Source organism: Micromonospora sp. IBSANI012 (genome assembly GCF_052814045.1).
In genome coordinates, this window is record NZ_CP199933.1 from 6,173,350 (window position 1) to 6,227,799 (window position 54,450).

57 protein-coding genes, 1 tRNA gene and 1 pseudogene (2 of these 59 cut by a window edge) are annotated in these 54,450 nt (G+C 73.0%); 21 read left to right on the forward strand and 38 right to left on the reverse strand.

All coding sequences use genetic code 11. The features are described 5' to 3' along the window. Positions 1 to 625 carry the 5' end (the start) of an NAD-binding protein gene (locus tag ACTWM8_RS28605; RefSeq protein ID WP_446211646.1) on the reverse strand. 1,160 nt of this gene lie to the left of the window's left edge, so 625 of the gene's 1,785 nt are visible here — the first part of the coding sequence; the start codon lies at positions 623 to 625; its stop codon lies beyond the left edge, outside the window. Between the two features lie 87 nt (positions 626 to 712). On the opposite strand from ACTWM8_RS28605, the gene ACTWM8_RS28610 reads away from it, so the two are divergent. The 4 genes from ACTWM8_RS28610 (at position 713) to ACTWM8_RS28625 (ending at position 4,575) form a co-directional block, all read left to right on the forward strand. After that, positions 713 to 1,204 (forward strand): MSMEG_6728 family protein, encoded by a 492-nt coding sequence (locus tag ACTWM8_RS28610; RefSeq protein ID WP_446211647.1) that lies wholly within the window; start codon positions 713 to 715, stop codon positions 1,202 to 1,204. 38 nt (positions 1,205 to 1,242) lie between these two features. Further along, positions 1,243 to 2,769 carry an FAD-dependent oxidoreductase gene (locus tag ACTWM8_RS28615; RefSeq protein WP_446211648.1) on the forward strand — a complete coding sequence of 509 codons (1,527 nt, stop codon included), beginning with the start codon at positions 1,243 to 1,245 and terminating at the stop codon, positions 2,767 to 2,769. A gap of 93 nt (positions 2,770 to 2,862) precedes the next feature. Next, positions 2,863 to 3,705, forward strand: coding sequence for a hypothetical protein (locus tag ACTWM8_RS28620; protein WP_446211649.1), 843 nt, complete (start codon positions 2,863 to 2,865; stop codon positions 3,703 to 3,705). Between the two features lie 426 nt (positions 3,706 to 4,131). Next, positions 4,132 to 4,575 carry an HNH endonuclease gene (locus ACTWM8_RS28625; protein WP_446211650.1) on the forward strand — a complete coding sequence of 148 codons (444 nt, stop codon included), beginning with the start codon at positions 4,132 to 4,134 and terminating at the stop codon, positions 4,573 to 4,575. 170 nt (positions 4,576 to 4,745) lie between these two features. Here the strand turns inward: ACTWM8_RS28625 and ACTWM8_RS28630 are convergent. The 3 genes and pseudogenes from ACTWM8_RS28630 to ACTWM8_RS28640 form a co-directional block, all read right to left on the reverse strand. Continuing rightward, positions 4,746 to 4,967: pseudogene (locus ACTWM8_RS28630) on the reverse strand (DUF6228 family protein); the annotation flags it as partial. A 95-nt stretch (positions 4,968 to 5,062) separates the two neighbouring features. Beyond that, positions 5,063 to 5,830, reverse strand: a complete 768-nt coding sequence (locus ACTWM8_RS28635; protein WP_446211651.1) for an enoyl-CoA hydratase/isomerase family protein — start codon at positions 5,828 to 5,830, stop codon at positions 5,063 to 5,065. 111 nt (positions 5,831 to 5,941) lie between these two features. Further along, positions 5,942 to 8,332, reverse strand: coding sequence for a M4 family metallopeptidase (locus ACTWM8_RS28640; protein WP_446211652.1), 2,391 nt, complete (start codon positions 8,330 to 8,332; stop codon positions 5,942 to 5,944). A gap of 359 nt (positions 8,333 to 8,691) precedes the next feature. Between ACTWM8_RS28640 and ACTWM8_RS28645 the strand changes: the two genes are divergently transcribed. Both ACTWM8_RS28645 and ACTWM8_RS28650 read left to right on the forward strand, forming a co-directional pair. Further along, entirely contained in the window at positions 8,692 to 9,024 is a 333-nt protein-coding gene (locus tag ACTWM8_RS28645; protein ID WP_446211653.1) for a hypothetical protein, read from the forward strand. A 257-nt stretch (positions 9,025 to 9,281) separates the two neighbouring features. Next, the gene (locus ACTWM8_RS28650) at positions 9,282 to 9,944 is read left to right on the forward strand and encodes a type 1 glutamine amidotransferase domain-containing protein (protein WP_446211654.1); all 663 of its coding nucleotides are present in this window, start codon (positions 9,282 to 9,284) and stop codon (positions 9,942 to 9,944) included. A gap of 81 nt (positions 9,945 to 10,025) precedes the next feature. Here ACTWM8_RS28650 and ACTWM8_RS28655 read toward each other — a convergent pair whose 3' ends face one another. The 5 genes from ACTWM8_RS28655 to ACTWM8_RS28675 form a co-directional block, all read right to left on the reverse strand. Next, positions 10,026 to 10,451, reverse strand: coding sequence for an ASCH domain-containing protein (locus ACTWM8_RS28655; RefSeq protein ID WP_446211655.1), 426 nt, complete (start codon positions 10,449 to 10,451; stop codon positions 10,026 to 10,028). 29 nt (positions 10,452 to 10,480) lie between these two features. Continuing rightward, positions 10,481 to 11,095 carry a histidine phosphatase family protein gene (locus ACTWM8_RS28660; protein ID WP_446211656.1) on the reverse strand — a complete coding sequence of 205 codons (615 nt, stop codon included), beginning with the start codon at positions 11,093 to 11,095 and terminating at the stop codon, positions 10,481 to 10,483. Between the two features lie 72 nt (positions 11,096 to 11,167). After that, complete coding sequence (locus ACTWM8_RS28665; RefSeq protein WP_446211657.1) at positions 11,168 to 11,833, reverse strand: DUF998 domain-containing protein; 666 nt, start codon at positions 11,831 to 11,833, stop codon at positions 11,168 to 11,170. A 13-nt stretch (positions 11,834 to 11,846) separates the two neighbouring features. Beyond that, the gene (locus ACTWM8_RS28670; protein WP_088964361.1) at positions 11,847 to 12,266 is read right to left on the reverse strand and encodes a VOC family protein; all 420 of its coding nucleotides are present in this window, start codon (positions 12,264 to 12,266) and stop codon (positions 11,847 to 11,849) included. A 34-nt stretch (positions 12,267 to 12,300) separates the two neighbouring features. Next, positions 12,301 to 12,705 (reverse strand): helix-turn-helix domain-containing protein, encoded by a 405-nt coding sequence (locus tag ACTWM8_RS28675; protein WP_154941457.1) that lies wholly within the window; start codon positions 12,703 to 12,705, stop codon positions 12,301 to 12,303. Between the two features lie 127 nt (positions 12,706 to 12,832). On the opposite strand from ACTWM8_RS28675, the gene ACTWM8_RS28680 reads away from it, so the two are divergent. The 3 genes from ACTWM8_RS28680 (at position 12,833) to ACTWM8_RS28690 (ending at position 14,405) form a co-directional block, all read left to right on the forward strand. Continuing rightward, positions 12,833 to 13,060 (forward strand): hypothetical protein, encoded by a 228-nt coding sequence (locus tag ACTWM8_RS28680; protein ID WP_377605519.1) that lies wholly within the window; start codon positions 12,833 to 12,835, stop codon positions 13,058 to 13,060. A 160-nt stretch (positions 13,061 to 13,220) separates the two neighbouring features. Further along, entirely contained in the window at positions 13,221 to 13,721 is a 501-nt protein-coding gene (locus ACTWM8_RS28685) for a hypothetical protein (RefSeq protein WP_446211658.1), read from the forward strand. A 213-nt stretch (positions 13,722 to 13,934) separates the two neighbouring features. Further along, positions 13,935 to 14,405 carry a hypothetical protein gene (locus ACTWM8_RS28690; protein ID WP_446211659.1) on the forward strand — a complete coding sequence of 157 codons (471 nt, stop codon included), beginning with the start codon at positions 13,935 to 13,937 and terminating at the stop codon, positions 14,403 to 14,405. A gap of 276 nt (positions 14,406 to 14,681) precedes the next feature. Here ACTWM8_RS28690 and ACTWM8_RS28695 read toward each other — a convergent pair. Next, a tRNA-Thr gene (locus ACTWM8_RS28695) sits at positions 14,682 to 14,758 on the reverse strand. A gap of 366 nt (positions 14,759 to 15,124) precedes the next feature. On the opposite strand from ACTWM8_RS28695, the gene ACTWM8_RS28700 reads away from it, so the two are divergent. Next, positions 15,125 to 16,216, forward strand: coding sequence for an ABC transporter ATP-binding protein (locus ACTWM8_RS28700; protein WP_377605509.1), 1,092 nt, complete (start codon positions 15,125 to 15,127; stop codon positions 16,214 to 16,216). Between the two features lie 83 nt (positions 16,217 to 16,299). Here ACTWM8_RS28700 and rlmB read toward each other — a convergent pair whose 3' ends face one another. Both rlmB and cysS read right to left on the reverse strand, forming a co-directional pair. Continuing rightward, positions 16,300 to 17,427: a 23S rRNA (guanosine(2251)-2'-O)-methyltransferase RlmB gene (gene rlmB / locus ACTWM8_RS28705; protein WP_446211660.1), complete on the reverse strand. Its 1,128-nt coding sequence runs from the start codon at positions 17,425 to 17,427 to the stop codon at positions 16,300 to 16,302. After that, complete coding sequence (gene cysS / locus ACTWM8_RS28710) at positions 17,427 to 18,842, reverse strand: cysteine--tRNA ligase (RefSeq protein WP_446211661.1); 1,416 nt, start codon at positions 18,840 to 18,842, stop codon at positions 17,427 to 17,429. Before cysS ends, rlmB begins: the two co-directional genes overlap by 1 nt. A 63-nt stretch (positions 18,843 to 18,905) precedes the next feature. Here cysS and ACTWM8_RS28715 point away from each other — a divergent pair, with 63 nt between their 5' ends. Continuing rightward, positions 18,906 to 19,688, forward strand: a complete 783-nt coding sequence (locus tag ACTWM8_RS28715; RefSeq protein WP_446211662.1) for an IclR family transcriptional regulator — start codon at positions 18,906 to 18,908, stop codon at positions 19,686 to 19,688. 320 nt (positions 19,689 to 20,008) lie between these two features. Then, the gene (locus ACTWM8_RS28720) at positions 20,009 to 20,932 is read left to right on the forward strand and encodes a hypothetical protein (protein WP_446211663.1); all 924 of its coding nucleotides are present in this window, start codon (positions 20,009 to 20,011) and stop codon (positions 20,930 to 20,932) included. A 225-nt stretch (positions 20,933 to 21,157) separates the two neighbouring features. On the opposite strand, the gene ACTWM8_RS28725 is transcribed toward ACTWM8_RS28720, so the two are convergent. From ACTWM8_RS28725 to ACTWM8_RS28735, 3 genes are all read right to left on the reverse strand, one after another. After that, complete coding sequence (locus tag ACTWM8_RS28725) at positions 21,158 to 22,837, reverse strand: S8 family serine peptidase (RefSeq protein WP_446211664.1); 1,680 nt, start codon at positions 22,835 to 22,837, stop codon at positions 21,158 to 21,160. An 86-nt stretch (positions 22,838 to 22,923) separates the two neighbouring features. Beyond that, on the reverse strand, positions 22,924 to 23,616 hold the full coding sequence (locus ACTWM8_RS28730) for an HAD family hydrolase (protein ID WP_446211665.1): 693 nt from the start codon (positions 23,614 to 23,616) through the stop codon (positions 22,924 to 22,926). A gap of 13 nt (positions 23,617 to 23,629) precedes the next feature. Then, a complete protein-coding gene (locus tag ACTWM8_RS28735) occupies positions 23,630 to 24,589 on the reverse strand; it encodes an EamA family transporter (protein ID WP_238447594.1) in 960 nt (319 codons plus the stop codon). An 82-nt stretch (positions 24,590 to 24,671) separates the two neighbouring features. On the opposite strand from ACTWM8_RS28735, the gene ACTWM8_RS28740 reads away from it, so the two are divergent. Further along, the gene (locus tag ACTWM8_RS28740; RefSeq protein WP_446211666.1) at positions 24,672 to 25,217 is read left to right on the forward strand and encodes a CGNR zinc finger domain-containing protein; all 546 of its coding nucleotides are present in this window, start codon (positions 24,672 to 24,674) and stop codon (positions 25,215 to 25,217) included. Here ACTWM8_RS28740 and ACTWM8_RS28745 read toward each other — a convergent pair. From ACTWM8_RS28745 to ACTWM8_RS28760, 4 genes are read right to left on the reverse strand one after another with little or no spacing between them, the layout of a single operon-like run. Further along, a complete protein-coding gene (locus tag ACTWM8_RS28745; protein ID WP_446211667.1) occupies positions 25,177 to 25,749 on the reverse strand; it encodes a GNAT family N-acetyltransferase in 573 nt (190 codons plus the stop codon). The two genes, ACTWM8_RS28740 and ACTWM8_RS28745, sit on opposite strands and share 41 nt — an antisense overlap. Before the next feature lie 39 nt (positions 25,750 to 25,788). Next, positions 25,789 to 26,190 (reverse strand): TIGR03618 family F420-dependent PPOX class oxidoreductase, encoded by a 402-nt coding sequence (locus tag ACTWM8_RS28750; RefSeq protein ID WP_446211668.1) that lies wholly within the window; start codon positions 26,188 to 26,190, stop codon positions 25,789 to 25,791. Position 26,191: 1 nt separating this feature from the next. Then, positions 26,192 to 26,374, reverse strand: a complete 183-nt coding sequence (locus ACTWM8_RS28755; protein WP_446211669.1) for a DUF397 domain-containing protein — start codon at positions 26,372 to 26,374, stop codon at positions 26,192 to 26,194. Continuing rightward, on the reverse strand, positions 26,365 to 27,177 hold the full coding sequence (locus ACTWM8_RS28760; RefSeq protein ID WP_358003594.1) for a helix-turn-helix domain-containing protein: 813 nt from the start codon (positions 27,175 to 27,177) through the stop codon (positions 26,365 to 26,367). Before ACTWM8_RS28760 ends, ACTWM8_RS28755 begins: the two co-directional genes overlap by 10 nt. 615 nt (positions 27,178 to 27,792) lie before the next feature. On the opposite strand from ACTWM8_RS28760, the gene ACTWM8_RS28765 reads away from it, so the two are divergent. Continuing rightward, positions 27,793 to 28,071, forward strand: coding sequence for a hypothetical protein (locus ACTWM8_RS28765; RefSeq protein ID WP_435820593.1), 279 nt, complete (start codon positions 27,793 to 27,795; stop codon positions 28,069 to 28,071). Between the two features lie 75 nt (positions 28,072 to 28,146). Here ACTWM8_RS28765 and ACTWM8_RS28770 read toward each other — a convergent pair whose 3' ends face one another. The 7 genes from ACTWM8_RS28770 to ACTWM8_RS28800 all read right to left on the reverse strand — a co-directional run bounded on the left by ACTWM8_RS28770 (position 28,147) and on the right by ACTWM8_RS28800 (position 37,757). Beyond that, entirely contained in the window at positions 28,147 to 29,556 is a 1,410-nt protein-coding gene (locus tag ACTWM8_RS28770; RefSeq protein ID WP_446211670.1) for a class II fumarate hydratase, read from the reverse strand. Between the two features lie 35 nt (positions 29,557 to 29,591). Then, positions 29,592 to 32,573: a BTAD domain-containing putative transcriptional regulator gene (locus ACTWM8_RS28775; RefSeq protein WP_446211671.1), complete on the reverse strand. Its 2,982-nt coding sequence runs from the start codon at positions 32,571 to 32,573 to the stop codon at positions 29,592 to 29,594. A 328-nt stretch (positions 32,574 to 32,901) separates the two neighbouring features. Then, entirely contained in the window at positions 32,902 to 33,429 is a 528-nt protein-coding gene (locus ACTWM8_RS28780) for a hypothetical protein (protein ID WP_446211672.1), read from the reverse strand. A gap of 10 nt (positions 33,430 to 33,439) precedes the next feature. After that, entirely contained in the window at positions 33,440 to 33,850 is a 411-nt protein-coding gene (locus ACTWM8_RS28785) for a hypothetical protein (RefSeq protein WP_446211673.1), read from the reverse strand. Between the two features lie 93 nt (positions 33,851 to 33,943). Further along, positions 33,944 to 35,611: a fumarate hydratase gene (locus ACTWM8_RS28790; protein ID WP_446211674.1), complete on the reverse strand. Its 1,668-nt coding sequence runs from the start codon at positions 35,609 to 35,611 to the stop codon at positions 33,944 to 33,946. Positions 35,612 to 35,715: 104 nt separating this feature from the next. Next, positions 35,716 to 37,125, reverse strand: coding sequence for a hypothetical protein (locus tag ACTWM8_RS28795; RefSeq protein ID WP_446214708.1), 1,410 nt, complete (start codon positions 37,123 to 37,125; stop codon positions 35,716 to 35,718). 140 nt (positions 37,126 to 37,265) lie between these two features. Beyond that, a complete protein-coding gene (locus tag ACTWM8_RS28800) occupies positions 37,266 to 37,757 on the reverse strand; it encodes an Lrp/AsnC family transcriptional regulator (RefSeq protein WP_357608089.1) in 492 nt (163 codons plus the stop codon). A gap of 146 nt (positions 37,758 to 37,903) precedes the next feature. Here ACTWM8_RS28800 and hppD point away from each other — a divergent pair, with 146 nt between their 5' ends. From hppD to hisC, 4 genes are read left to right on the forward strand one after another with little or no spacing between them, the layout of a single operon-like run. Further along, the gene (gene hppD, locus ACTWM8_RS28805; protein ID WP_346537854.1) at positions 37,904 to 39,109 is read left to right on the forward strand and encodes a 4-hydroxyphenylpyruvate dioxygenase; all 1,206 of its coding nucleotides are present in this window, start codon (positions 37,904 to 37,906) and stop codon (positions 39,107 to 39,109) included. Between the two features lie 11 nt (positions 39,110 to 39,120). Continuing rightward, the gene (locus tag ACTWM8_RS28810; RefSeq protein WP_446211675.1) at positions 39,121 to 39,831 is read left to right on the forward strand and encodes an RDD family protein; all 711 of its coding nucleotides are present in this window, start codon (positions 39,121 to 39,123) and stop codon (positions 39,829 to 39,831) included. Then, entirely contained in the window at positions 39,828 to 40,781 is a 954-nt protein-coding gene (locus tag ACTWM8_RS28815) for an RDD family protein (protein WP_446211676.1), read from the forward strand. The genes ACTWM8_RS28810 and ACTWM8_RS28815 overlap by 4 nt, the downstream gene beginning before the upstream one ends. Continuing rightward, positions 40,778 to 41,881, forward strand: a complete 1,104-nt coding sequence (gene hisC, locus ACTWM8_RS28820; protein WP_446211677.1) for a histidinol-phosphate transaminase — start codon at positions 40,778 to 40,780, stop codon at positions 41,879 to 41,881. The genes ACTWM8_RS28815 and hisC overlap by 4 nt, the downstream gene beginning before the upstream one ends. Before the next feature lie 102 nt (positions 41,882 to 41,983). Here hisC and ACTWM8_RS28825 read toward each other — a convergent pair whose 3' ends face one another. The 5 genes from ACTWM8_RS28825 to ACTWM8_RS28845 all read right to left on the reverse strand — a co-directional run bounded on the left by ACTWM8_RS28825 (position 41,984) and on the right by ACTWM8_RS28845 (position 46,407). Continuing rightward, on the reverse strand, positions 41,984 to 43,222 hold the full coding sequence (locus ACTWM8_RS28825; protein WP_446211678.1) for an outer membrane protein assembly factor BamB family protein: 1,239 nt from the start codon (positions 43,220 to 43,222) through the stop codon (positions 41,984 to 41,986). 76 nt (positions 43,223 to 43,298) lie between these two features. Beyond that, on the reverse strand, positions 43,299 to 43,781 hold the full coding sequence (locus ACTWM8_RS28830) for an SRPBCC family protein (protein WP_446211679.1): 483 nt from the start codon (positions 43,779 to 43,781) through the stop codon (positions 43,299 to 43,301). A gap of 127 nt (positions 43,782 to 43,908) precedes the next feature. Then, positions 43,909 to 44,118, reverse strand: a complete 210-nt coding sequence (locus ACTWM8_RS28835; RefSeq protein WP_446211680.1) for a DUF397 domain-containing protein — start codon at positions 44,116 to 44,118, stop codon at positions 43,909 to 43,911. 155 nt (positions 44,119 to 44,273) lie between these two features. Next, the gene (fahA, locus tag ACTWM8_RS28840; protein WP_446211681.1) at positions 44,274 to 45,473 is read right to left on the reverse strand and encodes a fumarylacetoacetase; all 1,200 of its coding nucleotides are present in this window, start codon (positions 45,471 to 45,473) and stop codon (positions 44,274 to 44,276) included. A 76-nt stretch (positions 45,474 to 45,549) separates the two neighbouring features. After that, the gene (locus ACTWM8_RS28845) at positions 45,550 to 46,407 is read right to left on the reverse strand and encodes a hypothetical protein (RefSeq protein WP_446211682.1); all 858 of its coding nucleotides are present in this window, start codon (positions 46,405 to 46,407) and stop codon (positions 45,550 to 45,552) included. Between the two features lie 94 nt (positions 46,408 to 46,501). Here ACTWM8_RS28845 and ACTWM8_RS28850 point away from each other — a divergent pair, with 94 nt between their 5' ends. Continuing rightward, positions 46,502 to 47,668, forward strand: a complete 1,167-nt coding sequence (locus ACTWM8_RS28850) for a homogentisate 1,2-dioxygenase (protein WP_280837268.1) — start codon at positions 46,502 to 46,504, stop codon at positions 47,666 to 47,668. A gap of 6 nt (positions 47,669 to 47,674) precedes the next feature. Here the strand turns inward: ACTWM8_RS28850 and ispF are convergent, their stop codons facing one another. From ispF to ACTWM8_RS28865, 3 genes are read right to left on the reverse strand one after another with little or no spacing between them, the layout of a single operon-like run. Further along, positions 47,675 to 48,157, reverse strand: a complete 483-nt coding sequence (gene ispF, locus ACTWM8_RS28855; protein ID WP_446211683.1) for a 2-C-methyl-D-erythritol 2,4-cyclodiphosphate synthase — start codon at positions 48,155 to 48,157, stop codon at positions 47,675 to 47,677. A 16-nt stretch (positions 48,158 to 48,173) separates the two neighbouring features. Beyond that, on the reverse strand, positions 48,174 to 48,869 hold the full coding sequence (gene ispD / locus ACTWM8_RS28860; protein ID WP_446211684.1) for a 2-C-methyl-D-erythritol 4-phosphate cytidylyltransferase: 696 nt from the start codon (positions 48,867 to 48,869) through the stop codon (positions 48,174 to 48,176). 54 nt (positions 48,870 to 48,923) lie between these two features. Further along, a complete protein-coding gene (locus ACTWM8_RS28865) occupies positions 48,924 to 49,409 on the reverse strand; it encodes a CarD family transcriptional regulator (protein WP_091626665.1) in 486 nt (161 codons plus the stop codon). A gap of 327 nt (positions 49,410 to 49,736) precedes the next feature. On the opposite strand from ACTWM8_RS28865, the gene ACTWM8_RS28870 reads away from it, so the two are divergent. After that, positions 49,737 to 50,474: a hypothetical protein gene (locus tag ACTWM8_RS28870; protein ID WP_446211685.1), complete on the forward strand. Its 738-nt coding sequence runs from the start codon at positions 49,737 to 49,739 to the stop codon at positions 50,472 to 50,474. A gap of 60 nt (positions 50,475 to 50,534) precedes the next feature. Here ACTWM8_RS28870 and ACTWM8_RS28875 read toward each other — a convergent pair whose 3' ends face one another. The 4 genes from ACTWM8_RS28875 to ACTWM8_RS28890 all read right to left on the reverse strand — a co-directional run bounded on the left by ACTWM8_RS28875 (position 50,535) and on the right by ACTWM8_RS28890 (position 54,337). After that, entirely contained in the window at positions 50,535 to 51,161 is a 627-nt protein-coding gene (locus ACTWM8_RS28875) for a hypothetical protein (RefSeq protein ID WP_446211686.1), read from the reverse strand. Positions 51,162 to 51,170: 9 nt separating this feature from the next. Next, on the reverse strand, positions 51,171 to 52,238 hold the full coding sequence (locus ACTWM8_RS28880) for a type III polyketide synthase (RefSeq protein ID WP_446211687.1): 1,068 nt from the start codon (positions 52,236 to 52,238) through the stop codon (positions 51,171 to 51,173). A gap of 132 nt (positions 52,239 to 52,370) precedes the next feature. Continuing rightward, positions 52,371 to 53,537, reverse strand: a complete 1,167-nt coding sequence (locus ACTWM8_RS28885; protein ID WP_446211688.1) for an acyl-CoA dehydrogenase family protein — start codon at positions 53,535 to 53,537, stop codon at positions 52,371 to 52,373. Positions 53,538 to 53,578: 41 nt separating this feature from the next. Beyond that, the gene (locus ACTWM8_RS28890) at positions 53,579 to 54,337 is read right to left on the reverse strand and encodes a methyltransferase domain-containing protein (RefSeq protein ID WP_446211689.1); all 759 of its coding nucleotides are present in this window, start codon (positions 54,335 to 54,337) and stop codon (positions 53,579 to 53,581) included. A gap of 45 nt (positions 54,338 to 54,382) precedes the next feature. Between ACTWM8_RS28890 and ACTWM8_RS28895 the strand changes: the two genes are divergently transcribed. After that, positions 54,383 to 54,450 carry the 5' end (the start) of a UbiA family prenyltransferase gene (locus ACTWM8_RS28895; protein WP_446211690.1) on the forward strand. The gene runs 772 nt beyond the window's last position, so only the first 68 of its 840 coding nucleotides appear in the window; its start codon is at positions 54,383 to 54,385; its stop codon lies off the right edge, out of view.

The following is a 54,450-nucleotide window of genomic DNA, read 5'->3' on the forward strand; positions in this document are numbered from 1 at the left end:
GCAGCACGCGGACCAGGGTCGGATCCGTGGTGACGGCCAGGCCGCAGACGACGTCGCCGGGGCGTACGTCCTCGCGGCGGGCCACGTAGAGGGTGCGCCCGGCGTGCCGGAAGTGGGTGGGGGCGACCTCGCCGAGGGCGGCGGCCACGAACGCGGGGGCGGCGATCGAGGCGTCGGAGAGCACCGCCGAGTCGGGGAAGAGCTCGCGCAGGCCGTTGGCCAGACTGGTGTTGAACATGCGCACCACCAGGCGCAGCCGGGGCTCGACCTCCTGGGCGCAGAGCGCGGCCTGCATGTTGCCCACGTCGTCCTGGTGCAGCAGGGCCAGCCCGTCGGCCCCGGCCAGGCCGGCCCGGCGGAAGGCGGCCTCGTCGAGCCGGTCGGCGCGGACCACCTGGATGCCGTCGACGTCGCGGCCGTCCGGCCCCTCGGAGCGACGGCGCTCGGGCACGACCAGCGTGATGCGGACCCGGCCCTGCGCCAACTCGGTGGCGAGCAGCGCCTTGACCACCCAGTAGGCGAGCGGGTCGTTGCCGCAGACGACGTAGTGCGGCCGCGTCTCGCCGTTGGCCCGTAACCGCCAGCCGGTCGCGCGGCGCGCGCGGTCGCGCAGGGGTTCCGCCATGACCGGATGGTAGTCAGCCGGTCGCACCGGGCGCAGCCCCGCTGATCATGAGCGCATGTCGGGGCGTACGGCGGGTAGTGCAGCGACATGCAGACGTTCCTCCCGTACCCGGACTTTCTGGCGAGCGCCCGGACGCTGGACCAGAAGCGGCTGGGCAAGCAGCGGGTGGAGACGATCCAGGTGCTGCGCGGGCTGACCCGGCCCACCTACGGCTGGCGCAACCATCCGGCGGTGAAGATGTGGGCCGGCTACGAGGAGGCGCTGACCCGGTACGGGCTGGACATGTGCGCCGTCTGGTGCGAGCCGGGCCGGGCGGACACCTGCGCCGGCACCATGACCACCGACCTGGCCGCCGCCTGCGGGATCGAGCGGGTCCGCACCCAGGCCGAGCTGGCCATGGCCGACGAGCTGCCACCCTGGCTGGGCCGGGAGGACCTGCACCTGAGCCACCGCTCGTCGCTGCTGCGCAAGGACCCGGAGCACTACCGGCCGCAGTTCGGCGACATCCCGCCCGACCTGGAGTACGTCTGGCCCGCCTCGGACCGGGAACGGCGCTGTCTGCTGCCGTCCGAGGGCTGACCGGACACACTGAAATCTCTTCGGCCGGGAAGGTGCACATGGCGCTGTCGCAGATGCTGGGCCGGCTGATCGGCGTACGGCAGCGGATGGTCGACCCCGGCGGCGGTGGCGCCCCCCGCGTGCCGCGCCCGGTCGAGGCCGTGGTGGTCGGCGGTGGGATCGCCGGCATGTCCGCGGCGGTGGTGCTCGCCGAGCGGGGCGTGGCGGTGACCGTGCTGGAGGCCGCGCCGACGCTCGGCGGCCGGCTCGGCGCCTGGCCGGAGACCCTGCCCGACGGCACCCAGCTCGTCGAGCACGGCTTCCACGCGTTCTTCCGGCAGTACTACAACTGGCGGGCGATCCTGCGCCGGGTCGACCCGAATCTGGGCTTCCTCAAGCCGATCCTCGGGTACCCGATCCTAAGCGGGCAGTGGCCGACGGAGGAGTTCGGCAGCCTGCCGCCGGCGCCGCCGCTCAACCTGCTCGCCCTCCTGCTGCGCAGCCCCAGCCTGCGCCTCGCCGACCTGCGCCGGATGGACCGGGACGCCGCGCTGCCGCTGCTCAGCTACCACCCGGAGCGCACCTACGCCGAGTTCGACACCGCCACCGCCGACCAGTTGCTGACCTCGCTGAAGCTGCCGGACCGGGCCCGGGCCATGCTCTTCGAGGTCTTCTCGCACTCGTTCTTCAACCGCGAGGCGGAGATGTCGGCCGCCGAGATGATCGCCCAGTTCCACTTCTACCTGCTTGGCAACCCGGAGGGGCTGGCCTTCGACTGCCCGGAGGAGGACTACGCGACGGCGATCTGGCAGCCGCTGACCCGGCACGTCGAGAAGCACGGCGGCCGGGTGGTCACCGACGCCGCCGCCACCCGACTGGACCGGGAGCCCGGCGGCTGGCGGGTACGGACCGCGGACCGCTCGGCGTACCGCGCCGCGCACGTGGTGCTCGCCGTCGACCCGCCCGCGCTGGCCGCCCTGGTCGCGGCCTCGCCCGGCCTGCCCGGGGCGGCGCCCCGGCTGGTGGCGCGGCTGCCCGCGTTCGGCCGGCCCGGTCCGCCGTACGCGGTGGCGCGGTACTGGATGGACGGGGACGTCCGCGCCGACCGGGCGGTGTTCAGCGGGGTGTCCCGGCAGCCCACCCTGGACTCGGTGACCCTCTACCACCGGCTGGAGAACGCCTCCCGCCGGTGGGCCGAGCGGACCGGCGGCTCGGTGGTGGAGTTGCACGCGTACGCCTGCGACGACGGCGTGCCCGCCGAGGAGCTGGCCGAGCGGATGCGGGTCGAGCTGACCACGCTCTGGCCGGAGGCGGCCGGGCTGCGGGTTCGGGAGCTGCGCGCCCGGGTGGCGGCCCAGGCCCCGGCGTTCACCCCGGGCAGCCACGCCGACCGGCCGGGGGTACGCACCGACGCGAACGCCCTCTACCTGGCCGGCGACGGCATCCGGACGGAGTTCCCGAGCGCGCTGATGGAGCGCGCGGCGGCGACCGGCATCATCGCCGCCAACCACATCCTGCGGGCCGAGGGCGCGGCTGCCGAGCCGGTCCGGTCCGTCCGGCCACGCGGACTGCTGGCCCGACGCTGAACGGCCGGAGCCGCCGGCTCTCCCCGGCCGGGTCCGCCGACGGTCGGGAACCGGACAGCGTTCCCGGTCGCTCCGGCCCGCACCATGATTCCCATGACCGGTCAACGAAGGGTCTTCACGCTTCTCGGCCTGGCCGGCCTCGGGGTCGCGCTGCTGGCCTGGGGAATCGGGGTCAAGAGCACCAACGACCTGGTCGGGCTGGTCGGGGCCTGCATCTCGGCCGCGGTCGGCGTGCTCTCCCTGGTCGAGGCCGCCCGCCGGGGCCCGGGCGCGGATTCCTCCCGCGCGGGCGACGTAGTGGCGGGCGACGCGGCCGGCCGGATCGGCGGGCCGGCGACCGACGGCCGGAGCGCCGGACCGGGGGCCGACGGCGGGCCGGCGACCGGCGGCCCGGTGGACGGCCCGGAGTCCGGAGGCGAAGGGACGGGCCGGACCGGCGGTCCGGGAGCGCCGTCAGGCCCGGCGCGGCGGCGCCCGTCCCGCCGCCTGCTGGCCGCCGGGATCGCCGTGCTGCTGCTGGTGGTGGCCGGGACGACACTGGCGTACGCGATCACCGACCGCCGGTCGGAGGCGGACGCGACCAGTCCCAGCGCCACCACGCCCGCCGCGACCAGTCCCGCCGCCACGACACCCGCGTCGGCCGACCCGTCGACCACCGGAAAGCCTGACCCGCCGACCAGCGCGGCACCGACGCCGGGGCCGACCGGACCGGACTGGGTGCCGCCGCCCGACGCGCCGAGGTGGACGCTGCGCGGAGAGGACGCCGTCTCCTTCGTCCCCGCCCTCCGGCTGGACCGGGGCACCGGCGCGGGGACGCTGATCTTCCAGGCCCGGCTGGAACAGCTCGCCTGGTACCACTGGACCGACGACCCGAAGGACCTCACTACGCCGGCTGCCGCAATCCCCGGGCGTCCCGGCCGGACAGCATCAACCTGAACCTGGTCCGGAAGACGCCGGTCACCTACTGCCAGCCCGACCCGGGCGACCCCACCGTCGTCAACTACCTCCAGATCCTGCACAACCGCTTCCGGGCCACACCGCCCTCGGTGGAGGTGCGGGTCTGGTCGGTCTCCGGCTGAGCCGGCCCGGGCGGGCATCGAAATGCGTTGCCGGCCCGCCCGGGCCCGCCCTACCGTGATCGCGCAAGGTCAACCAGCCCGCCGGGAGTCAGTCATGTCGTTGTCGCACGTCACGTGCGCGTGGTCGACGCTGCCGCTCGATGGTTGCCGAGCTGAAGGTCCCCGGGACGGGTGGCCCGACTGACGCGTGCCCGCACGCGCTCCAGCCGCCCGTCCCCCAGCCGGACCGGGCGGCTTTTCGCTGTCCGGCCCGGTCCGCCGCCGATCGTGAAGGGAGAGCCCGGTGGACGCCGTCCTCGTCATCAACGCCGACCTCGGCCCGCTGCACCGGGTCACCGTCCAGCACGCGATCCGGATGCTGTGCCGCCGGGTCGCCGAGATCCACGAGGCCGAGCCGGACCAGGTGATCGGGGTCTTCCCGGTCCCCCGGGTGGTCCGCCTCGTCCGGTACGTGGTCACCCGCTGGCGGTTCCACGCCGGGCCGGCCTGGTCCCGCGCCGCCGTGCTGCGGCGCGACGACCGGTGCTGCGGGTACTGCGGCGGCCCGGCCAGCACCATCGACCACATCCTGCCCCGCTCGCGCGGTGGCCGGAACACCTGGAAGAACACGACCGCCGCCTGCTACGCCTGCAACCAGCGCAAGGGCGACCGGACGCCGGCCGAGGCGGGCATGCCGCTGCGGCGCGAGCCGGTGACGCCGAGCTGGGCCGCGTTCGCCGGGCGGTGACCCGCCGGCCGGCGGGCACAGGGGGCCGCGTCGGAGGGGTACGCCTCCGGCGCGGCGCCCGCCGGTCCCTCCGCCCCGGTCCCTCCACCCCGGTCAGTCCGCCCCCGGTCAGTCCGCCCCGGTCAGTCCGGAGGGGTTGCCGACGCTACAGACCTGATGTCGTGGACGACTCACGGCTTGGGCAGGAACTCGCGGAGGTCTGCGGCAAGGCGGCTCATCTGCTCGCCGGCTTCGAGCCAGGTGGTGATCGACGCTCGCCACGGGTCCGAATGCGACACCGAGGGTTGAAGGTGCCAGGTCAGTGCGACGTGGCCGCGGGAATGGAAGACGGCATGGACAGCCAGGTGGTTCGTCTGCCAACGACGTTCCTCGGTCCAGCCCTGGTAGTCGGCGATCCGTCTACGTCATCAGGTCCGTAGCGTCCGATCGGTGTCCAACGGTGCCGGGGCCGGCCCCTGGTGTCGTACCGCAGATCAGGACACGGCGGTCAGGGGCGGTCGGACGGTGACCAGGCGAAGTTCGGCGCGCGTCGCTCGCGGTGGGCGGCGACCCCCTCGCGGGCCTCGCCGCTGTCCCGCACCTTCCGGTGCCACCAGGCGATCCGGGCCGGCCCGGCCCGGTCGTCGACGATCTCCTTGGCGGCGGCGACGCTGAGCTGCGAGCGCTGCGCGATGGCGGTGGTGATCGCGGCCACCCGGCCGGCGAGGTCGTCGACCACCTCATCCACCAGGCCGACCCGCAGCGCGCGCTCGGCGTCGATCAGCTCGGCGGTGAAGAGCAGGAACTTCGCCGTCGCCGGGCCGACCAGCCGGGTCAGCCGGCGGGTGGTCGGGGCCGGGTAGACCAGCCCGAGCCGGGCCGGCGGCACGCCGAAGCGGGCGTCCGGGGCGGCGACCCGCAGGTCGCAGGCCACGGCGAGCTGGCAGCCGCCGCCGACGCAGGGCCCCTGCACGGCGGCGACGGTCGGCTTGGCGAAGGCGGCCAGCCGCTCCTCGGCGACGACCGCGATGCTGTGATCGCCGGCGTCCAGCAACTCGTCCAGGTCGCCCAGGTCGGCGCCAGCGCAGAAGGTGCCGCCCCCGCCGGTGAGCACCAGGGCGCGCACCGCGGGGTCGGCCTCCAGGGCGTCGAGCAGCACCGGGAGCCGCCGCCACATGTCCGGGGTCATCGCGTTGCGCCGGGCCGGGTTCCGGATCGTCACCGTCGCCACCGCGCCGCTCACCTCGACGGTCAGTTCCGCGTCCGACACCGACACCACCCCTTCCGCCGGCCGGCACGCGCCGACCCGGTCCGGCGACCATAACGGCGCGGGCCCGACGACCACCCGCGAGGGGTGGCCGCCGGGCCCGCCGACGGCGTGGTCAGGTCAGGAGACGTTGACCGCGGTGTCGTCGACCACGAAGGACGTCTGGAGCGAGGAGTCCTCGGTGCCGGTGAACTTCAGGGTGACGGTCTGACCGGCGTACGCGGCCAGCGAGAACGACTTCTGCGAGTACCCGGCGGCCTTGTTCAGGTTCGAGTAGGTGGCCAGGGTCGCCAGCACCGTCCCGGAGGAGTTGAGCACCTGCACCTTGAACGTGTCGTACGCGATGCCGGTGGTGGTCTCCGCCGAGTCGATGTGCAGCCAGAAGGTGAAGTTGTACGACGTGCACCCGGCCGGCAGGGTCACCGCCTGCGAGAGCGTGTCGGTGTGGGTGCTGCCGTAGCCGTCCAGCCAGGCGTTGCGGGTGCCGGTACGGGCGGGCTGGCCGGTGAACGAGCCGATGACGCCCGAGGTCGACGCCCACGGGGTGGTGCCGGACTCGAAGCCGGGGTTGCCGAGCTTCTGGCCGGCGCCGGTGCAGCCGCCACCGGTGCCGTTGACGGTCAGCGTGTAGGCCGCCGTCCGGTTCACCGAGCCGGCGCCGGTGACGGTCACCGTGTAGGTGCCGGCCGGCGTGCTGGCCGAGGTGGCGATCGTGAGGGTCGACGAGCCGCCGGAGGTGACCGAGGTCGGGTTGAACGTGGCGGTGGCGCCGGTCGGCAGGCCGGACGCGGAGAACGTCACGGTCTGCGGGTTGCCGCTGGTGGTGGCGGTGGCGACGGTGGTCGAGACCGAGCCGCCCGCGGTCACCGAGCCGGAGGTCGGGGAGAGCGAGACGGAGAAGTCATTACCGGTCGAGCAGGGCGCGTCGTTGCCGGAGACGGCCACGGCGGTCCACGCCGCCTGGACGGTCCTGTACTCGGTGGAGCAGGTGCCGTACAGGTCGGTCGCCGCGCGGAGGCTGTAGGCCCGGGCGGTGTTCGACGGCGTGGTGGTGTTGACGTACGAGGTGTTGGAGGTGAAGTACACGTCCAGGGCGCGGAACCAGATCTTCTCCGCCTTGGCGCGACCGATGCCGGTCACGGCGGGGGCGGAGCCGCAGACCGGCGAGGTGCCGTACGGGGTGGCGCCGGTGCCCTCGGCCAGGTTGAAGAAGAAGTGGTTGGCCGGGCCGGACGAGTAGTGCACGTCCTTGTTCTTGGTGCTGGTGGTCCAGCAACGATCGGACGAGCCGTCCAGCGCCGGGTCGTACATGTAGCGCAGCGGCGTGCCGTTGCCGTTGATGTTGATCTTCTCACCGATCTGGTAGTCACCCGGGTCGGCGGTGGTGTTGGCGTAGAACTCGACCATGGTGCCGAAGATGTCGCTGGTGGCCTCGTTCAGGCCGCCGGACTCGCCGGAGTAGGTCAGGCCGCCCGGCACCACGTTCTCGGTGACGCCGTGGCTCATCTCGTGGCCGGCCACGTCGAGGGCGACCAGCGGCCGGGCGTTGCCGGAGCCGTCGCCGTACGTCATCCGGGAGCCGTCCCAGAAGGCGTTGACGTAGTTGCTGCCGTAGTGCACCCGGCTCGGCACGCCGCGGCCGTCGCCGAAGATGCCGTTGCGGGCGTGCACGTTCTTGAAGTAGTCGAACGTCTTGGCCGCGCCGAAGTGCGCGTCGACGGCGGCGGACTGCCGGTTGGAGTTGGTGCCGTTGCCCCAGGTGTTGTCCGCGTCGGTGAACGTCGTGCAGGTCGACGTGCCCTGGTTCATGTCGCAGGTGGAGCCGTTGCCGTGCGACGGGTCGATCATCTGGTACGTGCTGCCGGAGAGCGTCGTGTCGATGCTGACCGTGCCCGAGTAGATGCTGTTGCCGGTGCCGGCGACCATCTCGATCTCGTCGTACGAGCCGATCACCTTGCCGTTGACGGCGTCGCTGATGACGTGCAGCCGGGACGGGGTCTGGCCGTCGGTGTGCCAGCCGGAGAGCACCGTCTCGTAGGCGAGGCGGCCCGTGCCGGAGCTGGCGTCGACGAAGAGCTCGGACGCGCCGACGCTCTCCAGCTTGCCGGAGAACGCCTTCCTGGCCGTCGCCTTGGCTCTGGCTGGCGTGACCTTCGCGGCGGTGGCGAGGGTGAGCGGCGCGGCGAGGCCGACCGAGGAGCCGGCGTAGCCGCCGGTGGGCGTCGTGTGGATGACGAAGTCGCCACCGTAGACGCGGAGGCCCTGGTAGGTGCGGGTGTAGCGGGTGTGCGACGCCCCGCTGGCGTCCACCTTCGTGCGGACGGCCTGGTACGACTCTCCGCTGGCGCCCTGGACGGCGCCGGGGTTGTTGCGGAGCAGGCTCTCAGCACGAGCTGCGGGTGAGGTGTCCGGGGCGGGGGCGGTGGGGGCCGCCTGCGCTGCGGTGGCGACGCAGGTCAGCATGCCGCTGGTAAGCAGCGCTGCGCTGACGGCGGCGAGGGTTCTTTTCACGTGCCCTCCTGACAAGGAAAGGTGTGACGGGGGTAGTCACGCATGTAAATATGGCGATACATAGAAGAAAAGAGAAGAGGGGAAGCGCTTCCATCCCGCGACACTGGCCGAACGGAGGATGAGCCCTGGTGAGGGAACCCGGCGGCGTCGATGCACGTCCGAACGGCATGAGATCATCCGTCCTGGCCATTGTCAAGATCGTAACTGTGGCCGGCCTCCTGACCGGCTGCTCAGCAACCGGTTCCGGTTCACCTGCGCCGACGTCGGACACCCCCACCGGTGGGACCGCCACAGCCACGCCGGGCACCGCCACGCCGGGCGGCACCGCCACCGGCGCCCCCGCCGCGACCGCCTCCAGGGTGACGCTGACCCGTAGCGGCGGGTTCGCGGGCGGCGCGGAGACGGTGACCGTGGAACCGGACGGCCGATGGACGGCGACCGGTCGCACCGGCGCGACCCGGACCGGTCAGCTCTCCCCCGCCGACCTCGACCGGCTGCGCGCCCTGGCTGCCAGCGCCCCCAGCAGCGGCGGCCCCGCCCGCCCCGACGTGCGCTGCGCGGACACCTACACCTACCGGCTGACCATCGGCGCGAACACCGTCGAGTGGACCGACTGCCCGAGCGGCCCCCAGCCGCCGGCCGCCGCGTCCGCCCTGGCCGACCTCCTGCTCCGGGCCGGCGCCCTGCGCTGACCCCGGGTTACCAGCCGGCCGCCGCCGTCAGCAGCGCCCGCCGCACCGCCTGCACCTCGCGCCGCCCCGCCACCGCGGGCCGGGCGGCCAGGAAGAGCGTGTTGAGCGGCGGCACCGCCGGGCTCGACAGCGGACGACCGGTGCACGGCCAGGAAGCTGTGGAGCAGGTCGAGCGACACCTTCACATCAGCAAACCTATCGCCGCTGTGTCGTTCGCCTATTGGTCGGCTATGGATTCGCGCGCCAGCATGGTCGACATGACACGTGCACTCATCGCTCTGACCAGTCACCGCCAGCTCGGCACCACCGGCCGCGAGACCGGCTTCTACGTCGGTGAGGCCGCGGAGCCGTGGGAGGTGTTCCGGGCCGCCGGCTGGGACGTCGACCTGGTTTCGGTGGCCGGCGGCCAGCCGCCGCTGGACGGCCGGGACGAGAACGACCGGACGCAGAACGACTTCCTGGCCACCGCCGGCGTGGAGCACACCCCGAAGGCCGCCGAGGTCGACCCGACCGGGTACGACGTGATCGTCTTCGCCGGCGGTCACGGCACGATGTGGGACTTCCCGAACGACCCGGACCTGGCGCGCATCGCCGCGACCGTCTACGAGCGGGGCGGGGTCGTCTCGGCGGTCTGCCACGGCCCGTCCGCGCTGGTGAACCTGAAGCTCTCCGACGGCTCCCACCTGGTGGCGGGCAAGCGGGTGGCCGGCTTCACCAACGACGAGGAGAACGCCGTCGGCCTCAGCGACGAGGTTCCCTTCCTGCTGGCCGACAAGCTCACCGAGGCCGGCGCCGTGCACGTGCCGGCGCCGAACTTCACCGAGCACGTCGTCGTCGACGGCCGCCTGGTCACCGGCCAGAACCCGCAGTCCGCCCGGGCCATGGCCGAGGCCGTCGTCAGGACCGTCGCCGCCCGCTGACCGCCCTCGGGGCGGTGCGGATGCCCGGAAGGAGTGGCTGTTCCCGGTGGAACGGCCACTCCTTCCGCGACGGTGCGGTCGTCAGAGGCGCTGGAGGAGGCGGAAGCGTACGGCGACCGCGAGGGTGTCGTCGGTCACGGTGAAGTCGGGGTCGCCGAGCCAATCCCGGTAGTCGGGGCCGTGCCAGTACGCCTCGTGCCCGGCGCGCCAGGCGGCGACGGAGTCGTACCCCTCGCCCTCGTCCCGGGCGTGGTCCAGGTCGACGTCGCCGAGCCGGACGAGGCGTACCTCGGTCAGCTCGATGACCGCGACCGGGCGGTCGGCGGAGTCGACCACCACCAAGCGGTCGCCGACCACCGGCAGCGGCTCTTCGTCACGCTCGTGGTCCTGGAACAGACCGGTGGTGGAGGTCTTCGCGCCGGAGAGGACGGCCGCGACGAGCTGGTCCCGCAGCGGCCCCGGAAAGGCGAACTCGGTCTTCGGCAGGTCGGGCGGCGGCGTCGTCATCCGGCGACCGTAGCCGCCACCGCGTCCGGTCACACCCGATAATCGCTGGGCAGTCCGGTGCCGCGCAGCTCGGGCGGCAGGTGGGCCACGTCGTTGAAGGCGATCAGGCTGGGCGGCCCGGTCGAGCTGTAGCGGATCACGGTCAGCCCGGCGTTGTGGTGGTTGATGCCCAGCCAGCGCCGCTCCGGGGCGTCCAGGGCGTGCCGGACCAGCCAGGCGATCAGGAAGTTGTGCGTGATCACCAGCTCGCGGACGTCACCGTCGATCGGGGCCGTGGCGAACCGGGCGACGGCCTCCGCCGCCAGTCGCGGCCCGTCGGCCCGCTCGCGCGCCGAGAAGCCGGCCAGGAAACTCGCGTACGCCACCGGCAGCCCGGCCGGGTCGGTGTCGTGCGGCAGGTGATCGCCGGCCAGCTCGGTCGCGTACACCGGGACCGTCGGCAGTGACCCGGCGACCAGCTCGGCGGTCTCGACGGCCCGGCGCAGCGGGCCGTGGTGGACGGCGCGCAACGGTACGGCCCGCAGCCGCTGACCGAGCAGCGCGGCCTGCCGGCGGCCCCGCTCGGAGAGCCCCACCTCCGGCGACTCGACGTCCGGGCGGTCCTGCTCGCCGTGCCGGGCCAGGTAGAGCAGCCGGGTGGCCATCGTCGTCTCCTCGTGCGGTCGGGAGGCGCGATGCTAACCCGCGCCTCCCGACCGTCGCCGCCCCGATCACGGTCAGCGAGGCGACCGTCGCAGCGCCGCCGCGAACGTCGCGGTCACCCAGGCCCAGCCGACGGTCACCGCCAGACCGAAGGCGACCATGGCCACCGGGCCGGGCCGGACCATCAGCGCGCCCCAGGCGAGCGCGAAGAACACCCCGGTCGCGATGCTGATGACGGCCCACACCCGGTCGCCGTCGCGGGCGGCCCGGCGGCCGACGACGACGGTCGCCACGATCAGCGACCCGAAGGCGACCGCCGCCGCGAGGAAGTGCAGCCCGCCGTGCCAGCTGATCTGCCCGGGCCCGCGCGGCGTGCCGGCCGGGAAGCCGTCGGCCGGGTCGGCGCTGAAGACCCCGGCCGCCATCAGGCCGAACCCCCAGAGGGCGAGCAGCCGGGGCAGCCAGGCCGAGCCGGTCACCGGCCGGCGGCGCATCGCGGCGGCGGCGCCGACGCAGAGCGCCCCAGTGGCCAGGAAGGTGGCGATCTGGAGCCAACCCAGGTCGCCCGTGCTCAACATGCTGACCGGGTGCCGCCGGAAGTCGAAGCCGTCCCGGGTGACGCCCTGGGCCAGCGCGGACACGGCGAAGACCGGGCCGGCGAGGACGCCGCCGGCCAGCAGGGCCCGGTCCCGGCCGAGGGCGGCCGGTCCGGCGGCGGGCAGGGTGATCGCGTCGGTCACGGCCCCGCTCCCCTCAGGCCCGGGGGAACATCTGGCCGATACGGATCTTGTTGCCGAACGGGTCCCGGATGCCGAAGTCGATCCCGTACGGGCGCTCCTCCGGCTCGTCGGTGATCTCGACGCCCTTGGCGACCAGGTCCTCGTGCGTCTTGCGGGCGTCGTCGGTGGTCATGAAGAGGTAGCCACCCAGCGCCCCCTTGGTGAGCAGCTCCCGGACCTGCTCGGCAGTGGCCGGGTCGAGGGCGGGCGGCCCCGGCTTCTCCAGCAGGATCTCGCGCTCCGGGTCGCCAGGCAGGTTGACCGTGAGCCAGCGCATGAAGCCGAGGTCCTGGTCGGTGTTGACCTCCATGCCGAGCTTGCCGACGTAGAAGTCGAGGGCCTCGTCCTGGTCGAGGACGTAGATCTGGGAGCGGCTGATCGCGTTCATCGTCATGCCCACCACGCTAGAGCGTGGCCTGACCTGCTGCTTATCCAAAACTGCTGGGTCTGGTCCAAGCCTTGGTGAAGCAGCTCGGCACGCGCGCGGCGGCGGCCGAGCGGCGCCTGCGGAAGTCGCTAGGCGACTCGCCGACGATCTGCCGGAACGTCCGACTGAACGTCCCGAGGCTGCTGAAGCCGACCGCGAAGCAGATGTCGGTGACGTCCCGCTCGCTCTCGATCAGCAGCGACATCGCGCGTTCCACCCGCCGCCGTTGCAGGTAGCGGTGCGGGGTCTCGCCGAAGGTGGCGCGGAAGGTCCGGATGAAGTGCGCCTCGGAGACGAGCGCTATCCGGGCCAGCGCCGGGATGTCCAGCGGCTCGGCGTACGCCCGGTCCATGGCGTCCCGGGCGCGCAGCATGGCCCGGTTCGACTCCTCCACCGCACGACTCATCGGCCCCCACCCGTCGTCCCCGCCGTCGACGCCAGGCTATCGCCGTCGCCCAGGGCCGGGAGCGACCCGGCCCACGGCCGGCACCGCGGGGTAACGCAACGGTACACATCGATGCAACAATCTTATTGTGAAAGAAGGTTCCGAATTCCCCACCGTCCGGTACTTCGCCCAGGCGAACCCCGTCGGACCCGGCCAGGACGACGTACCGGCGCTGCTCCGGCGGGTCGCGGACACCATCGAGGAGCTCGGGCCGGTGTGGATCCAGGACGTGACCTTCGAGAACGAGATCAACGAACACGGTGACTGGTACTCGCTCACCGTCTACTTCCACGAGGAGTCGAACGGCGGCGAGTGAGGCTGCCGGACCCCCGACGGTCGGCCGGCGTGCCGTGGACGCAGGACGGGCGGTGGCCGCCGCCGGCCACCGCCCCGCCGCACACAGTGATCGGCGCTGAGGGCGGGATGTAACAAGGACCTGATCAGCTGCGCCTGTAGCGAGGTGAAGTCACGCCTGGGTGAAGGGCACGACTGTGTCTGATGTTTCCGCGATCGCGCGCGAACGGGCAGCGCTGACGACCATTGCCGACGCGATCGTGGCGGCGTCCGTCGGTCGCGGCCTGCGGGTGGTCTTGGACTGCCCGAATACGCACCTTGCCCTTGTCGACTACCTGGCGCAGGCGTTACACGCTCGCGGCCGGGCCTGCCGCTGTCTACCCAACAAGCCGAATCCCGACGACGCAGGCGGTCTGCCGCGGGATCGGCATGAGCCCGGTTCGACCATCGTCGTGATCACGAGCGGGTTGGCCACCGAGACCGACCGCTTCGCACAGCACGTCAACATCAGCGTGACTGCCCCTACCACCAGGGCACCCGGCGGGAACGCCGGCTACCGGGAGACTGGCGGCGCCCCTTCGGGGGAGAGCGGTGAACCGCACATCATCCTCGACTACGGCGATCCCGACGGGCCCGTCATCCGCTACATGGCGTCCCACCTGACGACAGGCGACGGGCAGTAACGCGTCGGCGACGCCGACCACGGTCGCGTCCAGTCCAATGTGAAGTTTCCTCCAGAGGTTTGCCCTGCTAGCTGCGGGTAGGAACTAGGCGCAAGGCAACCGACAGGAAGGAAACAGCTCATGCGCTTAGCACGCCTCGGCACCACTGTCGCTGCGCTCGCGGCGGGAGCGGGTCTCGTCCTCGGCGGGGCCGGAGTGGCTCAGGCCGCCCCGGTGACGCAGCAAGCTCCGGCCGTCGCACCCGCCGCGTCCGCGTTGGCCACCCCGGTCACGGGTAGCTTCACTGACGCCCTCGGCGGTACCGGCACCTTCGCCGGTACGTTCACGCCCACTCGTTTCGTCAACCAGAACGGCCAGCTCGCCGCCGTCGGCACGCTCACCGGCACCCTGACCAACTCGGTGGGGACCACGCTCGGCACCGTGACGCAGCAGGTCACCACGCCCCTGCAAGCCATCGGTACCTGCGACATCCTGCACCTGAACCTCGGGCCGCTGGATCTTGATCTGCTCGGCCTTCAGGTCCACCTGGACGAGGTCGTGCTGGACATCACCGCCCAGCAGGGTCCGGGCAACCTTCTCGGCAACCTGCTCTGCGCGGTCGCCGGCCTGCTCGACAACACTGGCGGTGGCGCGCTGAACGGCGTCGTCGCCCTGCTCAACCGGATCCTGTCCCTGCTCGGCTAAGCATCAACACAGCACAACACCACTCGGGGAGCTGAGGGTAAAGGCCGCCGGCGAGAGCCGGCGGCCTTTACCGCGTCCGCGGCGAGTTGGTCGGCCTTCGCTGGTCGGATGTCGACCTGGACGAGGGCGCACTGCGGATTCAGCAGAGCGTGCAGCGGGTTGCCCGTCAGGCGCTCGGCAAGCTCCACGGGCGGCTGTCATGCCCCCGGTCGCTGTCAGCGTTGCTGTCAACCGGTCGACACGCGGCAGCGCCCGGTGGGAACTGCCTGGTGGAATTGGAGCCCCCGGCCGGGATCGAACCGGCGACATCTCGCTTACAAGGCGAGTGCTCTGGCCAGCTGAGCTACAGGGGCGCGTGTGTCGACGTCAGCATAGCGACTGGTGTCCGAAAATCCCGCTCGGCAGGTGTCCCGAGCACGGAAAACGTCAATTTCCCGACCCCTGGGCCCGACGCATCGCCGTGGCCCGCGCGGCCGTCCGTGCCGATTGATACCCGGGCGTGCCCGACTGACCGGAATGCGTATGCGGTCCGTCCCACCCGCTGTCCCCCTGTCTTGGCAGGGTGGGGAAAGCCGTTTACCGTGCAGTGACACGGACGACACCCCTGATCGGCTCCGGCCGCCCCGGGACGTCGGCCGAGGACCGGCACCGAGGGTGCCGGTGGCTCCTTCACTCGGATCGTCCGGCACGTTCCTGCCGGTGAAAGGAAGCGCTCCACCATGGCTACGGTCACCTACGCGAAGGCGTCCCGGATCTACCCGGGCACCGAACGCCCCGCGGTCAACCAGCTCGACCTCCAGATCGGCGACGGGGAGTTCCTCGTCCTGGTCGGCCCGTCGGGTTGCGGTAAGTCCACCAGCCTGCGGATGCTCGCCGGCCTCGAGGACGTCGACGACGGCGCGATCTACATCGACGACCGGGACGTCACCCACCTGCCGCCGAAGGCCCGCGACATCGCGATGGTCTTCCAGAACTACGCCCTCTACCCGCACATGTCGGTGTACGAGAACATGGCGTTCGCGCTGAAGCTGCGCAAGACCTCCAAGGACGAGATCGACCGGCGGGTCAAGGAGGCGGCGGGGCTGCTCCAGCTGGAGGAGTTCCTCAACCGCAAGCCGAAGGCGCTCTCCGGTGGCCAGCGCCAGCGGGTGGCCATGGGCCGCGCGATCGTCCGCGAGCCGCAGGTCTTCCTCATGGACGAGCCGCTGTCGAACCTCGACGCCAAGCTCCGCGTGCAGACCCGTACCCAGATCGCGTCGCTGCAGGCCAAGCTCGGCATCACCACGGTCTACGTCACGCACGACCAGGTCGAGGCGATGACGATGGGCCACCGGGTGGCGGTCATGCTCGACGGCGTGCTCCAGCAGGTGGACACCCCCCGCACGCTCTACGACACCCCGGCCAACGTCTTCGTCGCCGGCTTCATGGGCTCCCCCGCCATGAACATCAAGACCGTGCCGCTGAACGAGCAGGGCGCCGCCTTCGCCGACCTGCACATCCCGCTCACCCGGGAGCAGGTCGCGGCGGCCAAGGAGGAGGGTGGCGACGGCAAGGTGACCGTCGGCTTCCGCCCGGAGGACTGCGACCTGGTCAGCCCGACCGAGGGCGGCATGCCGGTCGTGGTCGAGTTGGTCGAGGACCTCGGCTCGGACGCCAACGTCTACGGGCACGCCGCGCTCGAGGGCGCGAACGAGCGGTTCGTCGTCCGCACCGACCGGCGCACCATGCCGAACATGGGCGACACCGTGTTCGTCAAGCCGCGCGCCGGCCGCAGCCACGTCTTCCACGCCGTCACCGGCAAGCGGATCTGACGTACCGGCTGCACTGACGTACGCGAAAGGGGCGGTCCGCTGTCGGCGGGCCGCCCCTTCTCGTCTGCGCGTGCGCGGGTCGGTCAGACCTCGGCGGCGCGGCGGCGGGCCACCTCGGCGAGGGTGACCGCGGCGGCGACGCTGGCGTTGAGCGACTCCACGTCGGAGATCATCGGGATGCTGACGGTCAGGTCGCAGGTTTCCCCGACCAGCCGGGACAGCCCGCGCCCCTCCGAGCCGACCACCACGACCAGCGGGCCGACGGCGGCTTCCAGGTCGTACAGGTCGGTTTCGCCGTCGGCGTCCAGGCCGACCACCATGAAGCCGGCGTCCTGGCAGGCCTTGAGCGACCGGGTCAGGTTGGTGACCTGGGCGACCGGCACCCGCGCGGCCGCGCCGGCGCTGGTCCGCCAGGCGGTCGCGGTGATCCCGGCGGCCCGCCGCTCGGGTACGAAGACACCCTGCGCGCCGAACGCGGCAGCGGACCGGATCACCGCGCCCAGGTTGCGCGGGTCGGTGACCCCGTCCAGCGCCACCAGCAGCGGGGCGGTGTGCTCCACCGACGCGGCGATCATGTCCTCGAACGGCTCGTAGGCGAACGGCGGCACCTGGAGGCCGACGCCCTGGTGCAGCACCCCGCCGGTCATCCGGTCCAGCTCGGCGCGGCTGATCTCCAGGATGGCGATGCCCCGGTCGGCCGCGGTGCGGACGATCTCGTTGACCCGGTCGTCGACGTCGATGCCCTGCGCGGTGTAGAGCGCGGTCGCTGGCACCTGCGCGCGCAGCGACTCCAGCACCGGGTTGCGGCCGACCAGCAGCTCCGGGGTGTCCTTCGACGGGTTGGACTTGCGGCCCGGGGCGACCCGGGGGCCGGAGCGACCGGTGGGCTTACCGCCCCGGCCGCCCGTGCCACGGGCCGCCGGAGCACCCCGGCCACCGCCGCGACCCCAGGTGGTGTCCTTGCTGCCCGGCTGACCGATCTTGGGGGCGCGCCCCTCCTCGGCCGCCGCCCGGCGCTCCTTGTCCTGCTTCCAGGCGGTGCGCTGCGGCAGCTTCTCGGTGCCCGAGTACGCCTTGTGCCAGGGCCGCTCGTCGGCGGGCAGGGTCTTGCCCCGGCCCGCGAGGGAGTCCTTGTTCTTGCCACCGGAGCCCTTGGGGGCGCCTGCCTTCGGCGTCAGTCGCCGGCCACGGCGCTGCGAGTTGCCGGCCATCAGTCCTGCTCTCCAATAGTCCAACGGGGGCCCTGGGGGGTGTCCTCGACCACCACGCCGGCCTGCTTGAGCTGGTCGCGTACGGCGTCAGCGGCGGCCCAGTCCTTGCGGCCGCGGGCCTGGGCACGCTGCTCCAGGGCCAGCGCGACCAGGGAGTCGACCACGCCGCGCAGGTCGTCGGCGCGGTCGCCGCCGGCCCAGGCCGGGTCCAGAGGGTCAACCCCCAGGATATCCAGCATGGCGCGCGCGGCGGCCAGGGTCGTGCGGACGGTCACATCGTCGCCGGCGGTCAGCGCGGTGTTGCCGTCCCGGACCACCTCGTGCAGCACCGCGAGGGCGGCGGAGGTGTTCAGGTCGTCGTCCATCGCCGCCACGAAGCCGGTCGGCAGCTCACCGAGCTGCCCGCCGCCGACTCGCTCGGCGGCCCGCTGGACGAAGCCCTCGATCCGCCGGTACGCCACCGCGGCCTCACGGAGCGCGTCCTCCGAGTAGTCGATCCGGGAGCGGTAGTGCGCGGCGGCGTAGTAGTAGCGCAGCTCCACCGGGCGCACCCCGAGCGAGTCGACGTACGTCAGGTCGAGGGCGTTGCCGAGCGACTTGCCCATCTTGGCGCCGCCGATGCTGAGCAGGCCGTGGTGCACCCAGTACCGGGCGAAGGGCAGCCCGGCGGCCTGGGACTGGGCGATCTCGTTCTCGTGGTGCGGGAACGTCAGGTCCAGCCCGCCGCCGTGGATGTCGAACTCGGCACCCAGGTAGCGCCAGCACATCGCCGAGCACTCGATGTGCCAGCCGGGGCGGCCCCGGCCCCACGGCGACGGCCAGTAGGCGTCGGCCGGCTCGTCCGGCTTGGCACCCTTCCAGAGCGCGAAGTCGCGCGGGTCGCGCTTGCCGCGCTCGGGGGCGTCCCCGGCGGACTGCATGTCGTCGGGCGACTGCCCGGACAGCGACCCGTACGCCGGCCAGGAGGCCACGTCGAAGTAGACGTCGCCGGAGCCGTCGGTCGCCGGGTAGGCGTGCCCGGTCTCGATCAGCTCGGCGATCAACTGGTGCATCTCCGGGATGTGCCCGGTGGCGCGCGGCTCGTACGTCGGCGGCAGCACGTTCAACGCCCGGTACGACTCGGCCAGGATCAGCTCGTTGGCGTACGCGATGGACCAGAACGGGCGGCCCCGCTCCATCGCCTTGACCAGGATCTTGTCGTCGATGTCGGTCAGGTTGCGGATGAAGTTGACCTCGTAGCCGGCGGTGAGCAGCCAACGGCGCAGCACGTCGTAGTTGACGCCGGAGCGAAGGTGGCCGATGTGCGGCGGGGCCTGAAGGGTGAGACCACACAGGTAGACCCCCACCTTGCCGGCTTCCCGCGGGACGAAGTCCCGCACCGATCGGGTGGCGGTGTCATACAGGCGTAGCGTCACCGTACAAGGGTAGCCGTCCACGCATTCCGGGGTCGCCCGGAGCCGGGTCGTACGCTGCGTGCTGTGGAGACGACGGCGAGGTCCGGCGAGCCCGGGGACGCGGCGGTCCGGCCCGGAGCCGGTACGCCGGAACGGGTCGGCGCCGGGGCGACGGAACGGGTCGGCGTCGGGGCGACGGAACGGGACCGGGTGGCGGGCGGCGAGGCGGCGGGCCGGCCCGGGGAGACGGCGCAGACCCTGGACCGGGGCCTGCGGCTGCTGCACCTGGTGGCCGACGCTCCCGCCGGGCTGACCGTGACCGAGGCGGCGAACCGGTTGGGCATCGGCCGGGCGGCCGTCTACCGGCTGGTCGGGGCGCTGACCGGGCACGGGATGCTGCGCCGGGACGGCGACGGCCGGCTGCGCCTCGGCGCCGGCGTGCTGCACCTGGCCCGTCGGGCCCAGCCCCTGCTCGCCGAGGGGGCGCTGCCGGCGCTGCGCCGGTTGGCCGAGCAGGCCGGCGCGACCGCACACCTCACCGTGGTCGAAGGCGGCGAGGGGGTGGCGCTGGCGGTGGTCGAGCCGAGCTGGACGTCGTTCCACGTGGCGTACCGGACCGGTGCCCGGCACCCGCTGGAGCGCGGGGCGGCCGGCCTGGCCATCCTCGCCGGCCGGTCGGGAGTGGCCGACCCGGTGAGCACCGTCGGGGAACTCCAACCCGGGGCGTACGGGGTGGCGGCGCCGGTGCTGGGGGTGCCGGGTCTGGAAGCGAGCGTCGGGGTGGTGGCGCTGGCCCCGCTGGACGCCGACACCGTCGGCGCGCAGGTGCTCGCCGCCGCCCGGTCGATCGCCGCCGCCCTCTCCTGACCCCCCGACGCCCGACCCGCGGCCCCTGACCCTCGACCCTCAGCCCCCGGCCCCGGCCCCGGCTCCGGCCCCGGCAAGATCGACTCCATTCCGCCGAGATCGTGGTGTCGAACGTGACGCATCCCCGCCATGCCGGCGAAACGGAGTCGATCTCGGCCGCAGCGGCGGAACGGCCGGCAACCGGACGGCCGGTGACCAGGGGGACGTCTACCACAGGATGCGGCGCTGGCGGGCGTCGTCCACAGGGCGGGCGTACCCGGCCGACCCTGGTTGTCCACAGGGGTGTCGCAGTAGGAGCGGGGACGGCGACGCTCCTTGTCATGCCCCCACCACCTCATCGCCCGTCCGCGCTCGCCTGGCGGGTCTTCCGCGGCTCGGAAGCGGTACGGCGTGGCCTGCCGACCCGGCACCAGCTCCGCGGCGCCTCCTGGATCCGGCTCCGCCAGAACGTCTACGCCGACGCCCGGCTCGACCGGGACCACGCGTTGGCCTGCCAGGCCACCGTGCTCCGCCTGCCACCCGAGGCGGTGATCGCCGGACCGTCCGCGGCCTACCTGCACGGCGTCACCCATGCCGCCGGATTCGGCGACGTCGTGCACGTTCGGGTGCCCCGAACCGTCCGCCTCGACTCCGTCGGCGGCATCCGGGTGCACACCAGCGACGCGGTGATCCCGTCCGGGCAGTTCGGCGTGGACGGCGCGGCACGGATCGCTGCGGCCCTCCCCCGGTCGGACCCGGCGCAGGCCGCCTGGGAGACGGCCGCCTGGCTGGAGCCCGTCCGGGCGGTCGGCATCGTCGACGCTCTGCTCGGTATGGGCCTGACCTCCCGGGACGCCCTCGCCGAGACTGCCAGCCGGCAGGCCCACCGCCCGGGCGGTCGACGCGCCGCCCGAGTCTTCGAGCTGGCCGACCCGGGAGCGCAGTCACCACCGGGGTCCCACCTGCGGGTCCGCCTGGTCCTCGGCGGCCTGCCCCGGCCGGTCACCCAGCATCCGGTCCGGTTGCCGTGCGGCCTGGTCCTGCATCCCGACCTGGCCTGGCCGGAGTTCCGGGTGGCGGTGGAGTACGACGGCCAGTGGCACGCCGACTCCGACCAACTGCACCGCGATCGACGACGACTCAACCAGTTGGTGGCCGCTGGCTGGATCGTGCTGCACGTGACAAGCCGCCGCCTCCGCGGCGACTTCCCGGCGCTCCTCCGCGAGACCCGCACCGCCCTCGCCGCTCTGGACTGGCGGCGGTGACGGCGCCACCGCTTGCGGCGTATCGCGCCTCCACTCACCCACACACCGCGACACGCCGCAACCGGCGCCCGGACGGCCACCTCCCGGACGGCGGCGGCCCGGACAGCGGCGGGGACGGACGGCGGAAGGTTCGGACAGCAGAGGGCCGGACGGCGGCGCGGACGACGGCGCGGACGACGGAGGGCCCGGGCGACGACCGTCGCCCGGGCCCTCGCTGGAAATGCGTTACGGCTGGACGTGCGGCTTGAGCGGGCTCTTCACCGCGGCGTACGCGTCGACGACGCCGTACCCGTAGAAGCCGTTGAAGTTCAGCGAGCCGGCGCAGTACGCGTCGAACTCGGCCGAACGGCCCTCGTTGGTGTAGGTCTGCAGGCGCGGGTCGGGGCAGGCGTGCTCGGCGGCGGTCCGGTAGAGGTGCTGCTCCACCAGATCCGGCGCCAGGCCGAAGCCGTTGCGGCCCTGCTTCTTGCCGAACTTGCTGACGATCAGGCCGGCGACGCCGCTGACGTGCGGCGACGCCATCGAGGTGCCCTGCAGGTAGGTGTAGTACCCGCACTCACCGGCGGTCGTGCACTGCTTGAAGACCGAGTTCTCGAAGCCGGCGACGATGTTGCCGTCCTCGTCGACCGACCCCTCCTCCTGGAGCACCTTCTTCGGGTACGTGGAGAGGATCATGTTGGCGTCGGCGCGGTAGGTGTCGGTGCCGAAGCCGTCCCGGAACCAGCCACCCGGTGCGGAGACGGAGATCTGCTCGGTGCCGTAGTTGGAGTAGTCGGCCTTCTTGCCGGACGGGCCGAGGGCGGACACGCCGATCACGTGCGGCCCCTCGACCGGGAGGTCCCAGCAGCTGTTGTTGTCGATCGGCCGCGGGTACGGGGTGGAGCCGTAGTCCGGGCTGGATACGTCGGTCCGGGGCGCACCGAGGTCCTCGTGGTTGTTGCCGAGCGAGCCGACCAGGGTCACGCCCTTGCGGTGGGCGTAGTCCAGGGCCCGGGTCATGGCCTTGATGATCGCCCGCTGCTCGGCCTGCGCCTCCGGCGAGTCGGCCGGGTTGGCGGTGCAGTTGTAGAGCCACGGGTCGACGTAGAAGGACATGTTCACCACGTCGATGCCGGCCTGGCCGGCGTACACCAGGGCGTTGACCACCGGGTCGAGGAAGAAGTAGCCGGAGTCCTGGCCACCCTTGAGTTCGACCAGCGAGACCTTCGGGGCGACACCGGAGAGGCCGAAGCCGTTCGCGGCGGCGCCGATCGTCCCGGCGACGTGGGTGCCGTGCCCGCCGTCGTCGGTGCCGACCGGGTCGAGGCAGCTCGCCACCTCGCAGGCACCGTCGACGTCCGTCTTGTCCGGCGCGAAGTTGCGCGACAGCGACCAGTTGAAGTTCGGCGCGAGGTCCGGCTGGCTGGCGTCGACGCCCGTGTCCAGGATGCCGACGGTCACCCGCCGGTCACCCGGCTCGATCTTCCGGGCCTGGTCGGCCCGGATCATGTCGAGACCCCAGAGCTTGTCGTCCAGCGGGTCGAGCTTCTTGCCGTGCCCCTTGGCGACGCCCTTGGCCTGGGTGAGCAGGTGTTCCTGCTCGACCCGGTCCAGCTTGGGCTTGCGGCCGATGGCCTTCTGCTCGGCGGCGCCGATCAGTTCGCCGGTGGCGGTCGCCCGGCTGGCGAAGTCGGCCCGGTCGCTGGTCACCTGGAACAGGCCGACATCGTCGGTGCGGGACACCACGGTCCCACCCGCCGACCGGATGGCGGCGATGGCCGCGTCCGCCGAGACGCCGTCCTCGGCGACCACGGTGAAGGTCCGGGTGTTGGTCGGCTCGGCGTTGGCCGGGGCCACCAGTCCGGTCACCGTGAGTGCCAGGGTCGCCGCGGTCGCGACGGCCCCGGCGGTGAAGCGTTTGCTCACCACATCAGATCCTCTCGTTGAGGGACGTGGCAGCCATCACACAACACCGATGCGGGTTGCGCCAGGCGGGCGTCCGGATTGGACGCTTATCCGGCTTTGACCGGCTGGAGGGCGGCCAGCGCGGCGGGGAGCGCGGCCAGGCCGGCGATCTCGGCGTCGGGTCGTACCCCCGGCGGGCAGGGCAGACCGAGCCGGTTGAGCCAGATCCCGCGCAGGCCGGCGCGCTGCGGGCCGACCACGTCGTGGGCGGGCGAGTCCCCGACGTACGCGATCTGCTCCGCCGGCACGCCCGCGGCCTCGATGACCGCCGCGTAGAACCCGGGGTCGGGCTTCTTCGGCAGGCCGTCGTCGTGCGCGTACCGCTCGAAGGCGAACTCGCCGGCGAGCCCGCAGCGTTCGGCGCGGCTGTTGCCGTTGGTGGCGTAGCCCAGCCGGAACCGGCGGCGCAGCGTGGCCAGCGCGGGGAGCACGTCGGCGTAGGGCCGGGTCAGCGCGAACCGCCGGGCGAAGAAGAGCGCCGCCAGCTCGTCGAGACGCTCCGCCAGGCCGGCCCGCGCCAGCGAGCGGGCCAGCGCGGCCCGCCGGATCTCCTGCACCGGGGCCGCGCTCATCGCACCGAAGACCGCACCCCAGTCCGACTCCAGGTCCGCGAGCGACACCTCGGCCGCCGCCGGGGTCAGCCGCCGCATTTCTTCGAGTACGGCCACCAGGCCACCGGTGACCGCCGGGCGCAGGTCGAGCAGGGTCTCGTCGGCGTCGAACACCAGGACGGTCAGCACGGCACCGACCATCTCACGTCAGGGCGGGTTCCTCGGCCGGGGTGTCCGACCGTTCCACGCGGTCGCCGCGCAGCTCGTCGAGGCGGACCAGCGCCACCCCGGCGACGATCAGGGCACCGCCGAGCAGTTGCACCACGGTGGGCAGTTCGCCCAGCACCAGCCAGGCGATGAGCACCGCGAACATCACCTCGGTCAGCCCGACGAAGGACGAGAGCCGGGCGCCGAGGATCCGCGTCGCCGCGATACCGGCCTGGTACGCGATCACCGCGGCGACCAGCGACAGCCCGACGATCGGGACCAGCCAGCTGGTGCGCTGTCCGGCGAACTCTACGTCGCCGAAGGTGGCCCGCAGCGGCAGCACCCCGACCAGCCCGAGCAGGGCGAGGATGGCGGCGCCGATCGCCATGCCGCCGCTGGCCATGGCGACCGACGGCAGCGCGGGGTCGACCCGGGCGGCGAGCACGAAGTAGCCGGCCAACCCCACCCCGGCCCCGAGCCCCCAGAGCACACCCACCGGGTCGAGACGACCAGTGCCGGTCAGGTCGAGCACGAAGGCGAGGCCGGCCAGCGCGGCGACCGAGCCGACCACGGTGAGTCGTCGGGGGCGCTGCCCGTGCACCAGCCACATCCAGGCCACCACCAGGATGATGCCGAGGTACTCCAGCAGCAGGGCCACGCCGACCGGCAGGTAGCGGACGGCGTTGAAGAAGCACGCCTGGGCGGTGGCGACGCCGAGCAGGCCGAAGACGCTCACCGGGCCGAGGGTGCGACGCAGCACGGCGCCCTTGCCGCGCAGCGAGAGCACCGCCGGCACCGCCAGCACCAGGGCGGCGATCCCGACCCGGGCGACGACGACCGCCTCGGCCGACCAGCCGGCCTCGATCAGGGAGCGGGCGAAGGTGCCCGAGGTGGCGAAGGTGACGGCCGACAACAGGGCCAGCCCCAGGCCCGCGCCGGCGGATCGTTCGTGCATCGGGCTCTCCTCGCCGGTAGTTGTCATGACCGAACAACGCCTATGCTGGTGACGCTAACGGCCGACTCTGACAGGAGTCAAGTTGCTCTTTGCCCATGACACCGAATGTGGGTTGATCGCCGCGACCGCCCTGGTGAACACCGACGACGCGGAGGACGAAGGGCTGCCCGACGTCGCGGCGCTGGACCGGTTCGTCGTCACCTACGGCTGGACCGGCCGGCACGAACACACCGAGGCCGAGCTGCGGGCGGTACGCGAGCTGCGCCCCCGGCTGCGCCGGATCTGGCACGCCGACGTCGACGAAATCGTCGCCGTCGTCAACGAGCTGCTCCGCGAGTCCCACGCGCTGCCCCAGCTGATCCGGCACGACGACGAGCCGTACCACCTGCACGCGGTGCCCCGGGACGCGCCACTGGCCACCCGGATGGCGGTCGAGGCGGCGATGGCCCTGGCCGACCTGGTCCGCGCCGGCGAGCTGGGTCGGCTGCGGATCTGCGCCCACCCGGACTGCGAAAACGTGCTGGTCGATCTCTCGAAGAACCGGTCCCGCCGGTTCTGCGAGGCGGGCTGCGGCAACCGGGCCGCGGTCAGCGCGTACCGGGCGCGGAAGGCGGCCACTCGCTCCTGAGCAGTTCGTACTCCACCTCGCCGTGCTCGGTCCCCGGGGCCGGGTCGTCGAAGTGCAGGTGGAAGGTGCGCACGTACCGCAGGCCGGACTTCGCCATCACCTGCCGGGAGCGGGTGTTCACCGCCATCGTCTCGGCCCAGACACGCCGGACGTCCAGCTCCGTGAAGACGTACCGGACCAGCGCCCGGGAGCCCTCGGTGGCCAGGCCGCGCCCCCAGGCGCCACGGCGCAGCCGGTAGCCCAGCTCCGCCTCCTTGCCATCGTCGGACGGGTCGAGCGCGAACCAGCCCAGGAAGTCATGGCTCGCGCGGTCCTCCGCCGCCCAACGCCCCAGCCCGGGGTGCGCGTCGTACTGGCGCAGCAGCCGGGGCAACTGCTCGTCGCGCACAGTGGCGCGCGGGGTCGGCCGGCCGCCGGTCAGGAAGCGCATGACCTCCGGGTCGCTGTCCAGCTCGACGAGGTGGTCCACGTCGTCCAAGGTGAACCGGCGCAGCCGCAGCCGCTCGGTCTCCAGCAGCACGTGTTCGGTCATGCCGGGATCATGCCGCCGGCCCGCGCACCGGTCGACGGGTTATCCCGTCAGCGTCCGTCCGACCATCAGCCACCGGGTCACGTCGACCCGGAACAGGACGTACTGGCCGTCCGGCCCGGCGGTCGCGATGTCCCAGCCGTCGTACCGTTCCGCGAGTGCCGCCACGACGTCCGGCGGGAACGGCGGACGCACGACGGTCACGACACCCTCCGCGACGACCGGCGCGTCGGTGTCGGGCAACGCCAGCGAGACGCGCGGATCGGCCTGCACATTACGGGTCTTGACGGTCCAGTCCGCCGTACCGATCCAGAACCGGCCCTCGGCGTAGCGGAACCAGACTGGGGTCAGGTGCGGCGACCCGTCCGGCCGCAGGGTGCAGAGCCAGACGGTCCGCTCCCGGTCCAGCCGGTCGAGCAGGTCCGCGCCGGGCGCGGCGAGCACGTCAGCGCGGCGGCGCGGCCACAAAGGCGCGCCAGGCGTACGGACCGAAGGTCAGCACCGGCCCGGCCGGGTCCTTGCTGTCCCGCACCCCGACCACCCCCGCCAGATTCGTCGCCACCTCGACGCACTGGTCGTTCGAACCACTCCGGCGACTCTTACGCCATTGGGCGCCGGTCAGCTCCATGATTCCGCCAATTCCCTCAACCGCTCGATCGACTCCTGCGGTGGCAACGCAACGCCGAGCGTAGCCTCCCAGGTTCGCTGGAGGCGCACGAGATCAGCTCGGCGGTCCAGCTCCTGCCCACCGATCTGACCACCGAGGAAGGCAAGCTCGACTTCGCCCGCCAGGCTGGCGAGGATGAACGGGCCGTTCAGGCCCGGGTACTCCTCCGCTGAGCACGGCACTACATGGAGCCGGACCTGTGGGTGCTCGGTGGCGAGACGGGCGAGGTGCAGAGCCTGATCGCACATCACCTTCCGACCACCGACCCTCCGGCGCAGGACCGCCTCGTCCAGCACCGCGACGACGCGTGGGGGACGCTCGGCGTAGAGCACTCCCTGACTGTCCATCCGGTCGGCCAAGCGCCGCGCCACCTCGTCCGGATCGAGCAACGGGTCGGACTCGAAGACCGCCCTCGCATACGCCTCGGTCTGCAACAGGCCCGGGACGTGCAACGGGTCGAACCAGCGCAGCGCCCATGCTTCAGCGAGGATCGCGCGCCACCCTCGTAGCCAGACCTGTGCCTTGTCGAGCGCTACCAGCTCGGTGAGCATGCGGCCGAAGACGCCGCCGGTGTCCAGGACCTTGTCGACCAGCTCCAGGTACTTCGCCGTGGGCTGCTGCTGGCCCAGCTCGACGGCACTGACCATCGAGGCCGAATAGTTGACGGCCTTGGCCAGGTCGTCCTGGCTCCAACCCCGACGCATCCGCGCCCGGCGCAGCTCGGCGACCAGGAAGGCTGCCGCCGTCATCCGCCCGTCCGCCATCTCCAGCCGCCCTCCAGCGCCTCGATGATCGACTCCAGCCCTGCGCCAGCCCGGGGACCCGCGAACGCAGGGCGCCTCCCGAGGCGGGGCGCAAACCCTTCACACCGTAGTGGCGCTATCAGCAGACTGTGAAGCGCGACATCGGCCGCCTCACCCTCCTGGCGCGGCGGTGTCGCGGTGGGACCGCCCGCTCCCCCGGCCGGCGGTCCCACCCGCCGGGGGAGACGACGCAGCCGACCACCTTGGAGACGACGAGATGCCCCGGCCCACCTGGAGAAACTGGCCTGCCCTGATGTCCCGACCCACCGGACGGCCGGTGTCGATTCCGGTCACCCACGCCGGCCCACCCGGGTGGGCCCGCCCGGCCCGCAACCAGCGGCCCGTACCCCTCGCACCCCGCCACCGCCGGATCTGGCGCAACCTGGGCCGCTGGTGCTCGTGCGGGCTGCGCTGGCGCGGCTGCCCGGACCGGCATGCGTCTGTGCCCACCGAGCCCGTCGCGCCGCCACCGACTCCGAAGCGTCCGCCCTGGGCGGACGTGACCGTGGCGTGCCCCCGGGTCGGCCGTGCCGGCTGGCTGACCCTTGCCCAGAGTTGGCGGGCCAACGGCGGCCAGTGGTGAGCGGCGCGGGCCGCCCGCACCTGCCGCTGCGCCCGCTCTGGCTCTGCCGGACCTGCGCCGCGCCGTGGCCTTGCGCGACCGCCCGCCTCGCCCTGGTCGCCGAATACGCCCACGACCGGGTCGCGCTCAGCGTCTACCTCTGCGCGGTGCTGCACGACGCAGCCGCCGACCTGTACCGGCTCAATCCAGAGGACGGGCCCGACCCGGCGACGCTCTTCCGACGTTTCCTCGCCTGGGTCCCGCGTGGCCACGCAACGCCCGAGGACCGGTGATCCACATTCGGTTGCGGCATGTGGCGGTGCCCGTCACCGCGACATGCCGTATCCGGGGTCGATCAGGTACGGGGCTCAGGGGTGGGTCATGCGGAGCAGGTCGAGGGCCTCGTCGAGCTGGGTCTCGCTGAGCTTGCCGGAGTCCACGTGGCCCCGCGCGATGACCACCTCGCGGATCGAAATCTGCTTCGCCAGCGCCTCCTTGGCGATCGAGGCGGCCTCGTCGTACCCGAGGTGGCGATTGAGCGGGGTGACGATCGACGGCGACCCCTCCGCGTACGCCAGGCAGACCTCGGCGTCCGCGACCAGGCCGACCACCAGCCGGTCGGCGAAGAGCCGGCTCGACGCGGCCAGCAGCCGGATCGACTCCAGCAGGTTGCGGCCCATCACCGGGAGCATCACGTTCAGCTCGAAGTCGCCCTGGGAGCCGGCGAAGGCGACCGTCGCGTCGTTGCCAATCACCTGCGCGCAGACCTGCCGCATCGCCTCGGCGACCACCGGGTTCACCTTGCCGGGCATGATCGACGAGCCGGGCTGGAGGTCGGGAATCCGCAGCTCGCGCAGGCCGGCGCGGGGGCCGGAGCCCATCCAGCGGATGTCGTTGGCCATCTTGTACAGCCCGACGGCGACGGTACGCAGTTGCCCGGAGGTCTCCACCAGCGCGTCCCGCGCGCCCTGCGCCTCGAAGTGGTTGCGCGCCTCGGTCAGCGGCAGGCCGGTCGAGGCGCGCAGCTTCTCGATCACCTTCGCGGCGAAGCCGAGCGGGGTGTTGATGCCGGTGCCGACGGCGGTGCCGCCCAGCGGCAGCTCGGCCAGCCGGGGCAGCGCCCCCTCCAGCCGTTCCACGCCGTAGCGGACCTGCGCGGCGTACCCGCCGAACTCCTGCCCGAGGGTGACCGGCGTGGCGTCCATCAGGTGGGTACGGCCGGCCTTGACCACCGTCTCGAACTCCGCCGCCTTCTCCTCCAGCGCGCCGGCCAGGTGCTTCAACGCGGGCAGCAGGTCCTCGACCACGGCCTGGGTGGCGGCCAGGTGGATGGAGGACGGGAAGACGTCGTTGCTGGACTGCGAGGCGTTGACGTCGTCGTTCGGGTGCACGTCCCGGCCCAGCTCGCGGCCGGCCAGGGTGGCGATCACCTCGTTGGTGTTCATGTTGGACGACGTGCCCGAGCCGGTCTGGAACACGTCGATCGGGAACTGGTCGTCGTACCCGCCGTCGGCCACGTGTGCGGCGGCGGCGGCGATCGCGGCGGCCACTTCCGCGCCGATCACGCCCAGCTCCCCGTTGACCTGCGCGGCGGCGCCCTTGATCTGGGCCAGGGCCTTGATCTGGGCCGGCTCGATGCCGCGCCCCGAGATCGGGAAGTTCTGCACCGCGCGCTGGGTCTGCGCCCGCCACAGCGCCTCGGTGGGCACCTCCACCTCGCCCATCGAGTCGCGTTCGATCCGGTAACCCGCTGCCTCTGGAGTCGTCACGCGTACCATCCTGCCGCGCCCACCGCCGACTCGCAGATGATCGCTCAGTCCAGCTCCGCCAGCAGCCGGACGACCTCGTGCTGGTCCGGCGACTCGACCTGGCGGAACAGCGCCAGCGCCCGCATCCAGTGCGAGCGGGCGGCGGCCGGGTCGCTGGCTCGCAGGCAGCGGGCGATGCCGTCGAGCGCCCGCGCCTGCTCGTAGCGGGCGCCCAGCCGGGTGGCGTCGGTGAGCACCCGGCGGTGCAGGTCCAGCGCGCTGGAGACGTCGCCCTGGTCGAGGATCGCCCGGGCCAGCAGGTTGCGCGACGCGCACTGGCCGATCCGGTCGCCCACCTCCATCATCGCCACCAGCGCCTCCCGGTGCATCGCGGCGGCGACCTCGGGGCGACCCGCAGCGCGCTCCATCACGGCGAGCTCGTTGAGAACCTCGCCCTCCCCGAACCGGTTGCCGGCGTTCCGCTTCAGTTGCAGCGCGGCCCGCAACAGCCGGCGGGCCGGCGCGACGTCGCCCATCCGGTGCCGGATCATCCCGACGTGCCCGACCGCGTGCGCCAACTGGATGCGGTCGTCCACCTGCCGGGCCAGCAGGAGATGCTGGCGGCCGATCCGGAGTGCCTCCTCCTGACGTCCCCAGCAGAGCAGGGCGAAGGACAGGTTGTTCAGCAGGTTCGCCAACTCCGCCGTCTCGGCCGCAATTCGGATCAATGTCGACGATTCGTCGAAGCACTCCTTGCTGCGCTGGAAGTCGCCATTGGCGGCGTAGGACGCGCCAAGGTTGCCCAGGGTGTTGCGCATCTCGTCGCGCAACCCGCGCCGACGGACCAGATCGAGGCCCAGCTCCATCAACCGGATCGCCTCACCGAACCGGGCCAGCCGGTAGTACGCCGAGGAGAGGTAGTTCAGCATCACCGCGACGGCCTCGTCGTCGCCCAGCCGCTCGGCGGCGCGCAGGCCGACGGTGTGCGTCTCGATCAGCTCGTCCAGGTGACCGCCATTGAAATGGGAGCGCCAGCAGGCGCGGGTCAGCTGCCAGCAGTGCCGCAGGAAGCCCTCGGCCTCGGCCAGCCGGATCAGGAGGGTCAACGCCGCCCGGTTCTCGTCGAACCAGCCACGGCCCTGGGCCGCCGACGCGGCGACCAGCTCGGGACGGGGTGGATCGGGAAGTCGGAACCTGCTCCGGCTGCCCGCCGACTCGATCGTCCGTGAGATCGTCGCGGCCACGTGCAGGTGGTAGTCGAGCAGGCGTTCGATGGCGGGGGCGCGCTCAGCCGCGTGCTCCGGCTCGGCGAGCAGCCGCCGGGCGTACTCGCGGATCAGGTCGTGCAGCCGGTACCGGCCCGGCTCGACCTCCTCGGCCAGGTGCGAGTCGACCAGCTCGTCGAGCAGGTCCTGCGTCTCGGGCAGCGGCAGCTCGGCGAGGGCGGCGGCGACCCGGTTGTCGAACCGTACGCCGGGGTGCAGGCCGAGCAGCCGGAACATCCGCTGGGCCGCCGGCGACACCTGGGCGTACGACAGGGCGAACGCCTGCCCCACCGAGCGCTGCCCGGCGGCCAGCTCGGCCAGCGGGCCGCCCCCGGTGACCAGCCGCTCGGCCAGGTCGGCGACCCGCCAGCTGGGCCGGTGCGCCAACCGCGCGCCGGCCAGCCGGATCGCGAGCGGCAGGTACCCGCAGCGGCGCACCACCTCGGCCGCCGCCTGCGGTTCGGCCGCCACCCGCTCCTGGCCGGCCACCCGGCCGAGCAGTTCGATCCCCTCGTCCGGGTCGAGGACCGGCAGGGACGAGGGCCGCCCCTCGTCCAGGCCGACCAGCCGGCGGCGGCTGGTGATCAGCACGAGGCAGTCCGGGCCGGTGGGCAGCAGCGGCGCCACCTGGTCGGCGCCGGCGGCGTTGTCCAGCACCACCAGGGCCCGCCGACCGGACAGCTCGCTGCGCCACACCGCGAGCCGGTCGTCCAGGTCCAGCGGGACCCGCTCCGCCGGCACCCCGAGCTGGCGCAGCAGCGTGGCCACCGCCGCGGCGGGCGTCAGCGGGGTCCGTTCGCTGTGCCCGTGCAGGTCCACGAAGAGGTGCGCGTCCGGGTAGCGGTCCGCCAGGGCGGCCGCGACGTGCACCGCCAGGGCGGTCTTGCCGCTGCCGGCCATCCCGTCGATCAGCTGGATCCGGGCGCCCTCCTCCTCGATCTCCTTCACCAGGCGGGCCACCGTCTGCTGCCGGCCGGTGAAGTCGCTGATCGCCCGAGGCAACGACCGGACGGGCGCAACCGCCCGGTTCTCCGGCCCGCCCAGCGCCAGGTCGCCGGCGAGCACCCGCTGGTGCAGCTCCTGCAACGCCGCGCCGGGCTCGATGCCCAGTTCCTCGGCGTAGATCCGCCGGCCCTCCCGGTAGACGGCGAGGGCGTCGGCCTGCCGTCCCATCGCGGAGAGAGCGAGCATGAGCTGGCCACGCAGCCGTTCCCGCAGCGGGTGCCGGTCGACGCTCTCGGCCAGCTCGTCGACCAGGTCGGCGGCCTGCCGCAGCCGCAGCTCGACGTCGACGCACTCCTCCAGGGCGGCGAGCCGCTGCTCGTCGAGGGTCTGCGCCCGCCGGCGCACGGCCCGGCTCCGGATGCCGCTCAACGCCGGCCCGCGCCACAACCCGAGCGCCTGCCGGTAGTGCCGGCGCGCCTCGGCCGGCTGCCCGGCCGCGACGGCGGCGCGGGCTGCCTCGACCGTACGGGCGAAGACCTCGAAGTCCAGGTCGGCCGGTTCGACGCGGATGCCGTAGCCGACCGGGTCGGTGACGATCACGTCGGCCGGCAGGCCGAGCGCGGCGAGCCGCTGGCGCAGCCGCGAGACGCAACTGTGCAGCTGGGCCTTGGCGGTGGCCGGCGGGCGTTCCTCCCAGACCGCGTCGACCAGGTCCTCCACCGGTACGACCCGACCGGCACGCAGCAGCAGCATGGCGAGCACGACCCGGTCCCGACCCGCGGTGACGGTGGCCTCGCCGCCGCCGACCCGCAAGGGTCCCAGGATCCCGAACCGCATCCGCTCCCCCCGCGCGCCGTGGTGCAACTTCCAGCAGCGTAGCCCGCGGGTGCCGGCTCGCCCCGTCGAGGCGATAGCGATCCGATAGCGGAACGACAGCCGCGGGGCCGACACTCGTCTGGGTTGTCGGTGACGGCATCCGACGGGGGCGGTGCGCCCGTCCGGTGGGATTTCCGGGCGGGCGCACCGATGTCGTTCAGGGCTTCAGTTGTTCAGGACGACGAGGAGCGGTATCGTCGAAGACGCCAGGAGCATTAGCTCTGTGGAAGTGGACCCGGCAGCCTTCCGGACGGTGGGTGAGCCGGGTTTCGCGTTTCCTCAGCCGCTGTCAAACCTCTTGGATCTGGCTGATCATCGGTCGCACCATGGCCCGCCACTCGCCACCCTTCGCCCAGGACCACGCGACGGCGTCCGGGATCGCCAACAGGCACTCCTCATGCGCACGGAGATGGTCGTAGCGGAGCTGCCCCGGCATACCGGCCAGACGTATCTCTTGGGTGAGCACACGTGCGTCGGCGGCACGGCGGGAATCGTCCAGTTCCAACACCAGCCGCTCGGCAGCCGCCTTGGCGGAGTCTGTGACGAGGGCTCGCAGGCAGGCCTCGCGAGCCGCCTTCTGGTCCCGATGCGCCGTGGCGTCGTAAATGACCACACTGGTGTTCACCCGTCGCATGGCTGCGATGATCTGACGCCGCCGCTCGTTCCGCTCCTTGCAGAAGTGGATACTCCGCTGCCCTCGCATGGTCAAACGGTTGACGGCCTGCCGCGCTGCGACGAGCTCACCCTGGTCGACGGACGCGGCGGCGAGCAGGAGCCCACGTTCTTTCGTCTCGTCCGCGAAGACATGCAGCACCATCCTTGCTTCCTCAGACCGTCCTGTGCCGCAGCGTCTGCAGCGGGGCCCCCGTGGCTGCCACAAGGAAGAAGTTCCAACCATTGCGGTGCGGACTGACCTCAGGGTTGTAGTGCTTGACGATCTCGCGCGCCGCCTGGCTGGGCGTCCGGTAGGACTGGCCGGCAAGGGGCCCCGAAGTGATCTCGACGCGGCCTGGCCCCGGAACGAAGGAAGCATAGGTGCGATGGCCGGCGTAGTCGGCGTACACCTTTACCCCAGCTGGCTCCTCCTCACCAGCGTCAGCCGGTTTCGGCGCGGCAGCCGCCTGCGCCTGCGCCTGCGCCACAAGGCGAGCCACCACTTCGCCCTTCGTCAAGCCGGCAATGCCCGCAGCAAAGGACAGGTACCTGTCCGTGGCATCGTCCACGTCGACCTGGGGCATGCTCCACCTCCTCCGTCGTCACAGTAGACTTTAGAGGATCAGGAACATTTGTCAATTCTCAAGTTATGAAATTCTCTAGAGAACTCAGTTTGCTCAACGGCGACCGACGGTCAGCACCGGCTTGGTGACCTCGGCGAAGAAGTCGTTGCCCTTGTCGTCGACCACGATGAACGCCGGGAAGTCCTCGACCTGGATCTTCCAGACCGCCTCCATGCCCAGCTCCGGGTATTCGAGCACCTCGACGTGCTTGATGCAGTCCTGGGCGAGCCGGGCCGCCGGGCCGCCGATCGAGCCGAGGTAGAAGCCGCCGTGCTGCTGGCAGGAGCGGGTGACCTGGGCGGAACGGTTGCCCTTGGCGAGCATCACCTGGGAGCCGCCGGCGGCCTGGAACTTCTCCACGTAGGCGTCCATCCGGCCGGCGGTGGTCGGGCCGAACGAGCCGGAGGCGTAGCCCTCCGGGGTCTTGGCCGGGCCGGCGTAGTAGACGGCGTGGTCGCGCAGGTACTGCGGCATCGGCTCGCCCGCGTCCAGCCGCTCGGCGATCTTCGCGTGGGCGATGTCCCGGGCGACGACCAGCGGACCGGTCAGCGACAGCCGGGTCTTCACCGGGTACTTCGACAGCTCGGCGCGGATCTCGTCCATCGGCCGGTTGAGGTCGACCTTGACGACCATCTCGGCGTCCAGCGTCTCGTCGGTGACGTCGGGCAGGAACCGGGCCGGGTCGGTCTCCAGCCGCTCCAGCCAGACGCCCGACGGGGTGATCTTGGCGACCGCCTGCCGGTCGGCGGAGCAGGAGACGGCGATCGCCACCGGGCAGGAGGCGCCGTGCCGGGGCAGCCGGACGACCCGCACGTCGTGGCAGAAGTACCGGCCGCCGAACTGCGCGCCGATGCCGAAGTTGCGGGTCAGCTCCAGCACCTGCGCCTCCAGCTCCAGGTCCCGGAAGCCGTGCGCGGTCATCGAGCCGGCGGTGGGCAGCGCGTCGAGGTACTTGGCAGAGGCGTACTTGGCGGTCTTCAGGGCGTACTCGGCGGAGGTGCCGCCGATGACGATGGCCAGGTGGTACGGGGGGCAGGCCGAGGTGCCGATGAGCCGCAGCTTCTCCTCCAGGAACTGCATCATCCGCGTCGGATTCAACAGCGCCTTGGTCTCCTGGTAGAGGTACGACTTGTTGGCCGAGCCGCCGCCCTTGGCCATGAAGAGGAACTTGTACGCGTCCGGGTGCCCGTCCGGGTCCTCGGCGTAGAGCTCCACCTGGGCCGGCAGGTTGCTGCCGGTGTTCCGCTCGTCCCACATGGTCAGCGGGGCGAGCTGCGAGTAGCGCAGGTTGAGCCGGGTGTACGCCTGGTAGACACCGCGCGAGATCGCCTCGGCGTCGGCGCCGTCGGTGAGCACGTGCCGGCCGCGCTTGCCCATCACGATCGCGGTGCCGGTGTCCTGGCACATCGGCAGCACGCCGCCGGCGGCGATGTTGGCGTTGCGCAGTAGGTCGAGCGCGACGAACCGGTCGTTCGGCGAGGCGGCCGGGTCGTCGATGATCGACCGGAGCTGGGCCAGGTGGGCGGGGCGCAGGAAGTGGGCGATGTCGTGCATCGCCTCGGCGGTCAGCGCGGTCAGCGCGGCGGGCTCCACGGTGAGGAACCGACGGCCACCCGGGCCGTTGACGACATCGACGCCCTCGTCGGTGACCAGGCGATACTCCGTCTGGTCCGGACCGGTCGGCAGCAAGGGGGCGTACGAGAACGCGGCGGCACTGCTCATGACGGGAAAGCCTAGGGCAGACCCGTCGATCGGTGGCACCCGCCGGGTGCGTCGTGGGATGCCGCTCTCACTCGGGGCAGGCCCGCCGCGCTCAGCCGTCGTTGTCACCCCGGGTCGGGGCAGAGTTCCCGCTTCGGCCCGCAGTCCGGCTGGTCCCCGGGGCCGCCCCCGGTGGCCGGGCCGGGGGAGCCCCCGGTGTCGGGGTCGGGCACACCGCCATCGTCCGGCAGCGGCTCGGCGCCACCACCGCCGAACCGGACGTACCCGATCTCCCGCCCCTCCCCGATGATCATGCCGTTCGGCCCGACCGCCAGGGCGTTCGCGCTGGTCCGCAGCACCACCAGTTCCCGACCGGTCCGCGGGTCGAGCGCGACCAGCCGGTTCGGCTTGTCCTGCGTGACGATGGCCGCGTACGGGGTGAGCGCCGCGCCCGGCCGGTCGCCGGCGGGACGGTTCCAGCGGACCCGGTCGACGCCCAGCTCCCGGCCGACGACGGTGTTCTTGTCGGCGGTGCGCACCAGCGCGTACCGGTCGTCGACGGCGAGCAGCTTCTCGCCCTCCGCGTCGACGAGCAGCAGCCGCCCGTCGTACCCGTCAATGACCGCCTCCCGGCCGTCCGGCGCCACGCCGATCAGCACGTTCCGCGCCCCCTGCGGGTCCTCCCGCTGCGCGCAGCCGGCGCTGTCGGCGGTCCGCAGGTTGACCCCGGCCTTGCGCCACGCCTCCTGGCCGGTGGCCGGATCGCGGGCGGAGATGACGTACTGGCAGGTGCCGTCCCGGGAGACGGCGTGGATCCGGAGCATCCGGCCGCCGATCACGGCGAGCCGCTCGTCCCGCCCGGGCTCGACGTTCTGCACCACCCGCCCGGTGGCGGTGTCCACCACGTGCACCCGGCCGTCGACCGGAAAGCCGAGCAGCGGCGGCACCGACTCGGGGCCGGCCACCCCGCCGTCGATCCGGGGCGCGGTGAGCCGGCGGGTGCCGAGCAGGTTGGGGTTGTCGGCGAACAATCCGGTGCTGACCCCGGGCAGGAACGCCGTCCAGAGTGGCCGGGTGCCGCGCGGGTCCCAGGCGGTCAGGGTGCAGTCGGTCGGCTCGACGCAGTGCGCGTCGAGCAGCATGTTCCGGTACGTCCAGACGGCCACCGCGTCGTCGTCGCGCCGGCGCACCACCCCGGTCGTCGGGTCGAGCAGTTCGTACCCCTTGACCAGCAGCTTGCCCACCGCGACCACCGGGTCCCTGGTCCCGCCGGCCACCGCCGCCCAGTCCGCCTTGTGCTCCCAGAGCTGCGTGCCGGTGGCCAGGCTGCGCGCCTCGACCCGGGTCCGCTGCTCGATCACGACGGTGTCCCCGGCGATGGTCACGCTCTTCGGGGTGCCGCCGATGCGCTGCTGCCAGACCACGTCCGGGTCGGAGATCGGTTGCCGCCGGTCGACCCAGTCCCAGATCGCGGGGAACGGGTTCCAGACCCCGGTGGCGGCGAGCACGACCACGGTGACGAGCCCCAGCAGCAACCAGCCGCGTACGCCAAGGCCCTTCACACCGCACACGGTAGCGACGATCACCGAACTCCCCCGGCCCCGCGCCGGAGTGTCGCCGCCCTTTCTGCGCGCCGGCCCGGGCGCCGAGGCTGCCCGCGCGGGAGCGCGGGGCGTCAGCGGGGCGCGGCGGCGGAACGGACCAGGGGCAGGACGCGGTACGGGATCTGCTCGGCCAGCGCGATGATCGTGGAGGCGCGGCGGATGCCCTCGTACGAGACGATCTGGTCGATCACCCGCTGGAGGTCGGTGTTGGACCTGGCGACGATCCGGCAGAGCAGGTCGCTGGAGCCGGTGATGGTGTGCGCCTCCAGCACCTCAGGAATGGCCGCCAGGTGGGCGGTGACCGCGTCGTGGCCGTGCCGCTGGCTGATCTCCAGGGTGACGAAGCTGGTCACCCCGAAGCCGATCGCGGCCGGCGAGACCTCCGGCCCGAAGCCGCCGATCACCCGCCGCTCGACCAGCTTGTCCAGCCGGGCCTGGACGGTGCCCCGGGCCACCCCGAGTCGGCGGGAACACTCCAGCACCCCGATCCGCGGCTCGTCGGCGAGCAACTGGATCAACCTGGCGTCCAGCTCGTCGAGCTGTACATCCTGTCCAGCGTTCATGTTTCAACACTCTACCGAATGTGCAGGATGACCAGCGGAAACGGCGACGGTTGCCCAGTGAGCCGGGTCACCGCGATCCTCCTGGCAAGAGCATCGGAAACACCGCGGCGGCCCACGAGGCCGGCCGGTACGCAAGGGAGGACACCATGACCCAGGCGATCGACCGACCCCAGTCGACCGAGGAGGTCGACGTCGACGCCCTCGTCGGCGCCGTCGACCACGACATCACCCGGGACCCGTTCCCGGTCAAGGGCCTCGACCACGTGCACTTCCTGGTCGGCAACGCCAAGCAGGCCGCGCACTACTACTCCACCGCCTTCGGCATGACCTGCGTGGCGTACCGGGGGCCGGAGCAGGGCTACCGGGACCACGCCCAGTACGTGCTGACCAGCGGCTCGGCCCGGTTCGTGCTGACCGGCGCGGTCCGCCCGGACGCTGCCGGCGCCGACCACGTCGCCAAGCACAGCGACGGCGTCTCCGACATCGCGCTGGAGGTGCCGGACGTCGACGCCGCGTATGCGCACGCCACCGCCCAGGGCGCGACCGGCCTGGTCGAGCCGCACGACGTCACCGACGAGCACGGCACCGTGCGGATGGCCGCCATCGCCGCCTACGGCGACACCCGGCACACCCTGGTCGACCGGTCCCGCTACACCGGCCCGTTCCTGCCCGGCTTCGTCGCCCGCGGCCCGATCGTGGACCGCCAGCCGATGATCGACGCCGGCGTCCAGCCGAAGCGCTTCTTCCAGGCGGTCGACCACGTGGTCGGCAACGTCGAGCTCGGCCGGATGGACGAGTGGGTCGAGTTCTACAAGCGGGTCATGGGCTTCTCGAACATGGCCGAGTTCATCGGCGACGACATCGCCACCGACTACTCGGCGCTGATGAGCAAGGTCGTCGCCAACGGCACCCGCAAGGTGAAGTTCCCGCTCAACGAGCCGGCGATCGCCCGCAAGAAGTCGCAGATCGACGAGTACCTGGAGTTCTACCAGGGCCCGGGCGCCCAGCACATCGCCGTGGCCACCAACGACATCCTGGCCAGCGTCGACGCGATGCGGGCCGCCGGCGTCGAGTTCCTGGACACCCCGGACTCGTACTACGACGACCCGGAGCTGCGCGCCCGGATCGGCGAGGTCCGGGTGCCGATCGAGGAGCTGAAGTCCCGCAAGATCCTGGTCGACCGGGACGAGGACGGCTACCTGCTCCAGATCTTCACCAAGCCGGTGCAGGACCGCCCGACCGTCTTCTTCGAGCTGATCGAGCGGCACGGCTCGCTCGGCTTCGGCAAGGGCAACTTCAAGGCGCTCTTCGAGGCGATCGAGCGGGAGCAGGAAGCGCGCGGCAACCTGTAACACTGTCGAGCGTGACGCAGCCTCCGACCTACCCGACGCCGCCGGCCGGTGGGCCCTCGCCCGCCGCCGGCGGCTTCGCGCCGCCCTCCGCTCCCACCCCCCAGGGGTACGCCGTGCCGCCGCAGCCCGGCCCGTACTCCGGCCTGCCGAGCTATCCGGTGGGGCCGCCCGGCGCTTCGTTCCGGCCCGGCCTGCCCGGGGTGCCGCTCGCTCCGAGCGGCCAGCCGCTGGCCAGCTTCGGCGATCGGCTGCTGGCGGTGCTGATCGACGGGCTGGTGCTCATGGCGGCCTGCATGGTCGTCATCCTGCCCGCGGTGATCGCCTTCTTCGTCTGGGTGACGCCGGACCTGACCGCCACCGCACCCGACGGCACCCTGCAGTCGGACCCGTTCACGGACTTCCTGCTGCCCTTCCTGGCCCTGGAAGCCGCGATCTTCCTGTTCGCCCTCGGTGTCACCTACCTGTTCCACGTGGAGATGATGTTCAAGACCGGGCAGACGGTGGGCAAGCGCGTGATGAAGCTGCGCGTGGTGCCGATCGACCCGACCCAGACGCTCGACCGCAAGGCCGCGGCGAAGCGGTGGCTCGCGCACCAGGTCGGCGGATCGTTCATCCCGGGCTTCAGCTACGTCGACGGGCTCTGGCAGCTCTGGGACAAGCCCTGGCAGCAGTGCCTCCACGACAAGTTCGCCCGCACCGTCGTCGTTAAGGTGTCCGGGTGAGCGTTGAACCAGGCTGGTACGTCGACCCCGCCGAGCCCACCACCAGGCGTTGGTGGGACGGCGAGGGTTGGGTCGGCGCGCCCGTCCCGGTCGACGTCACCCCGCCCGAGGGCCCACCGCCGCCGGAGCCGCCGCCCGCCCCGGAGCCACCGGCCTCCCCGGCCGCGCCGGCCACCGGGTTCCCGGCGCCGCCCGGCCCCGGCGCGGGCCCGCAGGCGGTCGGCGCACCGCACGGCCAGGGCGTCCCGCCCGGCGTCGGGCTGCCGCCCGGCCCGGGCGCCGGCCATCCCCAGGGACCGCCGCCGGGCTGGCCGTACCCGACCTGGCCGGGGCGCCCGCCGGAGCCGCGCCCGCACGGGCTGCCGCTGGCCGGTTACGGCTCCCGACTGGCCGCCCGACTGATCGACCTCGGTCTGGTCTTCCTGCTCAACGTGCTGGTCAACGGCTGGTTCGTCTACCGGTACGTCCGCGAGCTCTCGCCCGCCCTCGACGAGGCGTGGCGCCGGGCCACCACGGGCGACACCACCAACGCGCCGCTGCCGGCCCCCGGCGAGCAGGCCGCCGGCCTCCTGATCGCCATCCTGGTGATCGCCACCGCGCTCTGGTTCGCGTACGAGGTGCCGGCGATGGCCGCCAGCGGGCAGACCTTCGGCAAGCGGGTGATGCGGATCCGGGCGGTGCCCGTCGAGGCGGACCAGCCGCTCGGCTTCGGCCGGGCGACCCGCCGGTGGAGCACGCTGGGCATGCCCACCCTGCTCTGGTACTGCTGCGGTTTCGGCCTGCTCCTCCAGCTCGTCGACGCGGTCTCGGTCCTCTTCGACCACCCGCTGCGCCAGGCGCTGCACGACAAGCGCGCCCAGACCGTCGTGGTGCGGCTGCCGCAACCCGGCGGCCCCGCCACCCCCGCCACCCCGCACGACCGTGCCGACTCCCCGGGAGACACCCCATGACCGACACCGGACGTCACCAGCCCGCGCTGCGCCTGACCCGCGCCGACCTGGACGCGCTGCCGAACTACGTGCCGGGTCGCAGCCCCGCCGACCTGGCCCGCGAGCTGGGCCTGCCGGAGGCGATCAAGCTGGCCAGCAACGAGGTGCCGTACGGGCCGCTGCCCGGCGTGGTCGAGGCGGTCACCGAGGCGGTCACCGGCTCGCACCGCTACCCGGACATGGGCGTGGTGGCGCTGCGCCAGGCGCTGGCCGAGCGGTACGGCGTGGACGCCGACCGGATCGCCACCGGCTGCGGGTCGGTGGCGCTGGCCGAGCACCTGGTCCGGGCCACCTGCCTGCCCGGCGACGAGCTGCTCTACTCGTGGCGGTCGTTCGAGGCGTACCCGATCATCGCGGCGACCAGCGGCGCGACCAGCGTGCGGGTGCCCAACGACGCCGGCCACGGTCACGACCTGGCGGCGATGGCCGCGGCGGTGACCGACCGGACCCGGATGGTGCTGGTCTGCAACCCGAACAACCCCACCGGTACGGCCGTGCGCAAGGCGGAGCTGGACCGGTTCCTCGACTCCGTCGGCGAGGACGTGCTGGTCGTCATCGACGAGGCGTACCGCGAGTTCGTCACCGACCCGGAGGTGCCGGACGGCCTGACCTACCTCGACCGGCCGAACGTGGTGGTGCTGCGCACGCTCTCCAAGGCCTGGGGGCTGGCCGGGCTGCGGATCGGCTTCCTGGTCGCCGCCCCGGAGGTGGCCGCAGCCGTGCGCAAGGTGGTCACCCCCTTCTCCACCAGCATGGCCGCCCAGGCCGGCGCGCTGGCCGCGCTGGCGCAGGCGGATGAGGTGGAGCGGCGCTGCGCGCTGGTCGTCGCCGAGCGGGACCGGGTCACCGAGGCGCTGCGCAAGCTGGTCCCGGACGTGCCGTCCAGCCAGGCCAACTTCGTCTGGCTGCCGCTGGGCGAGCGGGCGGTGGACTTCGGCAAGGCGTGCGAGGCGCGCGGTGTGATCGTCCGGCCGTTCGCGGGCGACGGGGTGCGGGTCACCATCGGCACCCCGGCCGAGAACGACGCCTTCCTGGTCGCGGCGGAATCCGCGCTGGCCTGAGGCCGGGACCGGTCCGCCTCCGCCAACCCCGATCGGAGGCGGACCGACACCGGCATGCTACGCAACTTTTGCCAGCTTTTGTCCTATTTGTCAGTCATTCGCTCAGGTCACCGCGAGCACGACCGGCTCGGCCATCAGGAAGTACCCCTGGTCGTCGTCGTCCGGGCGGGCCCGCTCCCGCAACCGTTCCACGGCCACGTAGCCGTCGGCCGCGTACGCCAGCCCCGGCACCCAGCCGATCCCGTCCTGCCCGAGGGTGAGCGGGAAGCGGGACCGCTGCGCCCCGGTCCTCGGGTCCAGGGTGATCAGGTCCCGCTGCCGGCTCAGCACGTGCACCCGACCGGGCTCGACCGCGATGACCCGCACCTCGCCCAGGTCGCCACGCCGCCACCGCTTCTCTCCGGTGCGCGCGTCCCAGCCGGTCAGCACGCCCCCGGTGACCGCGATGGCGAACTCGCCGGAGAGGGTGACGTCGTCGGCGCCCAGGGCCGGCGCGGGACGCGGCTCACCCGGGCCGGCCAGCCAGCCCTGGCCGCCCGAGGTGCGCAGCCCCCGGCACTGCGAGCGCGGGGTCAGGCACCCCAGCGCCGTGACGGCCAGGTCCGGGCCGGCACCGGGAGGACGCCAGCGGGTGCCCACGACGCCGGTCGTCGCGTCGCGGAACTCCACGATCGCCGGCCCGGCACAGGCGTCCACCGACAGGACCTGGCCGGCGGCCGTGGTCCCGAGATCGGTCCGGCAGTCGGCGTCACCGGTCGCCCGCCACAGCTCCCGCCCGTCGGACAGCGCGTACCCGCGCAGGTCGCCCGCGCCGGACGCCACCAGGGTCGTCCGGTCGCCGGGACCGGACGCGAGGAAGATCCCCCGCGGGTCCCAGACGATGGCCGCACCGGTGCGCCGGGACGGGAAGCCCTTCCCCGGCGCCGGTCCGTCGGCCCGCCAGGCCACCTTTCCGGTACGGCCGTCCAGCGCGACGATCTTCCCGTCGGACCAGCGGCTCACCACCGTGGTACCCGCCACCAGCACCCCGTTGAGCTGGGCCGGCCACCGCCGGTACGACCAGAACGGGGTGACCCGGTGCTTGCTGTCGGCCGGCCGGTCGGCGTAGACCTGGCGCTGCGCCGCGTACACCCGGAGCCGACCGTCGACGATCAGCGGTGCGGCGGGCAGTCGACCCACCACCCCGGTCGCCGGGGTGTCCAGGGGCGGCAGGTCGTCCTGGGCGGGCGTGACGACCTCGGCGGGAGCCAGCACCCGGTAGCCGATGGCGCCGACGACCCCGAGGGCGAGCAGCGCCGCGACCGCGACGGTGATCCGTCGCCGGCCCTTCGGGACACCCATGCACACCTCCGCCCGGCACCCTACCGAGGCAGCCCGCCGGCGCCCCGCGCAGGTCGCGACGGCGGGGTGCGGCGGTTCAGGCGGCCTCGGCGCCGCTGGCGCGCCGGGCGGCGGCGGCGAGGTCGGCGAGATCGCGCCGGATGGCTCCCTCCACCGCCCGCGCGGCCAGCCCGCCGAAGAGCAGCGCGACCACCCGCCCGTACGGGGCGATCGGCACCGCCTGGTGCTCCACGGTCACCGCGGTGCAGCCACGGCCCCGACGCCGCACGGTGCGCAGGGTCCAGGTGATCCGGTAGTCCACCCCGATGCCGGGGGAGCTGAGCACGAGTCGGTGCGGCGGCTGGGCCTCCAGCACCACGAACTCCTCCGCCTGGTCACCGCCGTCCGGCCTGGTGCGGGTCTCCCGCCAGGCGGTGCCCGGCCCCAACCGGCCGTGGGTCAGCAGCTCCACGCCGCCGACGGTGCAGAGCCAGTCGGCCCGGACCGGCAGGTCGACCAGGAGCGCCCACACGTCGTCGGCCCGCGCCTCGATGAACTCGGTGACCGTGACCGTCGACATGACACCTCCCGTGGCGTCCACGGTACGGCGGGTGAGCGCGCCACGGGGGGTCCTGCGGTGGAATTTCCGTCACCGGTGCCCCGGATCGGGGCACCGGTGCGGTCCCGCGGCGCGGATCAGGCGCGGGTCAGGGGCGGAAACCGCCGTGGCGGATCGCCCCGACGAACGCCGTCCAGCCCGGCGGGCCGACGACGAGCACCGGCCCGTCCGGGTCCTTGGAATCACGTATCCCGACCACACCCCGGTTGCGTGCGAGGTTGTCCGCCACCTCTACGCAGAGCCCCTGATCGTTCGACCGACTACTGGTGCGCCAGACCGCGCCCACGAGATCGTCCATGCTCGTACCTCCTGTCCGCTGGGATGTGCCGTGCCGGTCACGACCCACGCCGCCCCGGGACGGGACGGCGTGGGGTGGTGACCGAATCCGGTCGATCAAACGCGGCAGGAGGGCCGGCCGGTCGCACAGCGGGTGCGACCGGCGGATACGCGACTTCAGCGGGCCGGCAGGATCCGCCCGGTGACCTCGCCCAGGGCGACGGTGGTGCCGTCCGGGCCGGGGGCGGTGGCCCGGATGGTGACGGTGTCGCCGTCCTCCAGGAAGGTGCGGGTCTCGCCGCCGCCGACCTTGACCGGCTCGGCGCCGCCCCAGGTCAACTCGAGGAACGAGCCGACCTGATTGCGGTCCGGGCCGGACACCGTGCCGGAGGCGTAGAGGTCGCCGGTGCGCAGCGAGGCCCCGTTGACGGTGAGGTGGGCCAGCTGCTGGGCGGGCGTCCAGTACATGGTCGCGAACGGCGGCTCGGCCACCCGCTCGCCGTTCCACTCCACCGCCAGGCGCAGGTCCAACCCCAGGTGCGGGGTGTCGCGCAGGTAGTCCTGCACCGGCGGGTCCTGCTCCGGCGCCGGCACGAACGCGTCGGCGAGCGCGTCCAGCGGGGTCACCCAGGCGGAGATCGAGGTGGCGAAGGACTTACCCAGGAACGGGCCGAGCGGCTGGTACTCCCAGGCCTGGATGTCCCGGGCCGACCAGTCGTTGACCAGCACCACACCGAAGACGTGGTCGGTGAAGTCGGCGGCGGCGACCCGGTCGCCGAGGGCGCTCGGCACGCCGACCACGAAGCCCACCTCGGCCTCGATGTCGAGGCGTACGGAGGGGCCGGCGGTCGGGCCCTGCGCGGTGGCGCGCTGCCCGGTGGGGCGGACCACCGGGGTGCCGGAGACGACCACCGTGCCGGCCCGGCCGTGGTAGCCGATCGGCAGGTGCTTCCAGTTGGGCAGCAGCGGCGGCTGGCCGGGGCGGAAGATCTGGCCGACGTTCGAGGCGTGGTGCTCGGAGGAGTAGAAGTCGACGTAGTCCGCCACCTCGAACGGCAGCAGCAGCTCCGCCTCGTCGAGCGGGACCAGCAGCGGCTCCACCGCCGCCCGGTGCGCGGTGTCGGTGAGCAGCTCGACGATGCGCTGCCGCACCGCCGTCCACTGCGGGCGGCCGAGCGCCATGAAGTCGTTGAGGGTGGGGCGGCCCAGCGCCCCGGCGGCGAGCACCAGGCCGGCCGCCTCGGCGCCGGCCAGGTCGAGCACGACATCGGCGACGCGTACGCCGATCCGCGGCCCGCGCCCGCCGGCCCGGAACACCCCGTACGGCAGGTTGGTCACCCCGTACGGCGAACCGTCGACGCCCGTCACCCAGCTCATGCCGCCACTCCGCTCCGCTCCGTGCCGCCATGAGGCACCATCGCACTGCGCCTGCTGATTCGCTCGCTGCGCTCGCTCATCGGTCGTCTCCCCCGTTCACCAGCCCCAGCCGGATCAGATCGGTCAGTGGTTCCAGGATGCTGCACGAGCCGAAGCCGACCCAGAGCGGGCGCTCCTCGTCGCGCCGCGCCCGCGCCTGCTCGACCAGGGGCAGCGGGTCGGTCGCGGCGAGCAGGGCGGCGACGGCGTCCACCTCGGCGCCCTGGGCGGCGGCGAGCGTCGCGGCCAGTACGTTGACGAAACCGTGGTGGGTGAAGCCGGTCTCCGGGTCGAGGTGGCGCAGCCCGTTGTGCAGCCCGGCGGTCAGTTTGAACGGCAGGCCCCGGTCGCGGCAGGCGCAGATCACCGCGGCCAGCTCGACCGGGGTGGGGAAGAGTTCGGCGGCCAGCCCGCCGGTGCGGAACTTCGCCGCGACCGGCAGCCCGTCGGCCCGCGCCGCGACCAGGGTGTCCAGCGCGCCGGTGAGCCCGAAGGTCAGCGGGACCTCGGCGTAGACGTCGACGCCGGTCAGCCGCTCGGCGAGCTTCAGCAGCTCGGCCAGGCCGGGCTGCGGGTCCTCGCCGCGCTTGGCGACCGCCGCCTCGACCTGGCTGACGGTGATCCGGGGATCGGTCCCGGCCAGCGCCGCGTCGAGCTGGCCGGTCGGCAGGTCACCGATGACGCCGACGGCGATCCGCTCGCCGGGGCCGAGCAGGTCGGCCAGGGCGGGCAGCGTCGAGGCGGGCAGCAGCAGCGGGCCGACCAGGTCGGCGTACCAGGCGTCGCGGTGCTCGCGATGCGCGGCGACGGCGTCCGGCAGGGACGCGCTGCCGGGCGGGAAGACGGCGGCGTCGTCGACGAGGCCGGCGAAGAGGCGGGGCACCTGCGTTGACACGAGACAAGAATCTACGGGACGCTACAAGGAACGGACAACAGCGTCCGATTATCGGACGTCATCGGCCGGAGAACGGGACATAACGGGAGGCGACATGCCGTACTACCGCAGCGTCGGTGAGGTGCCCCGCAAGCGGCACACCCAGTTCCGCCAGCCCGACGGCAGCCTCTACGCCGAGGAGCTGATGGGCCAGGAGGGTTTCTCCTCCGACTCCTCCCTGCTCTACCACCGGTACGCGCCCACCGCGATCGTCGCCGCCGAGGAGTTCACCCCGCCGGCGTACACCCGGGTGCCGAACCTCCCGCTCAAGCCGCGCCACCTGCGTACCCACAAGCTCGACGGCACCGGTGCCGACCCGGTCCTCGGCCGGCGCTACCTGCTGGCCAACGACGACGTGCGAATCGCGTACGTGCTGGCCGACCGGCCGTCCCCGCTCTACCGCAACGCCACCGGCGACGAGTGCCTCTACGTGGAGGCCGGCACGCTGCGGGTGGAGTCGACCTTCGGCGTGCTCGACGCGGTCGCCGGCGACTACGTGATCATCCCCACCTCCACCGTGCACCGGCTGGTGCCGACCGGCGACGCCCCCACCCGGCTGCTCGCCGTCGAGGCCAGCGGCCACATCGGCCCGCCCAAGCGCTACCTGTCGGTGCGCGGGCAGTTCCTGGAGCACTCGCCGTACTGCGAGCGGGACGTCCGGGGACCGGACGCGCCGCTGCTGGTCGACGGCACCGACGTCGAGGTGCTGGTACGCCACCGGCGCGGGTGGACGAAGCACGTCTACGCCAACCACCCGTTCGACGTGGTGGGCTGGGACGGGCACATGTACCCGTGGGCCTTCTCCATCCACGACTTCGAGCCGATCACCGGCCGGATCCACCAGCCGCCGCCCGTGCACCAGACCTTCCAGGGCCCGAACTTCGTGATCTGCTCGTTCGTCCCGCGCAAGGTGGACTACCACCCGGACGCCATCCCGGTGCCGTACAACCACCACAACGTCGACTCCGACGAGATGCTCTTCTACACGGGCGGCAACTACGAGGCCCGGCGCGGTTCCGGCATCGAGCAGGGCTCCATCTCGCTGCACCCGTCGGGCTTCACCCACGGGCCGCAGCCGGGTGCGGCGGAGCGCTCCATCGGGGTCGACTTCTTCGACGAGCTGGCCGTCATGGTGGACACCTTCCGCCCGCTCGACCTCTGCGACGCGGCCGGCGAGTGCGAGGATGAGGGGTACGCCTGGACCTGGTCCCGCCGCCCCTGACGGCCCTCAGGCGGTCGGCGCCTCGTACACCAGGGCCACCGCGACGCCGGCGAGCCCCTCGCCGCGTCCGGTGAAGCCGAGCCCGTCGCTGGTGGCGGCGGAGACGCTGACCGGCGCGCCGACCGCCGCGGAGAGCACCCGCTGCGCCTCCTCGCGGCGCGGCCCGATCTTCGGACGGTTGCCGACCACCTGGACCGAGACGTTGCCGATCTCGAAGCCGGCCGCGCGGACCCGCCGGGCCGACTCGGTCAGCAGCGCCACCCCGGAGGCACCGGCCCACTCGGGCTGGTCGACGCCGAAGTTCGCGCCGAGGTCGCCGAGCCCGGCGGCGGAGAGCAGCGCGTTGCAGGCGGCGTGCGCGACCACGTCGGCGTCGGAGTGACCGGCCAGGCCGTCCTGCCCCGGCCAGTGCAGTCCGGCCAGCCAGCAGGGCCGGCCGGGCGCGAAGGCGTGGATGTCGGTGCCGACGGCCACCCGAGGAACGATCATGAGCCGAGGGTACGCGTCAGTGGCCGGCGGCCAGCAGGTGCTCGGCGAGCGCGAGGTCGAACGGGCGGGTGACCTTCAGCGCGTACTCCGAGCCGGGCACGCAGAACACCGGTACGCCCTGCTTCTCGACCAGCCCGGCGTCGTCGGTGAGCGGATCACCTGCCGCGGCGTGCGCGGCGGTCAGCACGCTCCGGCGGAAGCCCTGCGGGGTCTGCACCGCGCGCAGCGCGGAGCGATCGACGGTGCCGAGGACCACCTCGCCCGCGCCGACCTCCTTGATCGTGTCGACCACCGGGAGCACCGGGATCACCGCGTGGTGCCCGGCGCGGACCGCCCCGGCCACCGACTCGACCAGCTCCGGTGGGGTGAGCGCGCGGGCGGCGTCGTGCACGAGCACGATGTCGGGCCCCGGTGGCACGGCGGCCAGGGCGGCCGCCACGGACGCCTGCCGCTCCGCGCCGCCGGGTACGACCAGCACCGGCGCCACGGGTGCCAGCAGCCGCCGGACCGAGTCCACCTCGGCCGCCGGGGCGGCCACCACGATGGTGTGCACCGACGGCGCGGCCGCGATCCGGCGTACGGCGTGCACCAGGAGCGGCTCGCCGCCGAGCAGGCGCAGCGCCTTCGGGGCGCCCGGGCCGAGGCGTACCCCGGCACCGGCCGCAGGCACGAGGACCGCGACGTCACCGCGCGGATTCAGCTGCGCGGTCACGTCGCGGTCCTGGTGGTTTCTTTGCTGCGGGACGGGTACGACGATCCGGTGGGATCAGGCCTCGGTCAGGACCTTGTCGAGCAGCGTCTCCGCCTCATCCTTGGTGCTCTTCTCGGCCAGCGCGACCTCGCCGACGAGAATGTCGCGGGCCTTGGCGAGCATGCGCTTCTCGCCCGCGGACAGGCCCCGCTCCCGCTCCCGACGCCACAGGTCGCGGACGACCTCGGCGACCTTCAGCGGGTTGCCGGAGGCCAACTTCTCCAGATTCGCCTTGTAACGCCGCGACCAGTTGGTCGGCTCCTCGGTGTGCGGTGCACGGAGCACGTCGAAGACCTTGCCGAGGCCCTCTTCGCCGACCACCTCGCGCACGCCCACGATCTCGGCGTTCTCAGCGGGCACCCGGACCGTCAGGTCACCCTGCGCGACCTTCAGGACGAGGTACTGCTTGGGTTCGCCCTTGATGACCCGAGTCTCGATTGCCTCGATGAGTGCGGCCCCGTGGTGGGGGTAAACAACGGTCTCGCCGACACTGAAAACCATAGGTTCGAAACCCCTTTCGCTGTGTCTAGAGTAACACGCTCAGGCACCGATGTCTCACCGCTGTCCTGACCGTTGGCGCAGCTCAGGGGCCCTGTGAGAGGTATTTCTTCAGCTTGACAGCCAGTCAAACTGATGGTTTGAGCACGCTCCGTGACGAACGGATGACAACCCGGTACGGGTGATCGGAGCGTGGATTTCTCGGGCTACGCGCTTTTCCCATGGTAGCCCGGTAGCGCCCGGCCCGCCCAGGTCTGGCGGCAGGAGGGGCGGTGCGGGACGCTGGAGGGGTACCGCCGTCCGCTCACGAGCCACTTCCCCGGGGGTCCGATGGGCATGCCTGACGCAGAGGGCCACGGCCCGTCCGACGGGCTGCCCGACCTGCCACCGGAGTGGGGTCGGGTGGTCGTACCGGACGACGCCTCGGCGCTGGCCGAGGAGGCCGAGCAGCTCCGTCGCGAGCTGCGGCGCCGGGCCTCCGGCGCGCGCTGGCGCCAGCGGTGGGGCCTGACCCCGCGCGCCGACGGCCGGCCATCCCTCGCCCTGCCCGTGCTGATCCTGGTGGTGGCCCTGCTCACCACCATCGGCGGCCTGCTCGCCGTCACCTGGCCCCGCTCGCCCCGGGGCACCGAGCGGCCGACCGTCCTGCCGTACCCCTCATCCGCCTCGCCGGGCAGCCTGACCGGCCGGCCGCTGCCGGCGCTGGACCTGGTCGACGCCGGCCAGTCGCCGGTACCGCTGCGGCGGCTGCTGCCCGCGATGATCATCCTGGTGGATGCCTGCGCCTGCGCCGAACAGGTCGCCGCGGCGGAGGCCGCCGCACCCGCCGGCGTCTCGGTGGTCACCGTCACCGGCGGCCGTACGGTCGGCCCCGACCCCGTTCCCGGCGGCCCGGTACGCGCCCTCGCCGACCCCGCCGGCGGCGTACGGGCGGCGCTGCACCTCGACCCCCGCCCCGGCATCGCCACCGCGCTGCTGGTCGACCGCTCCGGCACGGTCCAGCGGGTGATCCCCGACCTGGCCATCGCCGGCGACTACCGCGCCGACCTCGCCCGACTGGTCCGCTGACCCCTGCGTCGCGGTCCTCCGCGGCACGGCCGATCACCCGACGCGACCGCGAAGCTCTGCTCAGGGGACGGCGACGAGCTGCGCCTCCACCCGCACCGGCTGCGGACCGGCGGCGGAGAACTCGACCCGGTTGAGCAGCGGCTGCTCGGGCGGGGCGTCCCCCGGCTCCATCGGTTCGGGCAGCTCGAGCTCACCCAGCTCACCGTCGCAGGTGGTCTGGGACGTGACCATGTTCGGGCCCCGGATGATCGAGATCAGCAGGTCGCCCGGGCCGGTACAGCGGTACTGCAACAGCTGCCGCGCCCCGTCGACCAGCGACTCCCGGCGTACCGGTTCCCCGCCCGGGGTCAGCGTCATGTGCTCCCGCCACAGGGTGTCGGTGAACCCGGGCAGCGCCAGGTCACCGGCCTCGCCCGGCAGCTCCGTCGCCTCGATCACGCGACCGGTCTCGGCGTCGATGTGGACCCGGACGGCCGTGCCGGGGTTCGCGGCCAGCACCTCGTCGAGGGTCTCCGGGGATCGGGACGGGACGACACCACGCGGTGCCGCGCCCACGCCGACCGGCACCCCGGCCGGGCCGGTGGCCGGCGAGTTGGCCCACCACCACCCGCCACCCACCGCCACGGCGAGCAGGGTGGCCGCCGCCAGCAGTCCGCCGCGCAGCCGGTCGTCGGCCCCCTCGTCCATCCGGCGAGCCTAGCCGCGGCGGTCCAGCAGGGCGGCGTAGAGGGTGAGGCCCGGCCCGAAGGCCAGCATCACGATCCGCCGCGGCGGCACCGGAGCCCGCACCAGCCGGTCCAGGATCAGCAGCACCGTCGGGGACGAACAATTGCCGTGCTCGTCCAGCGTCGCCCGGGAGGCGGCGAGGGCCTCCGGCGGCAGGGCAAGCTCGCGCTCCACCACGTTCAGGATGCGCGGACCGCCCGGGTGCACCGCCCAGCCGTCCACCTCGGCGATGCCCGTGCCGTGCCGGGCCAGCAGGTCGTCCACCAGCCCCCGCACGTGCGTCGAGAGCACCTGCGGCACCTTCGGCGACAGGCCCATCCGGAAACCGGTGTCGGTGACGTCCCAGGTCATGTGGTCCGCGGTCGAGGTGTCGGTGACCGAGGTGACCTCGCGCACCGCGTACCCGCCGGGCGATCCGGGGCCGGCCGCGCCGGGGAGCACCACCGCGGCGACCGCGGCGTCGGAGAAGAGCGCGTGCGAGACGATCTGCTGGGTGTCCATCCGCGCGCTGGCCGGCTGGATGTGCAGGCTGGTCAACTCGGCACAGAGCAGCAGCGCCGGGCGCCCCCGCGCGGTGACGAAGTCGGCCGCCGCGCCGAGCCCGGGCAGCGCGGCGTAGCAGCCCATGTGCCCGACGAACATCCGTTGCGTGTCGGGGGCCATGCCCAGGTCCCGGGCGAGCAGGATGTCCAGCCCGGGTGTGGCGTAGCCGGTGCAGGAGCAGACAACGAAGAGCCCGACGTCGCCGGCGGCGAGACCGGCTGAGGTCAACGCCCGGCCCACCGCCTCCTTGCCCAGCGGCAGCGCCTCCACCTGGTAGCGCCGCATCCGGCGCTCGGTCGGCCACTCGGAGACGTCCTCCAGCAGCGGGTTCACCGCCGCCTGCCGGCGGGTCACCCCGGAGTTGGCGAAGATCCGCTCGGCCAGCGCCCGGGTCGTGCCGGAGAAGTGCCGGGAGAAGAAGCCCTCCCAGAGCTCGTTCTGCGCGGCGCCCGGCGGCTGCGCCGTACCGAGTCCGGCGATCACTGGTACGGCCATGTCCCCCACCTCTCGTCCACGACTGCACGCCCGGCGACCGCCCCCGCCCCCGGGACGACCACCCCCACCGCCTTCACCGTGCCGCTCTCCGCTCGGGCTGCGGGGCTCGCAAACCCGGCGAACTCCTCGCCCTCACCAACGAGGGGTCGATCCGTCGCGATCCGGGTCCCCGCCCAACGCCGCGATGCCGAGCCAGTCCGCGCAGACGTCCGAGGTCGCGGGGTGCAGCGACCCGCAGCGGGCGTCCCGGTAGAGCCGCTCCAGCGGGTGGCCCCGTCGGGTCGCCGACGTGCCGGCCGCCTCCAGCACGGACGCCGCCACGTCGGCCGCGGTCGTGCCGGCGAGCAGTTTGGCCCGCCAGACCCATCGGTTGGTCTCGGCGTCACCGGGGGCCTCGTCGACCCGACGGGCCGCCTCCGCCACCACCAGCTGCGCCGCCGCCACCGCCGCGTCGGCCCGGCCCAACCTGGCCCGTACCGCCGGCAGGCCGGCCAGGTCGCGGGCGTTCAGGTGCTCGGCCGCCGCGTCCACCGCCGCTCGGGCCACCCCGACGTGGACGGCGGCGTAGCTGGCAACCAGCCAGTGCGGCATCAGCTGGGCCACCACCAGCGCCAGCCCCTCGACCCCGCCGAGCAGCCGGTCCGCCGGGACGGTCACGTCCAGGTGCAGGTCGTGCGAGGAGGTGGCCCGCATGCCGAGCGAGTCCCAGGTCGGCTCCACGGTCAGCCCCTCGCCGGCCGGCACCAGGAACTGGGAGACCACCGACTGGTCGGCGGCGCTGCGGGCGGCCACCAGATAGCCGTCCGGATGCCCGGCGCCGGAGCAGAAGGTCTTGCTGCCCTTGAGGTGCCAGCCGCCGTCGACCGGCTCGTAGACCGTGCTGAGCTGGGACAGCCGGGCGCCCGCGCCGCGTTCGCTCATCGCGACCGCGTACCAGGAGCCCTCGGCCGCCGCGCGGAGCAGGCGGTCCCGGGCGGCCAGCGCCTCGTCGGGTACGCCCAGCGCCTCGGCCAGTTCCTCGGTGACCGCGCCCAGCGCGCCGGTGACCGAGGCGTGCATGTTGAACACCAGCGCCGTTGCGCCGTTGCCCCGGGCCAGCTCGGTGGCGACGGCCGCGTACTCGGCGAAGCTGGCGCCCGCGCCCCCCAGCTCGCGCGGCACCATCAGCCCGAAGAGCCCGGCCTCGCGCAGGTCGGCGAAGTCGTCCACGGGGAACGAGCCGTCCCGGTCGTGCCGTGCCGCCCGGGCGGCGAACCGCGGCGCCAACCGGCGGGCCGCCGCCAGCGTGTTCACCGTCATGTCGCCCCCTCCTGCGTCCCTGTACCCCCGGCCCGGTCCGGTTACCCGTGCCGCACCCCGTGTCCCTGGTAGAGCACGGCGACCGACCGGGTCGGCTTCATCCGGGGCTGCCGCCCGTCGACCGTCCCGGAAGGACGGCTGCGGGCCCGCCGGACGAGCCAGGCCAGCGTCCCGGGCAGGCTCGGCCGGATGCCCCGGATCCGCAGGTGGACGCCGTGCCGCGCGCACTCGGCCACCAGCTCCCGAGCGTCCACGAACAACCGTGGATCGTGGATGCCCCGGGGCACCGTCGGCAGGCGCTCCCCGATGCGTACCGCCACCAGCCGGGCCAGCGCGGTGTCGTTGAGGGTGTCCAGCACCAGCAGGCCGCCGGGGCGCAGCAGGCGGCACGCCTCGGCCACCACGCGCCGCCAGTCGGGTACGTGCTCCAGCAGCTCGCCGGCGGCCACCACGTCGGCACAGCCGTCGACCAGCGGCACCGCCGTGGCGTCGCCGTTGACCACCGTCACCCCGTGCGCGGCGGCCTGCGCCAGCGCGGACCGGGTCAGGTCGACCCCGACGTGCCGGTAGCCCTTGCCGGCCAGGTGCGGGGCGAGCAGCCCGGCGCCGCAGCCCAGGTCGACCAGCAGGGCGTCGGGCCGGGTGGCGGGCGGCACCAGGGCGGCGCGGGACCGCGCCAGCCAGTGCAGCATGGCGAACGCGCCGTCCGGTCGCCACCACTCGCCGGCCAGGTCGTCGTACTGGCGGGGGTCGTTGGGAGGCAGGACGCGGGGCGGAGTGGACACGGGACCGTTCCGCATGGACCGAGCGTGGCACGACTCCCCGGTAACGACCAGACTTCCCTTATGTCGTCGACGGTGTTAGGGCTGGTCAGGGCGAGCCATCCGGAGCCGTCCGCGGCGGTCACCGCAGT

What these genes read in the sequence shown, in the direction of transcription:
- ACTWM8_RS28875 (WP_446211686.1), bottom strand. Translation starts at nt 51,161, where the DNA reads ATGGACGAGGGGGCCGACGACCGGCTGCGCGGCGGACTGCTGGCGGCG.
- ACTWM8_RS28610 (WP_446211647.1), top strand. Translation starts at nt 713, where the DNA reads ATGCAGACGTTCCTCCCGTACCCGGACTTTCTGGCGAGCGCCCGGACG.
- ACTWM8_RS28655 (WP_446211655.1), bottom strand. Translation starts at nt 10,451, where the DNA reads ATGACGACGCCGCCGCCCGACCTGCCGAAGACCGAGTTCGCCTTTCCG.
- ACTWM8_RS28785 (WP_446211673.1), bottom strand. Translation starts at nt 33,850, where the DNA reads ATGCCCCAGGTCGACGTGGACGATGCCACGGACAGGTACCTGTCCTTT.
- ACTWM8_RS28615 (WP_446211648.1), top strand. Translation starts at nt 1,243, where the DNA reads ATGGCGCTGTCGCAGATGCTGGGCCGGCTGATCGGCGTACGGCAGCGG.
- ACTWM8_RS28700 (WP_377605509.1), top strand. Translation starts at nt 15,125, where the DNA reads ATGGCTACGGTCACCTACGCGAAGGCGTCCCGGATCTACCCGGGCACC.
- ACTWM8_RS28870 (WP_446211685.1), top strand. Translation starts at nt 49,737, where the DNA reads ATGGGCATGCCTGACGCAGAGGGCCACGGCCCGTCCGACGGGCTGCCC.
- ACTWM8_RS28890 (WP_446211689.1), bottom strand. Translation starts at nt 54,337, where the DNA reads ATGCGGAACGGTCCCGTGTCCACTCCGCCCCGCGTCCTGCCTCCCAAC.
- ACTWM8_RS28755 (WP_446211669.1), bottom strand. Translation starts at nt 26,374, where the DNA reads ATGGAGCTGACCGGCGCCCAATGGCGTAAGAGTCGCCGGAGTGGTTCG.
- ACTWM8_RS28770 (WP_446211670.1), bottom strand. Translation starts at nt 29,556, where the DNA reads ATGGTACGCGTGACGACTCCAGAGGCAGCGGGTTACCGGATCGAACGC.
- ACTWM8_RS28670 (WP_088964361.1), bottom strand. Translation starts at nt 12,266, where the DNA reads ATGACGATGAACGCGATCAGCCGCTCCCAGATCTACGTCCTCGACCAG.
- ACTWM8_RS28775 (WP_446211671.1), bottom strand. Translation starts at nt 32,573, where the DNA reads ATGCGGTTCGGGATCCTGGGACCCTTGCGGGTCGGCGGCGGCGAGGCC.
- ACTWM8_RS28780 (WP_446211672.1), bottom strand. Translation starts at nt 33,429, where the DNA reads ATGGTGCTGCATGTCTTCGCGGACGAGACGAAAGAACGTGGGCTCCTG.
- ACTWM8_RS28850 (WP_280837268.1), top strand. Translation starts at nt 46,502, where the DNA reads ATGCCGTACTACCGCAGCGTCGGTGAGGTGCCCCGCAAGCGGCACACC.
- fahA (WP_446211681.1), bottom strand. Translation starts at nt 45,473, where the DNA reads ATGAGCTGGGTGACGGGCGTCGACGGTTCGCCGTACGGGGTGACCAAC.
- ACTWM8_RS28825 (WP_446211678.1), bottom strand. Translation starts at nt 43,222, where the DNA reads ATGGGTGTCCCGAAGGGCCGGCGACGGATCACCGTCGCGGTCGCGGCG.
- ACTWM8_RS28865 (WP_091626665.1), bottom strand. Translation starts at nt 49,409, where the DNA reads ATGGTTTTCAGTGTCGGCGAGACCGTTGTTTACCCCCACCACGGGGCC.
- ACTWM8_RS28720 (WP_446211663.1), top strand. Translation starts at nt 20,009, where the DNA reads ATGCCCCCACCACCTCATCGCCCGTCCGCGCTCGCCTGGCGGGTCTTC.
- ispF (WP_446211683.1), bottom strand. Translation starts at nt 48,157, where the DNA reads ATGATCGTTCCTCGGGTGGCCGTCGGCACCGACATCCACGCCTTCGCG.
- ACTWM8_RS28800 (WP_357608089.1), bottom strand. Translation starts at nt 37,757, where the DNA reads ATGAACGCTGGACAGGATGTACAGCTCGACGAGCTGGACGCCAGGTTG.
- ACTWM8_RS28760 (WP_358003594.1), bottom strand. Translation starts at nt 27,177, where the DNA reads ATGGCGGACGGGCGGATGACGGCGGCAGCCTTCCTGGTCGCCGAGCTG.
- ACTWM8_RS28830 (WP_446211679.1), bottom strand. Translation starts at nt 43,781, where the DNA reads ATGTCGACGGTCACGGTCACCGAGTTCATCGAGGCGCGGGCCGACGAC.
- ACTWM8_RS28650 (WP_446211654.1), top strand. Translation starts at nt 9,282, where the DNA reads ATGACACGTGCACTCATCGCTCTGACCAGTCACCGCCAGCTCGGCACC.
- ACTWM8_RS28885 (WP_446211688.1), bottom strand. Translation starts at nt 53,537, where the DNA reads ATGACGGTGAACACGCTGGCGGCGGCCCGCCGGTTGGCGCCGCGGTTC.
- hisC (WP_446211677.1), top strand. Translation starts at nt 40,778, where the DNA reads ATGACCGACACCGGACGTCACCAGCCCGCGCTGCGCCTGACCCGCGCC.
- rlmB (WP_446211660.1), bottom strand. Translation starts at nt 17,427, where the DNA reads ATGGCCGGCAACTCGCAGCGCCGTGGCCGGCGACTGACGCCGAAGGCA.
- ACTWM8_RS28675 (WP_154941457.1), bottom strand. Translation starts at nt 12,705, where the DNA reads ATGAGTCGTGCGGTGGAGGAGTCGAACCGGGCCATGCTGCGCGCCCGG.
- ACTWM8_RS28620 (WP_446211649.1), top strand. Translation starts at nt 2,863, where the DNA reads ATGACCGGTCAACGAAGGGTCTTCACGCTTCTCGGCCTGGCCGGCCTC.
- ACTWM8_RS28790 (WP_446211674.1), bottom strand. Translation starts at nt 35,611, where the DNA reads ATGAGCAGTGCCGCCGCGTTCTCGTACGCCCCCTTGCTGCCGACCGGT.
- ACTWM8_RS28660 (WP_446211656.1), bottom strand. Translation starts at nt 11,095, where the DNA reads ATGGCCACCCGGCTGCTCTACCTGGCCCGGCACGGCGAGCAGGACCGC.
- hppD (WP_346537854.1), top strand. Translation starts at nt 37,904, where the DNA reads ATGACCCAGGCGATCGACCGACCCCAGTCGACCGAGGAGGTCGACGTC.
- ACTWM8_RS28835 (WP_446211680.1), bottom strand. Translation starts at nt 44,118, where the DNA reads ATGGACGATCTCGTGGGCGCGGTCTGGCGCACCAGTAGTCGGTCGAAC.
- ACTWM8_RS28735 (WP_238447594.1), bottom strand. Translation starts at nt 24,589, where the DNA reads ATGCACGAACGATCCGCCGGCGCGGGCCTGGGGCTGGCCCTGTTGTCG.
- ACTWM8_RS28880 (WP_446211687.1), bottom strand. Translation starts at nt 52,238, where the DNA reads ATGGCCGTACCAGTGATCGCCGGACTCGGTACGGCGCAGCCGCCGGGC.
- ACTWM8_RS28745 (WP_446211667.1), bottom strand. Translation starts at nt 25,749, where the DNA reads ATGACCGAACACGTGCTGCTGGAGACCGAGCGGCTGCGGCTGCGCCGG.